The organism is Streptomyces sp. S186, assembly GCF_051603415.1.
Classification (GTDB): Bacteria; Actinomycetota; Actinomycetes; order Streptomycetales; family Streptomycetaceae; genus Streptomyces.
The window spans coordinates 1,019,178-1,075,504 of sequence record NZ_CP193932.1 but is presented as its reverse complement, the minus strand read 5'-3'; the positions used below and the strand labels follow the sequence as shown (position 1 = coordinate 1,075,504).

Below are 56,327 nucleotides of genomic sequence, written 5' to 3'. Positions count from 1 at the left end.
AGGGGGAAACACCATGACGGTGACAGTGATGTGTGACGGACGGCAGACGCTCTCGACGGCGCGCGCCGCCCAGGAACTCGAGCTGCGGACCGGCGAGTTCGAACTCGCCACCCAGCTCGGAGAAGTACGGACGGTCCCGGCCGAGCCCGACCGCCGGCCGGGAAGCGCCGGGCCGCCCGCCCGGCGCCGGGTACCGGCGGAGGAGATCGCCCGGCTCCAGGCCGAGCCGGGCTTCCCGGAGAGCCTCCGGGCCCGCCTCCGCGCGGTCACCACCAACGAGGCCGCCGCGCTGATGGGCGTCGGCCCCGGCCGGGCCCTGCGGCTGACCCGGGCCGGTTGCGTGGGCCCTGTCCGCTTCTATGTGAACCGCTTCGGCGCGGTGGTCTGGCTCTATCTGGCCTCGGAGATCACCGAGTTCGCCGAGCGCGAGCCGGAGTTGCTGCAGGGCAACACCCCCGCCGCGATGCGGGTGATGCTCACCAGCGGACAGGATTGGCGGCCCCGCCAGTGGCGCAGCCGCCGGGTCGCCCAGCTGATGGGGCGGACCGACGACCCATGGGAGTCGGCCGCGGTGATCGCCGCCGTCCTCCCGCCGGAAGAACTCGCCTCGGTGGCCGAGGACCCGCTGGAGCGCGACCTGCTGCGCCGCCTCCGGCCCGTCCTCGCCTCGATGATCACGGCGACGCCGGCGGCCCGGGAGGCGTTCGAACGGGTCCTGAGGGCGGAGGAGTTCGACGAGGTGCTGTGGTACCGCGTCAATCTCTCCCGGGCCCTGGAAACCGCCCGCCGCGAGGATCCCGGCCGGGTCCGGCCACCGGCCGCCGTCCGCCCCGGCCGGCCGTCGAGCCGGGGGACGACCCCGGGGAACGGCCCGGTCTGGATGTCGGAACGCGGAAACCTCTCCCCACGCCCGTAGCACCAAAGGCTCGTTGGGCTGCGGTGGGGGCGTTCGGCAGGGGGCGGACAGACGAGTTACCGGCCGGCTGACGGCGGATGCCGCCCGCCGTCAGCCGGGGGGCTCCCCGGTGTCGCCGCGGTCCGCCACCACGGCCCGCGCGATGGTGGACAGGGTCAGCGTCCGCCCCTCGCCGACGACGAGCCAGCCCTTCTCCAGCAGCGACTGCAGCAGGGGCCGGACCTCGTCGCCCAGTTCGTCCGCCAGGTCGTCGTCGGTGGGCGGCACGCCCGCCCGGAGGCGGCCGGCGAGACGGCGGACGACGGTCTCCTCCGCCGCGCTGATGCTGAAGTCCATGAGGCCAGCGTAGGCGGGGGCGGTGCCCGCCGCCGAAGTGCCCGTCACCCGTCGAGCCGGCGGAACAGGCCCTCCTGCACGACGGACACCAGCAGTCGCCCGGCGCGGTCGTAGATACGGCCGCGGGCCAGACCCCGGCCGCCGGTGGCGACGGGGGACTCCTGGTCGTAGAGAAACCACTCGTCCGCCCGGAAGGGGCGGTGGAACCACATCGCGTGATCGAGGGAGGCCATGTCGAAGCCGCGCGGGCCCCACAGGGGCTCGATCGGGATGCGGACCGCGTCCAGCAGCGTCATATCGCTGGCGTACGTCAGGGCGCAGGTGTGCACCAGCGGGTCGTCGCCAAGGGGGCCGACGGCGCGCATCCAGACCGCGCTGCGCGGTTCCGCGCCCTCGATCTCCTCGGGCGTCCAGCGCAGCCGGTCGACGTACCGGATGTCGAACGGCTGCCTGCGGGCCATCCGCTCCAGCGCCTCGGGCAAGCCGCCCAGATGCGCGCGGACCTCTTCCGCGACGTTCGGCAGTTCTTCCGGGTTGGGGACGGCCCGGCGCATCGGCAGTTGGTGTTCGAAGCCGGGTTCCGGCTTGTGGAAGGAGGCGGTCAGATTGAAGATCGTGCGTCCCTGCTGGACGGCGACGACCCGGCGGGTGGTGAAGGACCGGCCGTCGCGCACCCGCTCGACCTGGTACACGATCGGCACCCCCGGTCGGCCCGGCCGGAGGAAGTACGCGTGCAGCGAGTGGACCGGGCGGTCCCCTTCCGTGGTCCGCCCGGCGGCCACCAGCGCCTGGCCGGCGACCTGCCCGCCGAAGACCCGCTGGAGGCTCTCCTGCGGGCTGCGGCCCCGGAAGATGTTCACCTCGATCTGCTCCAGGTCCAGCAGATCGACCAGCTTCTCGGCCGGATTCGTCATGACCGGTGGCCCTCCGTCGTCTCCTTCGGCGGCCTCGGTCGAAGCCGTCGGCTCACAGCTGTCCCACGTCGGTGACCCGGATCACCGCGCGCCCCTCCTCGTCGGAGGCGGCCAGGTCCACCTCGGCCGAGATGCCCCAGTCATGGTCGCCGTTCGGGTCGGCGAAAGTCTGCCGCACCCGCCACAGCCCGTGCGCGGTGTCCTCCTCGATCCGCAGGAGCTTCGGGCCGCGGGCGTCCGGGCCGGTGCCCAGCTCCTCGTACTCGTCCCAGTAGGCGTCCATCGCGTCGCCCCAGGCGTCGGCGTCCCAGCCGGACTCGCCGTCCATCTCGCCGAGTTCCCCGACCTTGTCCAGCGCCGCGAGCTCCACCCGGCGGAACATCGCGTTGCGGACCAGCACCCGGAACGCCCGCGCGTTGGCGGTCACCGGCCGGACCTGGTCGGCCCGCTCGGCCGCCTGGTCCGCGGTCTCCTCCTCCGGGTTCGCCAGCTGCTCCCACTCGTCCAGCAGGCTGGAGTCGACCTGGCGGACCATCTCGCCCAGCCACGCCACGATGTCCTGGAAGTCCTCCGACTTCAGGTCGTCCGGCACGGTGTGGTCCAGCGCCTTGTACGCGCTGGCCAGGTAGCGCAGCACGATGCCCTCGGTGCGCGCCAGCTCGTAGAAGGAGGTGAACTCCGTGAAGGTCATGGCGCGTTCGTACATGTCGCGGATGACCGACTTCGGGGACAGCGGGTGGTCGCCGACCCACGGGTGGCTCTTGCGGTAGAGGCCGTAGGCGTGCGACAGCAGCTCGTCCAGCGGCTTGGGGTACTCGACGTCCATGAGGCGCTCCATGCGCTCCTCGTACTCGACGCCGTCGGCCTTCATCTGGGCGACCGCCTCGCCGCGCGCCTTGTTCTGCTGGGCGGCCAGGATCTGCCGGGGGTCGTCCAGCGTGGACTCCACCACCGAGACCATGTCCAGCGCGTACGACGGCGACTGGGGGTCGAGCAGGTCGAACGCGGCCAGTGCGAACGTCGACAGCGGCTGGTTGAGCGCGAAGTCCTGCTGGAGGTCCACGGTGAGGCGGACGATCCGGCCCTCCGCGTCCGGCTCCGGCAGCCGCTCGACGATCCCGCCGTCCACCAGGGAGCGGTAGATCGCGATGGCGCGGCGGATGTGCCGCAGCTGGTTCCGGCGCGGCTCGTGGTTGTCCTCCAGCAGCCGCCGCATCGCCTCGAAGGCGTTGCCCGGGCGGGCGATCACCGACAGCAGCATCGCGTGCGTCACCCGGAATCGCGAGGTCAGCGGCTCGGGGTCGGAGCCGATGAGCTTCTCGAAGGTGTTCTGGTTCCAGTTGACGAAGCCCTCCGGCGCCTTCTTGCGGACCACCTTGCGGCGCTTCTTCGGGTCGTCACCGGCCTTCGCCAGCGCCTTCTCGTTCTCGACGACGTGCTCCGGGGCCTGCGCCACCACGAAGCCCGCGGTGTCGAAGCCGGCCCGCCCGGCGCGCCCGGCGATCTGGTGGAACTCCCGCGCCCGCAGGGTCCGCACCCGGCTCCCGTCGTACTTGGTCAGCGCGGTGAACAGCACCGTGCGGATGGGGACGTTGACGCCCACGCCGAGGGTGTCGGTGCCGCAGATCACCTTGAGCAGACCGGCCTGCGCCAGCTTCTCCACGAGCCGCCGGTACTTCGGCAGCATGCCCGCGTGGTGGACGCCGATGCCGTGCCGGACGAACCGGGAGAGGTTCCGCCCGAACTTGGTGGTGAACCGGAAGTTGCCGATGAGCTTGGCGATCTCGTCCTTCTCGGCGCGGGTGCACATGTTGATGCTCATCAGCGCCTGCGCCCGCTCCACGGCGGCGGCCTGGGTGAAGTGCACGATGTAGACGGGCGACTGGCGGGTCTCCAGCAGCTCGGTCAGCGTCTCCGTCATCGCCGTGGTGCGGTACTCGTACGACAGCGGCACCGGCCGGGTCGCGGAGCGGACCACCGCGGTGGGCTTGCCGGTGCGCCGGGTCAGGTCCTCCTCGAAGCGCGACATGTCGCCGAGCGTCGCCGACATCAGCACGAACTGCGCCTGCGGCAGCTCCAGCAGCGGGATCTGCCAGGCCCAGCCGCGGTCCGGCTCGGCGTAGAAGTGGAACTCGTCCATCACGACCTGGCCGATGTCGGCGTACTTGCCGTCACGCAGCGCGATCGAGGCGAGCACCTCGGCGGTGCAGCAGATCACCGGGGCGTCGGAGTTGACCGAGGCGTCGCCGGTGAGCATGCCGACGTTCTCGGTGCCGAAGAGCTTGCACAGGTCGAAGAACTTCTCCGAGACCAGCGCCTTGATGGGGGCGGTGTAGAAGGTGACCTGGTCGTTGGCGAGGGCGGTGAAGTGCGCGCCGGCCGCCACCAGGCTCTTCCCGGAGCCGGTGGGGGTCGACAGGATGACGTTCGCCCCCGAGACCACTTCGATCAGCGCCTCCTCCTGGGCAGGGTAGAGCGCGATGCCCTGCTGTTCGGCCCAGCCCGAAAAGGCTTCGAAGAGGGCGTCGGGGTCGGCGGTGTTCGGCAGATGATCGATGAGGGTCACGCCCCCCATACTGCCTGGCTTCGGCCCGGATCCGGGAACCGGTCCTCCGGAGGGAGATCAACTGGAGACCGGCGGCGGCCCCGGAAGCCGGGCTGGCGCCCGCGCGGGCGCGGGTTCGCACCCCTCGCGCACGGCCGTGTGCGGATCGTGTTCGGCAGGTCGCCCGGCCGCGCCGGGGCGCGGCACCCGCTCCGTTCCCGGAGATCATCTGACGCTACGCTGAGTCGCCGATCGGGCGTCAGAAGCGCAGAACAAGAGGTGGGGAACGACCATGATGGGACCGGCGCACTCGCTGTCCGGAGCCGCGGCCTGGCTGGGGGTGGGGGCGGCGGCCTACGGCGCCGGCTATCCGATGCCCTGGCCCGTGCTGGTCAGCGGGGCCTTGATCTGTGCCGGGGCGGCGCTCGCCCCCGACCTCGATCACAAGGCCGCCACGATCTCGCGCGCCTTCGGACCGCTCTCGCGCGGGCTGTGCGAGGTGGTCGACGCCCTCTCGCACGCCGTCTTCAAGGCGACCAAGATGCGCGGCGACTCGCACCGTTCGGGCGGTCACCGGACGCTGACCCACACCTGGCTGTGGGCGGTGCTGGTCGGCGGCGGCATGTCGCTGCTGGCCATGGTGGGCGGGCGCTGGGCGGTGCTCGGCATCCTCTTCGTGCACATGGTGCTCGCCATCGAGGGGCTGCTGTGGCGGGCGGCGCGGGTCTCCAGCGATGTGCTGGTGTGGCTGCTCGGCGCGGCGTCGGCGTGGATCCTGGCCCAGGTGATGGACCAGCCGGGGCAGGGCGCGAGCTGGCTGTTCGCCGAGCCGGGGCAGCAGTATCTCTGGCTCGGCGTGCCGATCATGCTGGGCGCGCTGGTGCACGACATCGGCGACGCGCTGACCGTCTCGGGCTGCCCGATCCTGTGGCCCATCCCGATAGGCCGCAAGCGCTGGTACCCGCTGGGCACGCCGAAGCCGATGCGCTTCCGGGCCGGCAGCTGGGTGGAGCTGAAGGTGCTGATGCCGGCGTTCATGCTGCTGGGGGGCATCGGCGCCCTGGGGGCGATGGGCTACATCTGAGCCGTCTGATCCGTTCGCCCCGTCTGGCCCGTATGACCGGTCCGATCTGTTCGATCGGGCCGGGCTGGTGCTGCGGTCCGGCCCTGTCGCAGAGTGGCGCCCCGCGGTCCTATGGGGCGCCACTTTTGCGGGAACCACAGCCTCGTCGGTATCGGCACTGGTATCGGCTGTGGCCGAAAGGGGGGAGTCCGCGGGCAGGTGACGGGGGCGCCGCCGGCCGCTTGCCGACGGGCAGTGGCGCCTCCACGGCCGGGTCATGGACGGTGTGTGGGCCGGGCGGCGGCACCGGTTCGGTCCCGTGGCGGCTCGCCCCGGGGCGCTGCCCGGGGCCGGGCGTGGGGAAACGTCCGGTACTCCGGCGCCGGCGTCCCCGTGGGTCAGCCGTGCCAGGAGCGCCACAGTGCCGCGTAGGCGCCGCCGGCGGCGACGAGTTCCCGGTGGCTGCCCAGTTCGGTGATCCGGCCGTCCTCGACGACCGCGATGACATCGGCGTCGTGGGCGGTGTGCAGCCGGTGGGCGATGGCCACGACCGTGCGCCCGTCCAGCACTCTGCCCAGCGACCGCTCCAGGTGGCGGGCGGCGCGCGGGTCCAGAAGCGAGGTCGCCTCGTCCAGTACGAGGGTGTGCGGATCGGCCAGGACGAGGCGGGCCAGCGCGATCTGCTGGGCCTGCGCCGGCGTCAGGGCCGTGCCGCCGGAGCCGACCTCGGTGTCCAGGCCGCGGGGCAGGGCGCGGGCCCAGGCGTCCGCGTCCACCGCGCCCAGCGCCGACCAGAGTTCGGCGTCCGCGGCGTCCGTGCGGGCCAGCAGCAGGTTGTCCCGCAGGGTTCCGACGAAGACGTGGTGCTCCTGATTGACCAGCGCGACGTGTTCCCGGACGCGTTCGGCGGGCATCGCGGAGAGCTCGGCGCCGCCCAACGACACCGAGCCGGCCCGCGGTCCGTAGATGCCCGCCAGCAGCCGGCCCAGGGTGGACTTGCCGGCGCCGGACGGGCCGACCAGCGCCACCCTGCTCCCAGGGCGGACGCTCAGCGAGACCTGGCGCAGCACGTCCACGCCGGCGCGGTAGCCGAAGCTGACGTCCTCGGCGCGCACGTCCCGGCCGCCGGGGACCACCGAGGCGTCGACGGCCTCCGGTTCGATCTCGCGCACGCCGACGAGCCGGGCCAGCGACACCTGGGCCACCTGGAGCTCGTCGTACCAGCGCAGGACGAGGTTGACGGGGTCGCTGAGCATCTGCGCCAGCAGCGCACCGGTGGTCAACTGCCCCGGGGTGAGCCAGCCGTGCAGCACGAACACCCCGCCGAGCGTCACGACTGTGCCGAGGATCAGTACGTGGCTGACGTTGATGACCGGGAAGAGCACCGAGCGGAGGAAGAGGGTGTAGCGCTCCCATTGGGTCCAGGTGCGGATCCGGTGCTCCGAGAGGGCGATCCGGCGGGCGCCCATGCGGTGCGCCTCGATGGTGCGGCCGGCGTCCACGGACTCTGTGAGGACGGCGGAGACCGCGGCGTAGCCGGCGGCCTCGGAGCGGCAGGCGGAGGGTGCGCGCCTGAAGTACCAGCGGCAGCCGACCAGCATCACCGGCAGCGCGATCAGCACGGAGAGCGCCAGCGGCGGTGCCGTGACGGCGAGCCCGCCGAGCAGCAGACCGGCCCAGACGACGCCGATCGCCAGCTGCGGCACGGCCTCCCGCATCGCCTCGGCGAGCCGGTCGATGTCGGTGGTGATCCGGGACAGCAGGTCGCCGGTCCCGGCCCGCTCCAGGACGCCCGGCGGCAGGGCCACCGACCGGACGAGGAAGTCCTCGCGGAGGTCCGCCAGAATCCGCTCGCCGAGCATCGCCCCGCGCAGCCGCACCATGCGGACGAACACCGTCTGGATGACCAGGGCGAGGGCGAACAGGCCGAGTGTGCGGCCGAGTTGGATCTGCCCGCCGCGGCCGGCGGACAGGTCCTCGACGAGGCCGCCGAGCAGATAGGGGCCGGCCATCGAGGCGAGGACCGCGACGGCGTTGACGGTGACCAGGAGGGTGAAGTCCCGGCGGTGACGGCGGATCAGCTCGGCGGTATAGGCGCGCACCGTCGCCGGCGAGCCCACCGGCAGGGTGGTGGCGGTCCGGGGCGTGCCGGGATCGTGCTCCGGCGGAGCCAGGCCGATCATGCGGTCTCCTCTGGGGCGGTGTGGTCGGGGCGGGGCGCCGGCAGGCCGGGGGCGGAGTCCGGCGGGCCGGGGGCGGGGTCCGGGGCGCGGGTGACGACGGCGCGGTATTCGGGGTGGGTGCGCAGCAGTTCGCGGTGCGGGGCCTCGCCGGTGACCTTGCCCTCCTGGAGGAAGACGACCTGGTCGGCGCGGTCCAGGAGCAGCGGACTGGAGGTCAGGAGCACGGTGGTGCGGCCGGCCCGGATCTCCCGCAGGCCGTCGGCGACCCGGGCCTCGGTGTGGGCGTCGACGGCGCTGGTCGGTTCGTCCAGCACCAGCACCTCGGGGTCGGCGACCAACGAGCGGGCCAGGGCGAGCCGTTGGCGCTGACCACCGGAGAGGGACCGGCCGCGTTCGGTGATGTGGGTGCGCATCGGGTCGCCGGAGTCGTCGGCGGACGCCTGGGCCAGCGCGGCCAGCACGTCCTCGCACCGGGCCGCGTCGAGCGCCGCGGCCGTGGTCACGCGCCCCGAGGCCGGGACGTCGAGGAGCTCGCCGAGCGTCCCGGAGAGCAGTACCGGGTCCTTGTCCTGGACGAGGACGGCGGTTCGGGCGGTGTCGCGGGGGAGGTCGTCCAGCGGGGTGCCGCCGAGGAGGACGGAGAGCGGACGGTACGGCTCCGCCGCGCGGCCGTCCGCTCCGTGGTCGGCATCTCTGTGGCCGTCCGCTCTGTGGTCGTCCGCCTCGCGGTCGTTCGCCGTACGGCCGTCCGCCTTGTGACCGTCCGCGCCGGTGGCCGCCAGGACCGTGGCACCGTTCTCCCCGGCTGTGGCTGTGGCTGTGGCTGTGGCTGTGGCTGTGGCCGGGTCGGTGTGCGGGGAGTGTCCGCCGAGGCGTTCGGCGAGCCGTCCCGCGGCGTCCGGGTCGCCGCACACCACGGCGGTCAGCCGGCCGGCCCGGGCGGTCAGCCCGCTGACCGGGTCGTGCAGGTCGCCGGACGGTACTTCCGGGGCCTTGGGGAGCACATCGGGGCCGGTCGGCAGGGCGCCCGACGGCCGGCTCAGCGCCAGTACGCGTGCCGTGCGCCCGGCCGACGGGCGGGAGAAGGACCACGCCATGGTGATCTCCTCGAAGTGGCGCAGCGGGTACAGCAGGAAGGCCACCGCGCCGTAGACGGTGACGAGTTCACCGACGGTGATCCGGCCGTCGAGGGCGAGCCGGACGCCGTGCCAGACCACGGCGATCAGCAGCAGGCCCGGCAGGGCGACCTGTATGGCCGAGATCAGCGACCACATACGGGCGCTGCGGACGGCGGCCCGCCGGACCTCCTGGGAGGCGCTGCGGTAGCGGCCGAGGAAGAGCTCCTCGCCGCCGATGCCGCGCAGCACCCGCAGCCCGGCGACGGTGTCGGAGGCCAGTTCGGTGGCCCGGCCGGCCTTCTCGCGCTGGACGTCGGCGCGCCGGGTGGCGGGCGGCAGCAGCGGGAGGACGGCCAGGGCCAGCAGGGGCGTGCCGAGAGCCACGAGGAAGCCCAGCTGTGGCTGATAGACGACGAGCGCCAGGCAGACGCCGACGGAGGCCACAAGGGCCGCGCCGAAACGGGACAGCGTCTCGACGAACCATCCGATGCGCTCCAGGTCGCCGGTGCTGACGGCGACGATCTCGCCGGCCGCCACCCGCCGGGTCATCGCCCCGCCCAGTTCCGCGGTCTTGCGGGCGAGCAGCTGCTGCATCCTGGCCACCGTGACGATCCAGTTGGTCACGGCCGCGCGGTGCAGCATGACTTCGCCGGCCGCGACCAGCGCGCCGAGCAGCGCCAGCAGGCCGCCCGCCAGCGCCAGCCGGGCCCCGTCGCCGTCCACGGCGGCCTGCACGGCGAGGCCCACCGGCAGCGGGAACGCGGCCGTCGCGGCCATGTGCACCAGCCCCCAGAAGAGGGCCTTGGCGTGCCCGCCGAGCTGCTGCCGGCACAGCCACACGAGGAATCTGCCGCCCGTGCGGACGTCCGGGACGCCGGGGTCGGGGTGGGGAAGATCGCGAATGCGCATGATGTCCAAGGAGTCGTCGCGGCGAGTGGGGGTCGGCCGAGCGTCTCGGCGGGCGGCCGGAGGAGGCGTGGGAGTCGTCGGCGGTGGGGGCGGTGGTATGCCGTCCGGGCAGGCCGGCATGGCCTCGCGCCCGTGATATCGGGCCCCGGCGCGAGCGGAGGCACAGCGAAGCGTGGCGTGCCGGGCGACCCGGCTTCAAACGGTTTTTCCCGGAAAGGCGGTAAAGCCGAGGGATCTCCCGCATCGATGGCGGACGGCGGCCTGGTGGCGGGCGGCGGCCTGATGGCTGAACGGCCGTCAGTGAGCGGTGGCAGCATGGACGGTATGCGGACAGTGCGCGGTGCGGTACGGGTGGCGGCGGTGGCCGCGGCGACGGCGGTCCTCCTGGCGGGCTGCGGAGCCGGCGGCGAGGACGGGACGAACGGGAAAGACGGGAGGAACGGCGGGCAGGGCCAGGACGACAGGGGTTCCGGGGGCAAGGGGGCCGGCGCGCCCGAGGGCCCCGGGGGTGCGGCCCGCGCGGGTTCGGACACCGCCCGCCGCAGGGATATCCCCGAGGTCGGCCCCGCACTCCGCTCGCGGATCCCGGCCGCCACCCGCCAGGTCGTCGCGGTCTACGGCGCGGGGCCCGACTCGCCGCAGTCGACGGTCGAGTTGTACGAGAAGGGCGCCGACGGCTGGGCCCGTAAGGGGAGTTGGCCCGCGCACAACGGCCGGCGCGGCTGGACGGTGGACCACCACGAGGGCGACCAGCGCAGCCCGGTCGGGGTCTTCGCGCTGACCGACGCGGGCGGTGTGCTGCCCGATCCCGGGGCCCGGCTGCCCTACACGCACTCGGCGGCGTTCACCCCGCCCGCCTACTGGTCGAAGAACACCCGCCACGACTTCGACTACGTGGTGGCCATCGACTACAACCGGGTCGCCGGGACGTCCCCGTTGGATCCCACGCGTCCTCAGGGGCAGTCCAAGGGCGGCGGGGTCTGGCTCCATCTGGACCACGGGAGCGGGACGTCGGCCTGCGTCAGTGTGGCGAAGTCCGCGATGGCGGCGCTGCTGCGGGCGCTCGATCCGGCGCGGCACCCGGTCGTGGTGATGGGGGACCGGGCGCATCTCGCCGGCTGAACCGGCTGAACCCGGTGCTCCCGCTCCGCAGGACGGCGGACGGAACACGGAAGTCGGGCGCCTCTGGCCGCAGGCGGGCTCCGCGCCCAGCGAGACGGTGCTGCCGCGGATGATGCAGAAGCTGCGGGCGGCCGGCTGCCGGGACGACTCGGTCGTCCTGGTGCTGATGCTGACCAGCAAGGGCATGGCGGGGATGCCCGGTTCGGCGTTTCCGGCGCTGCCCGCGGCCGCCTCCGCGCTGGGTGTCAGCCCGGCCGGCGCGGTCGCCCTGCTGCTCGGCGTCGACCGGATCATGGACTCCATGCGGGTGGCGACCAACCTGCTCGGCATCTGCGTCGCGGTCTTCGCGGTGTCCCGCTGGGAGGGCGTGCTGGACCGGGTGACGGCGAAGCAGGTGCTGGCCGGCGCCGCCCCGTCCGGCCGGGGACAGCAGCGGTCGGCCTCCGCGCCCGTCGACCGGGAGGAGCCGGACGGCGCCGCCGTCGCCCCCCCCGATGAGAAGTGACCCGCGAGCCGGATGCGGACCCGGCGAGAAGTGTCCCGCGAGCCGGACACCGTACCGGGACGACGTCAACTCCCAGGGCCCGGTGGTGGATCGCCCGCCACCGGGCCCCGTCCCGTCCGTCGCAGGCGGAGGCTCGCGCCCCGCGTTACGCGGCGGGCTTCTGCGAGTCCATCCCGGGCCGTGCCTTGCGCCACAGCCCCCGGGTGAAGTCCGGGATCTCCTGCGGGGCGCCGTGCGCCCTGATCGAGCGGTCGCTGAGCGGCAGCGGCGCCGACCACGTCGCCGCGTCATAGACGTCGAAGTCCGGTACCAGGCCCAGCTTCAGACACTGCGTCAGCCGGAGGACCAGCATGTAGTCCATGCCGCCGTGGCCGCCGGGCGGGTTGGCGTGCTCCTTCCACAGCCAGTGGTCCCACTCCGCGTACCTGCCGAAGTCGCCCCACTCGTCGTTGCCCTGGTCGGGCTCCAGGTAGATCCGCTCGGGGTAGTCCTCGAAGAGGCCCTTCGTCCCGCCGAGGCTGTTGATCCTGCTGTACGGGTGCGGGGTCGAGACGTCGTGCTCCAGCCGGATCACCCGCCCCTTGGCGGTCTGCAGCAGGCTGATCGTCCGGTCGCTCTCGATGTACGACTCCTTCCAGCTGGGATCGCCGGGCGGCATGTGCTGCCTGCGGTACGCGGCCAGGCCCCGTGCCGGTGTGCCGAAGCTGGAGATCCGCACCACCCGGTCCCCGCGGTTGACGTCCATGTAGTTGGCGACCGGCCCGAACCCGTGGTTGGGGTAGAGATCGCCGCGCAGCCGGGTGTGCCACAGCCGCCGCCACGGACCCTCGTAGTACGTCGGGTCGAACATCAGCCCCCGCAGGTCGTGGATGTACGCCCCGGCGCCGTGCAGCAGCTCGCCGAAGAGGCCGGCGTGCGCCATCCGCAGCACCCGCATCTCGTTCCTGCCGTAGCAGCAGTTCTCCAGTTGCAGGCAGTGTCTGCGGGTGCGCTCGGAGAGGTCGACCAGTTCCCACAGCTGGTCCAGGCGCAGCGCCAGCGGGCATTCGGTGCCGACGTGCTTGCCGTTGAGCATCGCGGTTCTGGCCATCTCGAAGTGCCAGTCCCAGGGCGTCGCCGCGTAGACGAAGTCGATGTCGGTGCGTCTGCAGAGGTTCTCGAAGTCGTGGTCGCCGTTGGTGTAGACGGCGGGCGCGGGCTGCCCGGCCTTGGTGACCTTCGCGGCGGCCCGGGCGACCTTGTCCTTCACCGGGTCGCAGAGGGCCACGACCCGGACGTCAGGCATCGCCAGGAAGAGGTCGATCATGCTGCCGCCGCGGTTGCCGAGGCCGATGAGGCCGACGCGGACCGTGCGGTGCGGCTCGAACGGTACCCCGATCATGGTGCGGCCGCCGGGCTTCGGGGCCGGGGTGGCGGCCCCGGCCGGTCCGGCCGCGCCGGGCGCGGCGGCGGCCGCCGGTCCGGTGCCCAGTCCGGCGAGCCCCAGTCCGGCGCCCGCCGCGCCGGCGGTCCACAGGACCGAACGGCGGCTGGGTCCGGTCTCTTCGGGCTCCTGGTTCTGCGGTGGTGCCTCGTGCATCGGTCCTCCAAGGAAGCGGATCGTACGCGGGACAGTCGTGAACCTCGGTGAGGACCTTGACGGTTGGGAGGCCCGGGGCACAAGAGGGCCCTTTGGACTCCTGGTTCGCGTGCGTGGGCTCCTGGTGCACCGCGGAGGTGCCGGCCGTGGCGCCCGCTGCCCGGCGCCGTCAGTGTCTTTCGCAAGAGCCTGAAAAGCCTTGCCGAAAGTCTTGACGTGTCCACGCACGAAAAGGCAGGCTCCGAAGCGGAATCCCCCCATGGCGGCCTGGCGCGTGGCTGCTCTCGTGGGCGCGGTCCCCGTGCCCCATGACGAAGGAGCCGCAAGAATGCAGCGACGCAGGAGCCGCAAGCGCGCAGTGCCCGGGGAGCCGCACCGGCGGCGCCGTTCCCGGGTGCGGGGCAGGACGCTGGCCGGGGTGGTGGCCGCGGTCGGCCTCGCCGCCTTCGCCCCCTGGCCCTCGCAGGCGACCCCGCCCGGCGGCCGGACCGTCACCGCCACCCTCTTCGAGTGGAAGTACGCCGACGTCGCCAAAGCCTGCACCGGTCAACTCGGCCCGGCCGGCTACGGCTTCGTCGAGGTCTCGCCCGCCTCCGAGCACATCCAGGGCGACCAGTGGTGGACCTCGTACCAGCCGGTCAGCTACCGGATCGCCGGCCGGCCGGGCGACCGCGACGCGTTCGCCGCGATGATCCGCAGCTGCCACACGGCGGGCGTCAAGGTCATCGCCGACGCCGTCATCAACCACATGTCGGCCGGATCGGGCACCGGCACCGGCGGCACCCGGTACACCAAGTACAACTACCCCGGCTACTACCAGGACCAGGACTTCCACGGCTGCCGCCGGCCGATCTCCGACTACACCGACCGCGGCGACGTCCAGAACTGCGAACTGGTCGGCCTGGCCGACCTCGACACCGGCAGCGACCACGTCCGCACCACGATCGCCACGTACCTCGACGACCTGCGGTCGCTGGGCGTGGACGGCTTCCGGATCGACGCCGCCAAGCACATCGCCGCCGCTGATCTCGCCGCGATCAAGGGCAAGATGAAGGATCCGGGGTACTGGGTGCAGGAAGTCGTCTACGGCGCCGGCGAGGCCGTTCAGCCCGACGAGTACACCGGCACCGGCGACGTCGACGAGTTCCGCTACGGAACCCACCTCAAGAGTGCCTTCCAGAGCGGCAACCTCGCCCAGCTCAGGTCCGTCGCGGACGGCAAGCTCGGCAGCGACCGGGCCCGGACGTTCGTCGACAACTGGGACACCGAGCGGAACGGCTCGACCCTGACCTACAAGGACGGCGCCGCCTACACGCTCGCCAACGTCTTCATGCTCGCCTCGCCGTACGGCTCGCCGAACGTCTACTCCGGCTACGAGTGGACCGACAAGGACGCCGGTCCGCCCGCCTCCGGCGCCGCCGGCTGGACCGGCGAGCACGCCAAGCGGGAGATCACCGGGATGGTGGGGTTCCGCAACGCGGTGGGGGCGGCGGAGGTGACGAACTGGTGGGACGACGGGGGGAGCGTGATCGCCTTCGGGCGGGGGGCGGCGGGGTTCGTCGCGATCAACGCCGGGGGCGGGGCGGTGAGTCGGTCGTTTGCGACGGCGTTGCCGGCCGGTACGTATTGCGACGTGGTCGCGGCGGATCCGGCGGCGTGTGAGGGGCACACGGTGGCCGTGGGCGGGGACGGGCAGGCGTACATCACCGTGCCCGCGCACAGCGCCGTGGCGCTGCATATCGCTCGCTGACGCTCGCTCGTCCTCAAACGCCGGACGGGCTGGGTTTGTTGACGGTCGGGCTGGGGTTGCCGGACGGGCTGTTATTTGGGCGCGTCGCCCACTCCAGGGTCAGGAGGGCCGAGCGGTAGCCTCGGCCCTCTGTCGCGTGGTCCATGCCGATCTCGCACATGCGGTTCGCCGAGAGGTGGGCGTCGAAGGGGCGGGCGGTGACCTCGGCTGCCTCCTTCGCGGTGGCGGACTCGGTCAGTTCGCGGTGGAGCAGGCCGCGGTCGCCGGCGAAGGCGCAGCAGCCCGCGTCGTCCGGGACCACCACCTCGCGGGCGCATGCCTCGGCGACCCGCCGTAGCTGATCCTCGTCGCCCAGATGCCGCATGGAGCAGGTGGGGTGGAGGACGGCGGAGCCGAGGGTGCGGTGGATCTCCAGACGGGGGAGGAGGTCGGCGGCCCAGACGACGGAGTCGACGACGGTCAGTTCGGCGTGGAGGGAGCGGTTGAGCGGGGTGAGGTAGGGGACCACCTCCCGGGCCAGCCCCAGCGTGCAGGAGGAGGCGTCCACGACCAGCGGCAGCTGTCCGCCGGCCGTCCAGCCCCAGGCCGCCTCGACGACGCGGTTGGCCATCAGGCGGTTGCCCCGCTCGTAGCCCTTGGAGTGCCAGATGGTGGCGCAGCAGGTGCCGGTGACGTCCGGCGGGATCCACACCGGGCGGCCGGCCCGCCGGGCGAGCGCCACCACCGCCTCGGGGAGGGACGGGCCGCGGTGGCCGGCGGGTTCGCCGAAGATCCGGTTCACGCAGGCCGGGTAGTACACGGCGGTCGCGCCGGCGCGCTGCGTGGCGGGCGGCCGGCGGGCGGCGGCGCCGGGGATCTGCGGCAGCCACTCCGGCACCAGGTCGGGGCGGACGGCCCGGCGGGCGGCGAGGGTCGCCGCGGTCAGCCGGCGGTCGTCGAGCCGGCCGGCGGCGGCCACCGCCAGCCGGGCCGCCCGCTCGACCGCCGCGAAGTGCCGGGCGGCGCGCTCGGCGATCCGCTCCTCGCGCGGGGAGTGCCGGCGGTGCCGGAAGTCCCTCATCAGCGCGCCGGTGTCGATGCCGACCGGGCAGTCCAGCTTGCAGGTGGAGTCGCCGGCGCAGGTGTCCAGCGCGGCGTAGCCGTAGGCGTCCAGCAGCGCGTCGTTGACCGCGGAGCGGGCCGGCTGGCGGAGCATCTCGCGGCGCAGCACGATGCGTTGGCGGGGGGTGGTGGTCAGGTCCTCGCTGGGGCAGGTCGGTTCGCAGAAGCCGCACTCGATGCACGGGTCGGCGACCGCCTCGACCCGCGGAATCGTCTTCAGGCCGCGCAGGTGGGCGCGCGGGTCGCGGTCGAGGAGGACCCGCGGGGCGAGGATGCCGCGAGGGTCCACGATCTCCTTGATCCGCCACATCAACGCGGTGGCGCGCGGGCCCCATTCCAGCTCCAGGAACGGGGCGATGTTGCGGCCGGTGGCGTGCTCGGCCTTCAGCGAGCCGTCGAACCGCTCGACGGTCAGCCGGCAGAAGTCGTCCATGAAGGCGGCGTAGCGGGCCACGTCGCCGGGGTCGGCGGCGTCGAAGGCGAGCAGGAAGTGGAGGTTGCCGTGGGCGGCGTGGCCGGCGACCGCGGCGTCGAAGCCGTGCCGGGCCTGGAGTTCCAGCAGTGCGGTGCAGGCGTCGGCGAGCCGGGCCGGCGGGACCGCGAAGTCCTCGGTGATCAGCGTCGTACCCGAGGGACGGGAGCCGCCGACCGCGGTGACGAAGGCTTTGCGGGCCTTCCAGTAGCCGCCGATCACGGCCGCGTCCCGGGTGAAGACGTTGCTGATCGAGGGCACCGGGGCGACCAGTTCCAGTCCGGCCAGCACGCGCGCCGCCGCCTCCTCGTACGCCCGCCGCGCGGTCTCGTCCGGCGCCCGGAACTCCACCAGCAGCGCCGCGGTCTCCTTGGGCAGCTCCGCCCAGTCGGCGGGCACCCCGGGCACGCGCACCGACGCGCGCAGGGTGTTGCCGTCCATCAGCTCCACGGCCCGCGCGCCCGCCTCGTTGAAGCGGGGGACGGCGGCGGCCGCGGCGGCGAGGGACGGGAAGAAGAGGAGCGCGGTGGAGGTGTGCCGGTCCAGCGGCAGGGTCGTGAAGACCGTCTCGGCGATGAAGCCGAGGGTGCCCTCGGAGCCGACCATCAGCCCGCGCAGGATCTCCGCCGGCGTCCGCCCGTCGAGGAGGGCGTCCAGGCGGTAGCCGTTGGTGTTCTTGAGCGTGTACTTGGCGCGGATCCGGGCGACCAGCTCCGGGTCCGCCTCGATCTCGGCCTTCAGGGCCATGAGTTCGGTGCAGAGCACCGGTTCGGCCCGGGCCAGCCGTGCGTCGGCGTCCGGATGGGCGGTGTCGACGACGGTGCCGGACGGCAGGACGAAGGTCAGTGAGGCCAGCGTCCGGTAGGAGTTGCGGGTGGTGCCGGCGGTCATCCCGGAGGCGTTGTTGGCGACCACCCCGCCCACGGTGCAGGCGATGGCGCTGGCCGGATCGGGGCCCAGCAGCCAGCCGTGCCGGGCGAGCGCGGCGTTGGTCCGTACGACGGTGGTGCCGGGCCGGATACGGGCCCGGGCGCCGTCGTCCAGCACCTCGATCCCGGCCCAGTGGCGGCGGACGTCGACGAGGATGTCCTCGCCCTGCGCCTGGCCGTTGAGGGAGGTGCCGGCGGCCCGGAAGACGACGTGGCGGCCGTGGGCACGGGCGTAGGAGAAGACCGCGGCGACGTCCTCGGCGGTCTCGGCGACCACCACGACCTGGGGGAGGAAGCGGTAGGGGCTGGCGTCGGAGGCGTAGCGGACCAGGTCGGTGACGGTGTGCCGCACCTTGTCCGGGCCGAGCAGGGCGAGCAGGTCGCCGCGCAGCGGCTCGGGGGTGCCGGCCGCCAGCCGCTCGGGCACCCGGTCCGGCGCGGGGTCGGTGGTGCGGGGCCGCAGGGCCTCGGGCGTGGGCTCCAGCAGGGGCACGGTCACCTCCGGTCGGCTGCGCGCCGGAGGGCGCGGCAGGCCAGTGCGTCAGGTCAGTGCGGTTCACCCGGTCCGTCGACGAGGGTGGCGAGCAGGCCGCCGAGCAGCGCGCGCTGTTCGGCGGTCAGTGGAGCCAGGATCTCCTCCGCGGCGGCCCGGCGCGCGCCGCGCAACGCCCGCAGCGCGGACCGGCCGGTGTCGGTCAGCTCGATCCGCACCACCCGGCGGTTGGCCGGGTCGGGCACCCGGCGCACCGTGCCGTTCGCCTCCAGGGCGTCCACCAGCGTCGTCACCGCCCGCGGCACCACCTCCAGCCGCTCGGCGAGGTCGGCCATCCGGGGCGGGGTGTCGCGGCAGTGGCCGACGATCCGCAGCAGACGGGCCTGCGCGGGGGTGACGGCGAGATCCAGGTGGGCCATGTGGCGCTGCTGGGCGCGCCGCATCCGGCGGGTCAGTCGCACCAGCTGCTCGGCCACGTTGGTGTCGGTGGCGCCGGCCGGCGGCTCGGGGGAGGGCATGGCCCCAGAGTACAGGACGAAATTCATTGTGAGTATAGGTAACAATGAGCTAGGCTCGGCAAGATTCCGTCCCTCCTGCCCCTCGAAGGAGCCCATGCGCCCCGAAGAACCGAACTGGACCCCGCCGCCCAAGGACCCGGACGCCCCCGTCCAACTCCGGCGGATCCTCGCGCTGTTCCGTCCCTACCGCGGCCGGCTGGCCCTGGTCGGCCTGCTCGTCGCCGCCTCCTCCCTGGTCTCGGTGGCCTCCCCGTTCCTGCTCCGGGAGATCCTCGACGTCGCCATACCCGGCCGCCGCACCGGACTGCTGACCCTGCTCGCCCTCGGCATGATCGCCACCGCCGTCACCACCAGCGTCTTCGGCGTCCTGCAGACCCTGATCTCCACCACCGTCGGCCAGCGCGTCATGCACGACCTGCGCACCGCCGTCTACGCCAAGCTCCAGCGGATGCCGCTGGCGTTCTTCACCCGCACCCGCACCGGCGAGGTCCAGTCCAGGATCGCCAACGACATCGGCGGGATGCAGGCCACCGTCACCTCCACCGCCACGTCCCTGGTCTCCAACCTCACCTCGGTCACCGCCACCGTCGTCGCCATGATCGCCCTCGACTGGCGCCTCACCGTCGTCTCGCTGCTGCTGCTCCCGCTCTTCGTCTGGATCAGCCGCCGGGTCGGCAACGAACGCAAGAAGATCACCGGCAGGCGGCAGAAGCAGATGGCGGCCATGTCCGCGATGGTCACCGAGTCCCTCTCGGTCAGCGGAGTGCTGCTCGGCCGCACCATGGGCCGCGCCTCCGCGCTCACCAGCGGCTTCGCCGCCGAGTCCGAGCGCCTGGTCGACCTGGAGGTCCGCGCCAACATGGCCGGCCGCTGGCGGATGGCCACCATCGGCATCGTCATGGCCGCCATGCCCGCGCTCATCTACTGGGCGGCCGGCCTGGTCCTCCAACTCGGCGGCCCCGTCTTCTCCCTGGGCACCCTGGTCGCCTTCGTCTCCCTCCAGCAGGGCCTGCTGCGCCCCACCGTTTCCCTGCTGACCACCGGCGTCCAGATGCAGACCTCGCTCGCGCTCTTCCAGCGCATCTTCGAATACCTCGACCTGCCGGTCACCCTCACCGAGCCCGCCGAACCCGTCCGCCTCCCCGCCCCGCGCGGCGAGATCCGCTTCGAGAACGTCACCTTCGGCTACGACCCGGAGGCCGCCCCCACCCTCGACGGCATCGACCTCACCGTCCCGGCCGGCACCAGCCTCGCCGTCGTCGGCGCCACCGGCAGCGGCAAGACCACCCTGAGCTACCTCGTCCCGCGCCTCTACGACGTCACCGGCGGCCGGGTCACCCTCGACGGCACCGACGTCCGCGACCTCGGCTTCGACACCCTCGCCCGGGCCGTCGGCGTGGTCTCCCAGGAGACCTACCTCTTCCACGCCTCCGTCGCCGAGAACCTCCGCTTCGCCAAGCCCGACGCGACCGACGAGGAGATCGAGCGCGCCGCCCGGATCGCCCAGATCCACGACCACATCGCGGCCCTCCCCGAGGGCTACGACACCGTCGTCGGGGAACGCGGCCACCGCTTCTCCGGCGGTGAGAAGCAGCGCCTGGCCCTGGCCCGCACCCTCCTGCGCGACCCGCCGGTGCTCGTCCTCGACGAGGCCACCAGCGCCCTGGACACCCGTACCGAACACGCCGTCCAGCAGGCCGTCGACGCGCTCTCCGCGGGACGCACCACGCTCACCATCGCGCACCGCCTCTCCACGGTCCGGGACGCCGACCAGATCGTCGTCCTGGACGGCGGCCGGATCGCCGAACGCGGCACCCACGAGGAACTGCTGGCCGCCGACGGCCGCTACGCCGCCCTGGTCCGCCGCGACACCCGCCCGGACCCGGCCGACGCCCCGGACGACGGCCGCGCCCCCGGGGTCCTGGTGTGACCGGGACCCCGGCGGCGCACGCCGGTCAGAGCACGGCCGGGTCGATCGCCCGCGCCATCGCCCGGTAGCCCTCGTCGCCCGGGTGCTTGAAGTCCCCGCTGTCGTAGGCGGGCAGCAGCGCGTCGGGGTCGGCCGGGTCCGCCAGCGCCGCCGCGAAGTCGGCCACCGCGTCGAACGCGCCACCGGTCCGGATCCAGTCGTTGACCGCCCGGCGCTTCGCCTCCGCGGCCGGCGTGTGGTACTCCGACCCCTTGAACGGCATGATCGTCCCGCCGACGACCCGCACCCCCGCCGCATGCGCCTGGGCGATCAACTCCTCGTACCCGGCGATGAGTTGCCCGACGGAGTTGTCCGGGTTCGGCTTGTACGTCGGCAGGTCGACCTCGCTGAAGCCGATGTCGTTCAGGCCCACCAGGACGACCACCGACCGCACGCCCGGCTGCGCCAGCACGTCCCGGCCGAACCGCGCCCCGGCCCGCTCGCCGAACCACGCCGAGTCGTTCAGCAGCAGATTGCCGCCGATGCCGAGGTTGAGGACCCGCAGCGGACGGCCCTCGGCGGCCAGGCGCTCGGCCAGCGCGTCCGAGTAGCGCCGGTCGGCGTCGACGGTCGAGCCGAAGCCGTCGGTGATCGAGTCGCCGAAGAGCACCACGGTGTCCCGCTCCGCCGGGCCGCCGTCGGCCAGCTCCACCGCGGCCAGGTAGTACCACGACACCGAGGTCTCCCCGAAGACCGCCGGATCCGCCTCGCCCAACTGCTCGCCGGCGGACCGGTACGCGGTGGCCCACGCCTGCGCGTGGAACGTCGCCGGACCGGTCGGCCGGGCGAAGTACAGCGACACGGTGAGCGACTCCAGCGCCGCCACGGTCACCTCCGCCGCATCGCTGACGACCTCGCCGCCCGCCGGGATCCGCACCGACTCCGCGCCGTCGAAGGTCAGCGGCCGCACCGAACCCGGCGCCACCGCCGCCCCGTCACCGGCCCGGGCGATACTGGCGCCGGACACCTCCAGCGGCGCGGTCCCGTAGCGGTTGGAGAGTCGGATCCGGGCCCGGGTCCCCGCCCCGGTGACCCGCACGGTCTGCCGCACCGTCTGGTCCGCGAAGCCCTCCTGTGCCCAGTTCTTGTGGAACCCCTCGCTGGGGCGCTGCACGGCCGTGGCCCAACCGGACTGCCACACCGGGGAGTTGTCGTTGCCGTTCATGGGATGCTGCCTGCCTCTCGGTCATCTGCTCGATGGCGATGACCGGAAGTCTGCCGACGGGCGCGAGGGGTACCCAGACACCTGTGAGTGGTACGCATCCGGTGCGTACCACTCACAGGGTCACCCTCCGCGCCGCCGGCTCAGTGCTCGCTCTCCTCCGCCAGCAGGACCACCTCCAGCGTCCGCGGCCCGTGCACCCCCTCCACCCGGTCGAGTTCGATGTCGCTGGTGGCGGACGGACCGGAGATCCACGTCAGCGGGCGCTCCGGCGACAGGCGCGGCAGTGCCTCGGGCACGGAACCGACGACCTGTCCGGGCACCCGCACCACACAGACGTGATGGTCCGGGACGAGGGTGATCCGGCGCCGGCCCTGATCCGGGCCGGCGTCCAGCACCAGCGTGCCGGTCTCCGCGATAGCCAGCGCACACCCCGTCACCACGCTGTCCACCGCGTCCAGTTCCCGCGCGGAGTCGCCGGCCCGGTCCGGGACCACGGTGACCTCGGCTGCGGACAGCCACCGCGGATCCAGCCCGGCCGGCACCACCACCGTCCGCGCCCCGCGCCCGGCCAGCAGCCGGCCGATCAGCGCCGGCAGCCCGCCGGGCGCGCAGCGGTGCACCACCGCCCGGTAGTCCGCGAGGTTCTCCGCCAGCAGCTCCACGGTCTCCTCGGTCGTCCGCGAGCCGTGCACCCGGAGGTAGTCCCGGGGCACCGGCGGATCGTACGGCCCCTCGCCGCGCGGCACATCGGCCAGCGCCCGCCGGACCCGCGCCAGCACCACGTCCCTGCTGCTCACTCGGCGCCTCCCGCCTCGGAGTTTCCGGCCGCGCCCCGGGTACGCCGCCACCAGTCGCGGAACGACTCGGCCGGTACCGCCGGCAGGGCGCGGGTGTCGGACCAGGCGCGGCCCGGCCCCGGCAGCCGCCGCGGATGCAGCCGCCGGGTCCGGGCCGCCAGCCGCATCCCGCCGCGCAGCGCGCCCGGGTGGTCGAACGCCCACGTCGCGGCGCGCATCGCGGCTCGCTCCGCGGCATGCCCCCGGGCCGGCTTGAGGACGACCCGGGCCCCGCCCCGGGTCACCGGCCCGCCCTCGACCACCCGCTCCCGCAGATGCACCAGCACCTCGGGGATGTCGATGGCCACCGGGCACACCTCGTAGCACGCCCCGCACAGAGAGGAGGCGTACGGCAGCGACTGTTCCAACGGACCGGCCATGCCACGGAGTTGGGGCGTGAGGATGGCGCCGATGGGCCCCGGGTAGGGGGAGCCGTAGGCGTGCCCGCCGGCCCGCTCGTAGACCGGGCAGACGTTCAGGCACGCCGAGCAGCGGATGCAGCGCAGCGCCTGCCGCCCGACGGTGTCGGCCAGGGTGTCGGTCCGCCCGTTGTCGAGCAGCACCAGATGGAAGGTGCGCGGCCCGTCGCCGTCCGTGGTCCCCGTCCAGGTGGTGGTGTACGGGTTCATCCGCTCGGCGGTGGAGGAGCGCGGCAGCAACTGGAGGAAGACCTCCAGGTCCTGCCAGGTCGGCACGGTCTTCTCGATGCCGACGACGGAGATCAGGGTCTCCGGCAGGGTCAGGCACATCCGGCCGTTGCCCTCGGACTCCACGACCACCAGCGTGCCGGTCTCGGCGACCATGAAGTTGGCGCCGGAGATCCCCACCTTGGCGGTGAGGAACTTCTCCCGCAGATGCAGCCGGGCCGCCTCGGCCAGCTCGGCGGGGGAGTCCGACAGCCCCTCCGGCGCCGGCCGGCCCCAATTGCCCATCTCCCGGCGGAAGATGTCGCGGATCTCGGCACGGTTGCGGTGGATCGCCGGCACCAGGATGTGCGACGGCAGGTCGTCGCCGAGCTGCACGATCAGCTCCGCCAGATCCGTCTCGTACGCCCGGATGCCGGCCTCGGCCAGTGCCTCGTTGAGCCCGATCTCCTGCGTCGCCATCGACTTGACCTTGACGACCTCGCGCTCGCCGGTCTCCCGGACCAGCCGGGTGACGATCCGGTTGGCCTCCGCGGCGTCCGCCGCCCAGTGCACCTGGCCGCCCGCGGCGACCACCGACTCCTCCAACCGCTCCAGATAGTGGTCGAGATGACGCAGCGTCCGGTCCTTGAGCGCGGCGCCCGCGGCGCGCAGCCGCGCCCAGTCGTCCAGCTCCGCCACCGCCCGGGCCCGCTTGTCGCGGATGGTGCGGGTGGCGTGGCCGAGGTTGGCCCGCAGCCGGGTGTCGCGGGTGGAGACGGCCGCGGCCCGCGGGAACGCCGGCATGCCGAGGAAGCTGCGGCTCATCGGGCGCCCCCTGCCGCGCCGGCCGCCCGGTCCGCGCCGCCGCCCGCCGCCACGTCCGCCTCCGTACTGGCGAGGATCTCCGCGAGGTGCACCGGCCGGACCGGCGAACCCTGCCGCACGAGCATGCCCCCGAGGTGCAGCAGACAGGAGTTGTCGACCGTGCAGAGCGCCTCCGCGCCGGTCCCGGTCACCGCCCGGACCTTGTCGGCGCCCATCGCCACCGACACCGCCGGGTTCTTCACCGCGAACGTCCCGCCGAACCCGCAGCACTCCTCTGCGCCCGGCAGCTCCTTCAGCGTCAGCCCCCGCACCCGCTCCAGCAGCCGCCGCGGCCGGTCGCCGAGCCCCAGCATCCGCAGCCCGTGACACGTGGGGTGATAGGTGACGGTGTGCGGGTAGTACGCGCCGACGTCGGTCACCTTCAGCACATCCACCAGGAACTCCGTCAGCTCGTACGTCTTGGGCACGGCCCGCGCCGCGGCCTCGGCCAGCCCCCGGCCGCGCCCCTCCGCCGCGGCCCGCGCCGCGATCCGCGGAAAGTTCTCGCGCACCATCGCCGCGCAGGACCCGGACGGGGTCACCACGTAATCGTGATCCGCGAACGCCCGGTCGAAGCGGCGCAGCAGCGGCTCGGTGGCGTGCCGGTAGCCGGTGTTGAACTGCGGCTGGCCGCAGCAGCTCTGCTCCGCCGGGAAGTCGACGTCGACGCCCAGCCGTTCCAGCAGAGCCACCACCGCCCGCCCGGTCCCTGGACGGAGCGTGTCGTTGACGCAGGTGACGAACAGCGCTACCCGCACGGTGCCTCCTCCTCGCGCTACTTCTCCGGCGGCCCGCCGGCCGGCGTGGGCCGCGGGGCCGGGACACCGCCACCGCGTTGCGGCCGTGTTGCCGTGGCGTTGCCGCGGTTCTACGGCCGCGACCGCGCCGCCGTATCCCCTGGCGGCGACCCGCCCCACCGGTACATGATCACCTGGATCATCCTGCCCCAGCGGCACGCCGAGGAGAAGGACCGGGAGCTGAAGGACGATGTCGAGCGCACAGCAGATAACCGAGGACCGGGCCCCCGACGGCCCCCGTCCGCCGTCCCGGCTGCGGCAGCTGGCCGCCGCCTCGGTCGGCAACGCCGTCGAGTGGTACGACTGGTACGCCTACTCCTTCCTGGCGGTCTACTTCGCCGACCAGGTCTTCCCCAAGGGCGCCGGCAACTCCCTGGTGCCGCTGCTCGCCACCTTCGGGGTCTTCGCCGTCGGCTTCTTCATGCGTCCGGTCGGCGGGCTGGTGCTCGGCGCGGTCGCCGACCGGCGCGGCCGGCGCGCCGCGCTGACCCTCACCATCCTGCTGATGGGCGGCGGCAGCCTGCTGGTCGCGCTCACCCCCACCTACGCGGCCACCGGTGTCCTCGCCCCGATCGTGCTGGTGGTGGCCCGTCTGGTGCAGGGACTGTCGGTGGGCGGGGAGTTCGCCGCGTCCACCACCTTCCTGGTGGAGTCCGCCGGACCGGGCCGGCGCGGCCTGTTCTCCAGCTTCCAGTACGTCTCCACCACCCTCGGCCAGCTGCTCGCCTCCGGCACCGGGGCGCTGCTCGCCGCGCTGCTCACCGAGCGGCAGATGGGCCAGTGGGGCTGGCGGATCGCGTTCCTCGGCGGCGCCCTGCTGAGCCTGCTCGGACTGTGGATCCGGCGCGGCGCCCAGGAGACCCTTCCGCAGGCCGCCGACGCCGCCGAATCCCCGGACGGCGCGCAACGGGCCGCCCGCCCCGGCCTGTTCGAGGGCCTGCGCCGCCACCCCCGCCAGTCGCTGCTCATCTGCGGCATCACCGCCGGCGGCACCCTCGCGTACTACACCTGGACCACCTACCTCCCCACCTACGCCCAGGTCAACGCCGGTTTCGACAAGGGCGACGCGCTCACCGTCGGCACCCTGTCGCTGGCCTTCTTCGCGCTGCTCCAGCCGCTGGGCGGCCTGCTCTCCGACCGCATCGGCCGCAAGCCGCTGCTGCTCGCCTTCGGCCTCGGCTTCGCCGTGCTTTCCGTGCCGCTGCTGCACCTGGTCACCGGCGCCTTCGTCTCGCTCCTGCTGGTGCAGTGCGCCGGGATGGTGCTGCTCACCGGCTACACCTCGGTCGCCGCCGCGGTGAACGCCGAGGTCTTCCCGGCCCGGGTGCGCGCCGCCGGCATCGGCTTCCCGTACTCCTTCACCGTCGCGCTCTTCGGCGGCACCGCGCCCTACGTCGGCACGTGGTTCAAGCAGGCCGGCCACCCGGACCTCTTCCCCTGGTACGTGGCGGCGCTCTGCCTGGTGTCGTTCTTCGTCTACCTGGCGCTGCCGGAGACCGCGCGGCGGCCGCTGGAGGAGTAGCCGGGCCCGGCCCCCGCACACGGAAGGCGCCGCTCCGCCCGGGACGGGGAGGAGCGGCGCCCTGAGCTGCTGCGAGTCCGTCAGACGAGCCAACCCACGAGGTGGACGATGCCGGCGAGCAGGTTGGTGATGACGTTCATCTGGCTTGTTCTCCTTGGCAGTTACATGTGGTGGGACCAACTCTCCGGCCCGGCAAGGGACATGTCGGGCGGAGGCGCCGTAACGGTCTGCAGCCCGTCGCTTGCGCCTCGTAAGGATCTCCCGACGCGGGGCCGGCGAGGAAGCCTTTCCGGTATCGACCACACTTTCCGGCGAACATCCGATTGAGCGGTCGTTCGTGCGACGGGTAACGCCCCATAATGCTTGCCGGTACAGTCCTTGTCAGACAAGTGAGCCGTTCTCGTTGCTCCGGGCCCGGTCGCGAAGCACCAACAGACGCAACAGACGCAACAGTCGACAACAGGTACGACAGACGACAACAGAGCCCCGTCAGCGGAAAGCTCCGGTCCAACCACGAATGCGGGAGACGGACATGGCCGGCAGACAACAGGACCGGGGGAGCGCCCCGGCCCGGCCCCGGCGGCGCCCGGTCGTCGCGCTGTACGAGCGGATGGTCGAGGCCATCCGCACCGGCACCTATCCGCCGGGCTCCACCCTGCCGACCGAGCCCCGGCTCGCCGCCGAACTGGGCGTGAGCCGCCCCGCGTTGCGCGAGGCGCTGATCCTGCTCCAGGAGGACGGCGTGATCAGCGTCCGGCGCGGGGTGGGCCGCACGGTCAGCCACCATCTCCCGCCGCGCGGCTTCGAGTTCCTCAAGCCGGTGGAGCGGCTGCTCGGAGCGGACGGGCAGGCGGTGACCGTGCCGCTGGCCCGCACCCGCGAGGAGCCCACCGACTTCTCCACCCAGCACCTGGTCCTGCCGGCCCGCGGCGAGGTGCGCTTCTGGGAGAGCGTGATCGAGGTCGACGGCCTCCCGGCCTGCCTGACCCAGGAGTGGGCCTCGGACGAGACGCTGACGGAGCTGCTGCCGGGCGCCGTCGCCGCGTTCGACGGGCCCGACGGGCAGGCGTCGTCCCTGCTGGGCCTGGTGCTGGACGCCGGGCGCGGGCTGCCGCTGACCGGTAGCAGCACCATCGTGGCCACCACCCTCGGCCGGCAGCGCGGCGCCCAGCTGGGCCGCCCCGCGGACACCCCCGGCGTCCTGGTCACCCAGGTCGTCCGGCTGGACCGCACGCCGCTGCTGGCCGCCAAGCACATGCTGCCGCCGGGCGCCCCCGCCCTCCCCGTCTGGCAGGCCCGCTGACCGGCCCGGACGTCGCGCGTCCCCACCGTCCACCGGGACCCGGTCGCCCGGTGGTGGCGGGACGTGTCATACTCCCGCCCCATGACCTTGTCTGACAACCTTCCGACGCAGTCCCCGCACGTCCTCGACCGGGAGCGGATCCGCCGCGCCCCCAAGGTGCTCCTCCACGACCACCTCGACGGCGGGCTGCGCCCGGAGACGATCATCGAGCTGGCCGCGGCCATCGGCTACCGGAACCTCCCCACCACCGACCCGGACGCGCTGGCCGTCTGGTTCCGCGACGCCGCCGACTCCGGCTCCCTGGAGCGGTATCTGGAGACCTTCGCGCACACCTGCGCCGTGATGCAGACCCGCGAGGCGCTGTCCCGGATAGCCGCCGAGTGCGCCGAGGACCTGGCCGCCGACGGTGTCGTCTACGCCGAGGTCCGCTACGCCCCCGAGCAGCACCTGTCCGGTGGCCTCACCCTCGACGAGGTCGTCGAGGCGGTCAACGACGGCTTCCGGGAGGGCGAGCGCCGCGCCGCGGCGGCCGGCCGCCCGATCCGGATCGGCACGCTGCTGTGCGCCATGCGGCACGCCGACCGCTCCCTGGAGATCGCCCGGCTCGCCGTCGCCCACCGCGACCGCGGCGTGGCCGGCTTCGACATCGCCGGCGGCGAGATCGGCAACCCGGCCGGCCGGCACGCCGAAGCCTTCGACTACCTCCGTGCCGAGGGCGCCCGGGTCACCGTCCACGCCGGCGAGGCGGTCGGCATGGAGTCCATCCACGAGGCGGTGCTGCGCTGCGGCGCCCACCGCATCGGCCACGGCGTCCGCATCACCGACGACCTCACCATCGGCACGGACGGCCGGGTCACCCTCGGCCGGCTCGCCTCCTACGTCCGCGACATGCGGATCGCCCTGGAGATCTGCCCGACCTCCAACCTCCAGACCGGTGCCGCCGCCGGCTACCCGGAGCACCCCGTCGACCTGCTCCGCCGGCTCGGCTTCCGGGTCTGCCTCAACACCGACAACCGCCTGGTCAGCGGCACCACCATGACCCAGGAGTTCACGCACCTGCGGGACACCTTCGGCTACGGCACCGCCGAGCTGGAGGAGTTCACCGTCAACGCCGCCAAGGCCGCCTTCCTCCCCTTCGACGAGCGGACCGCCCTGATCAACGAGGTGATCCGCCCCGGCTACGCCCAGCTGCGGGCATGGGAGCTGAGCCGCGTCCCGGTGGGGGAGACCGCCGCCGCTCCGGCCGCGTAGCCGCCGCCCCCGGCGAGGTCACCGGCCGGGCAGGGATCCGGAACATCCGTGTCCGGAGTCCCCGCCAGCAGCCGCCGGATCTCCTGAACCGCGGCCCGCCCCGCCCGATTGGCGCCGATGGTGCTGGCCGACGGCCCGTAGCCGACGAGGTGCACCCGGGGGTCGCGCACCGCCCCGGTCCCGGCCATCCGGATGCCGCCGCCCGGCTCGCGCAGCCGCAGCGGCGCCAGATGGTCGATGGCGGCCCGGAAACCGGTGGCGTAGAGCAGCACATCGGCCTCGACGGTTCGCCCGTCGTCCCAGGCCACCCCGTCCGGCGTGACCCGGTCGAAGAGCGGTAGCCGCGTAAGGACGCCGCTCTCCCGGGCCTGCCGGACCGCCTCGGTCATCGGCAGCCCGGTCACGCCGACCACGCTGCGCGGCGGCAGCCCCTGCCGGACCCGCTCCGCCACCAGCGCGACCGCGGCCCGCCCCTCGTCCGCGCCGAACGGCCCGGTACGGAACACCGGCGGCCGCCGGGTCACCCAGGTCGTCGCCGCCGCGAACGGCGCGAGCTCGATCAGCTGCTGGACGGCCGAGGTCCCGCCTCCGACGACCACCACCCGGGCACCGCGGAACTCCTCCGGCCCGCGATACTGCGCGCTGTGCAGCTGCCGCCCGCGGAAGCCCTCCTGCCCCGGGAACCGCGGCCAGAACGGCCGGTCCCAGGTGCCGGTCGCGTTGATCACCGCCCGCGCCGCGTACGTTCCCTGCGAGGTCTCCACCCGCAGCCGCCCGTCGCCGGCCTCCCGCACCGCGGTCACGCTCACCGGCCGGTGCACCCGCAGCCCGAACCGCCGCTCGTATGCCGCGAAGTAGCCGCCGATCACCTCGGACGACGGCCGCGCCGGATCGGCGTCGGTCAGCGCCATGCCCGGCAGCGCGTGCATCCCGTGCACCTTGTCGTAGGTCAAGGTGGGCCACCGGAACTGCCAGGCGCCGCCGGGGTGCGGTGAGTGGTCGAGGACGACGAAGTCGGCATCCGGCCGGTGGCCGGTGCGCCGCAGGTGGTAGGCGGCGGCCAGGCCCGCCTGCCCGGCGCCGATCACCACGACCTCGATCTTCCGCACCCCGGTGTAGTTCATGTTTCTACTAACTCTCGGTGGGGTCGGTATCTTCCCGCCGGCCCCACGGCCCCACGGCCCCACGGCCCCACGGCCCCACGGCCCCACGGCGCCTCGGCCCAGCGGCTCCTCTGCCCCTCGTCGTGCCGGGCGTCCGGCTCAGCGCCCCCCTGGCTCTGGCTCAGTGCCACCGGACACCAGCAGCGGCGCCCCGCCGGGAGCCGAGGCCGGCCGCCCGTTCGCCGCCGGCACCCCGGCGAGCGGCGCCGGCCCGGCCGCCAGCAACCCCCGCGCGGCCAGCTCGGGCCGGACCCCCTCCCCGAACCAGTACGCCTCCTCCAGGTGTGGATACCCGGACAGCACGAAGTGCTCGATACCCAGCGCGTGGTACTCCTCGATCCGGTCCGCCACCTCCGCATGACTTCCGACCAGCGCGGTCCCCGCACCGCCCCGCACCAGCCCCACCCCGGCCCACAGGTTCGGCGAGATCTCCAGCTTGTCGCGCGAGCCGCCGTGCAGCGCCAGCATCCGCTGCTGCCCCACCGACTCGCTCCTGCCCAGCGCCTGCTGCGCGGCGGCGACGGTGTCCTGGTCGAGGTCGTCCAGCAGCCGGTTCGCGGTGGCCCACGCTTCCTTCGACGCGTCCCGGGAGAGGGTGTGCAGCCGGATCCCGAACCGGACCGTCCGCCCCTCCCGCTCCGCCAGCCCGCGAATCCAGTCGATCTTCTGCTTCACCTGCTCCGGCGGTTCGCCCCAGGTCAGATAGACATCGACGTTCCGCGCGGCCACCGGCCCGGCCGCCGCCGACGACCCACCGAAGAAGATCTCCGGCAGCGGATCCGGCGGCAGCGCCGTCAGCCCGCCCTCGACCTCGTAGTGCTCCCCCCGGAAGTCGAACGGCCGGCCGCCCCACACCCCCCGCACGACCTGGAGGAACTCGTCCGTCCGCGCATACCGCTGATCATGGCCGAGATGGTCCCCGAACCGCTTCTGCTCGGTGGAGTCCCCGCCCGTCACCACGTTCAGCAGCAGCCGCCCCCGCGAGACCCGTTGGAACGTGGCCGCCATCTGCGCGGCCAGCACCGGCGAGATCACCCCCGGCCGGAACGCCACCAGGAACTTCAGCCGCTCGGTGACCTGCGACAGCGCCATCGTCGTCAACCAGGCGTCCTCGCACCACGTACCGGTCGGGGTGAGCACCGCCTCGAACCCCAACTGCTCGGCGGCCTTGGCGATCTGCGCCAGATACCCGACGTCCGGGGCGCGCACGCCGCTCACCGGGGTGATCCGGTCCCGCCGGACGCCCCCGTCGGTGTAGGCGTGCCGGTCGACGAGCGTCCGCCCGTCGCCGCCGGTCGGCAGGAACCAATGCAGATGTACGGACATGTCACCGGGCCTTTCCGTAGATACGCGGTGCCGGCCCCGAAGGCGGCGGACCGCTGTTGAAGCGGGGACCGACCAACTCCCCGAAGCCGAAGGAACGCGGGATCAGCTTCACCGCCGCGACTCAGCGCGACCCGCAGAAACCAGACCAGAAACCAGACCAGAAACCAGACCAAAAACCGGACCGGAAACGGAACAACACACGACCGAGCCGAACCGCCCGGAACGGAACGGAACGAACGTCAGCAACAGCGGCCGCGGCGGCAACACGCGGCGGACGCCACCCGCAGCAGGTCGATATGACCGCGCGTGGTGAGCAGGGCTGACGTAGACATGCCGACGAACGTAGCGCCGCCCCCAGAGCCGGTCAAACCCCCGTCTCGGCACCCGGACCTTTGTTACCGCGGCATTGACCGGCGATGACACCTCACCAGGCAGCCCCCGCCGCCGCCCCCCCGCACCTACGGGGTCCACCCCCTCGCCTTTGCGAAAATCGCCGCATGGCTGCAACCTTCACGACACGAGAAATCGACGTGCACACCGGCTCCACGGAGACCGTCCACGACCTGACCCGGGACTGCGTCGCCTTCCTGCGGGACGTGGCACAGGGCCGCGACGGCCTGCTGAACGTCTTCACGCCCCACGCCACGACGGGCGTCGCCCTCCTGGAGACCGGCGCCGGCAGCGACGACGACCTCCTCGCCGCACTCCGCGACCTCCTCCCGGCCGACGACCGCTGGCGCCACCGCCACGGCACCCCCGGCCACGGCCGCGACCACGTCCTCCCCGCCCTCGTCCCCCCACACGCCACCCTCCCCGTCCTCGCCGGCGAACTCGCCCTCGGCACCTGGCAGTCGGTGTGCCTGGTGGACACGAACATCGACAACCCCCACCGTCACGTCCGGTTGAGCTTCCTCGGTTAGGGCCCCGCGTCAGTGGGACTGTAGAGGCGAAGTCCGGCCGTACCAAACGATCCGGCGGAGTGCCGTTGAAGAGCCCTCTCGGAATCGCCGTCTGCACTGATCGAGTCCTGTCGTGGCTTCAGACTGCCGGCGGGTTCCTCGGCTCAGGGCGGTACCCGTTCTCTCCCATGCCGGCCTGCGACAAGAGCCGATTTTCGGCTGGCGACGATGAGCTGGCCCGGTTCACGGCTTTCGAGCGTCGGCGAGCATGCTCTGGTGGTTGGCCAGAGCGGTGGCGCGCAGCAGTTCGCGGAACTCTTCGGGCACGGTGCCCCGTGTCTTGATTGCGTGGCAGTTCGGACAGAGGGCGATCATGGCGCGGGGCAAGTCTTCCCCGCCCCTGGCATGGTCGTCGATGTGGTCCACCTCCAGGAGGTAGGTGCCGTTCCTGCTGAAGGCCGTGGTGTAGCGGGGGGCTGGGCATCGGGGGTTCTCGCAGGCGCCACCGCTGCGTTCGAGGACTGCTTGACGTGATGCTGCGATGCGGCCCAGACGGACACCGGAGAGGGTGCGTGGGGAGTGACTCCCGCCTTCGCGTACGACCTGCTCGGCCCGTGCGTTGAGCTCCGCGTAGCGCAGTGCTGGCCTGGCCATGCGCTGTAGGAGCATGGCGACCGTCCTGCAGTGCTGGAGGGCGTCTCCGGCCGCAGGGAGCGGGGGCAGGGCGTAATGGCCGCTGGCCGGGTCCCATTCGTTCTCGAACTCCGCATGTCTCAGGTGTGCGCACTCCCAGCGGCTCCGACCCAGCTCTGCGAGCGTGTTCGCCGTGTCGGGCCACATGGCGCCCTCCGGCAGGCTGTCCTCCAACCAGGCGTACTCCAGGGCGGTGTACATCGCGGCGTACTGCATGTTGCGTCCGTAGGTGACGACTCGTTTGCCGGAGAGCCTGCGCATGAGAGGGTCGCGTACGTCCCGGAAGCCGGGGGCCTCTTCCAAGTCGGTGAGGGTGGCACCGTGCAAGTCGATCTGCGCCAAGTAGCTCGTGTCCCATTGCGGGTTGACGAGTTGGTGCCATCTCTTGCGACCGGTTGCGGACGTAAGAGCTATCTCGTAGGGCGTTGCCCGTGAGAGTGGGGCCGTGGTCGGGGTGAGCGACCCGATTGCGTTGACGGCGAGGATGACGGTGTCCTGGTCATCGAGCACCTCCTGGGCCCAGTCGGCTGCGATGCGCCGATCAGCTGCCATCTCTTCGGGATCCGGCGGGGTCGCGATGGCGACGGCATGGTCCTCCTGGTATATCGGTGCCGGCCTGTAGACGGTCTCCGTCCAGTCGGGTGCCCTGCTTCCCCGCAGAGTGACGTGCCCAGGGATGACGGCCTCGCGCGGAGGGCCGAGGACGTACGCATCCGGGCGGAAGGGGTTCGGCGGGCGGAGTCCAGATGCCGCGAGCGCTTCGATCGTGCGCAGCCCCTTCGGCACATTCGGGTAGCGCTGAAGCAGCTCTCGCGATGCTTGGTTCGGGTGCCGCTCCGCGCCGTCGACGTATACCCGGACGCCGAAGCCGGCGGGTATCGCGCCGCACACGATGTGTTGTGCGGCGACGGGGCGGAAGGGTTCGTCATCGAAGTCCGTGAACATTGCTGCCAAGGGGATTGAGTAGGTCGAACGGTCATGGAGGCGCGTCGCGGGCTACTGGAGTCCGCGACATCGGCCATCCGAAGCTACCCGAGTCGCTCACTGACGCGGGGTCCGCGCCCAGCCTGCAACGGGCCAGTTCGGCCGGGAGGCGCACGCCCCCCGCCTGTCGCGCGAGGGCGGCATCATGCTGGCCGGCCTGGCAGCCGTCGTCTTCGCCGCGGGGCTCTGGATCCGCCACAATGCCCCCGCCGTCGATGACGTGGGGCTGCAAAAGGCGGGCAGCGCGCGTGCGGCACACGCCCTTGTCGGAGACCCAACGGCCGACTTCCGGAAGGGGCTGACAGCCGACTTCTTCCTCATCGGGGCGTACACGCTCAGCATGGTGCTGGTGTTCTGGCTGAGCAGCCGCACGATCGCGGTACGCATGAGACACCGTTGCTCCGTCGGGTACGGGATCGCCGGCGTCCTTGCCGCGTGCGGGTGCGCCGTGGCGGAGAAACTGCTGCTGCTCCATGGACTTGACGGCGCGGACTGGCTGTTCGCGGTGGCGACGGGCTTGGCGCCGGTCAAGTGGCTGCTGCTCGTCCTCACCGTGCCCGTCGCGGCATTCGTGGTCGCGATCATCCTCAAACGGGCCGTGTTCTACGGGTGGGCCCTGCACATACACGACTACACCGGGACGGGCGGAGGTGAGGGGAAACGCGGAGGCGGCACGGCCAGCCCCAGTTCCTGGGGGCCCGACGTCGGCCCACCCTGGCCCGTGATGGAGTCGAACGGACGCCGCTGGCCGACGGTGGTGCGCAAGGACCCTCCCCGCTCCCGGCAGGCGCGATGGGAGAACGGCAGTCGGGTGCCGACCGGCCGGGAACAGGGCGGGCTCGGCTTCTGCGTCTCGGGCTGCGGAATCCGCTCGGCATGCGTCACACTGGGCGCGCTGCAGGCCCTCCGCTCCCACCTGTGCCGGGCCGCTACCTGGTATCCGTCTCCGGCGGCGGCTACACAACGGGAGCCCTCCAACTCGCGCTGGCCGGGAAGGGCCAGTGCGGGAAGGACCGGTACGGGGGCCGGCCCCGATGAGGTCTTCATGCCCGGCACGCTGGAGGCGGACCACACCAGCCGGCACTCGAAGTACGTCGCGGAAGCACCGGCCACTGGCTGGCCGCCGTGGGCGCCGTGCTGCGGGGCCTGGTGGCCTCCCTGAGCCTGCTCACCGCCGCGCTGCTGGTCCTGGGCTCGCCCTGAGCTGGGGCTACCACCTCGTTCCGCTGACGGAGGTGACCCTGCTGCCCCGGAACCTGGTCTCCCGGGGACCGGCGCTGTGGGCCCTGCTGGTCCTGGCCGGCTTCGCCGTCCTGTTCTGGTTTCTCTGGTTGGTGTCCCTGCGCCTCGCCAGGCAGCGCTTGTCGGGCACCCTGAAGTCGTTCTTCGTCACGTTCGTGGTCGCGGGGCTGCTGCTGGGCGTCGTGGTGGTCGTCCTCCCCGGCCTGGCGTGGGTGATGCCGCGGGTGTGGAAACTGCATGCTCCGGCGACCGGGGCGAGTGCCGGCGGCGCCGCGCTGCTCACCTACGTGACCGTGCTGTTCAGCACCACCTGGCGGCGCGTCGAGACCGTCAAGCGTGCGGTCGGCTCCGCCGAGCGCTCACGCCTGGTGCGTGCCGTGCCCAACGGGTTCTCCAAGTACCTGCTGGTATGGGCGGTCCTCCTGGCCGTGACGGCGGCCTCCCTGCTCGTCCTGGGCTGGGTGACCGCCACCGGGTGGTCCTGGCCGGTGCCCTGCCAGATCGTCCTCTCCGTCGGGCTCGGGCTGGTCGTGCTGAGCCTCGACCAGACATGGATGAGCCTCCATCCCTTCTACCGTGCCCGTTGGCCTCCGCGTTCGCCGTCCGCCGCAGGACCTGCCAGGACGGTGAACAGATCGCGGTGGTACGGCCGGCGACACGGCGGCTTCCCCCAGGTCATCTTCGCCGCGGCAGCCAACCTCTCCGGCAACGACCGGACGCCGCCGGGGCGGCACGCGGTGTCGTTCACGCTGTCGCACGACTATGTCGGCGGCCCGGACGTCGGGTACGCCCGTACGGATGTCCTGTGCCGCCGCACCAGGCCGGTCATCCGCAAGGACCTCACCGTCGAATCCGCCGTCGCCGTCTCCGGCTCGGCCTTCGCCTCGGCCGCGGGACGCCAGTCCCGCGCGTTCCAGACGCTGTTCGCGCTCTCCAACACACGGCTCGACACCTGGCCCCAACCCCGGTGTGCTGGGCGCTCTTTGGGGCGAGCACACCGACTGGGGCCTGCCTCCGATGCCGGGGATCCGTCGCCTGCCCTACCTGCTGCGGGAGGTCTCCGGCCGCTATCCGATGGACGACCGGATGCTGCTGGTCACCGACGGCGGGCACTACGAGAACCTCGGCCTGGTCGAACTGCTCCGTCACCACCGCCGTGTGCGTCGACGCCGGCGGAGGTTCCGGGGGCTTCGCCGCCGTTCTGGGCGAGGCCATCGCCCTGGCCCAGAAGGAGCTCGGCGTGGAGGTCACGATTGCGCGCGGGGACTGGAAGAAGCTCGTCCCCGGCAGCGCGGCTCCCCTCACGCCGCAGAGCCCGCCACCACCGCCGGGCCCCATGAGCCCGCCGAACCCGCTGGCCGCACTCAATACCCGGCTCTCGGCCGCGGCGGTGGTCGAGGGCACGATCATCTACCCGCGCGAGCTGGTGGACGAGAAGGGCCGGACGCTCGGCACGACCGGACGGCTGATCGTCGCCCGGGCGACACTGACCCCCGAGATGCCCTACAACCTCCTCGCCTACGCCCAGGCCGACCAGGAGTTCCCACACGACGGCACCAGCGACCAGTGGTTCGACAACCGGCGGCTCGACGCCTACCGGGTGCTCGGCATAGTCAGCCCAAGGCACTTCAGCGTGCCCCGTTGATCTCCGGCTGATCCCGACGGCACCAGCGACCGCTCCGTAGTCCCGGAATTCGGTTCCCGTGACCTCGTTCCCCACCAGCATGAAGGCCGAGCCCGGCCTACCGGCCACCGACCCCAAGCCATCCACGGCATCAGGTAACGGGACGCAGCGCTTCCGCAGCCTCAGAGTCTTTGTCGGTCTTCTCGGGCGTGTGCGAGATGCTGATCACGGAAGCGCTGATCACGCGAGGGATCGACGTCGGTGTGGCCCACGGGGGATCAACCCGCCGGTGCTGAACGAGCGAGGGCTCATCGATGCCGTTCGCGCTCTCGCCTTGGACAGCCTGCTCGAAGTGGCCGTCAGCGCCGACCTTCAGCTCCGCCTGGACCCGCTGATCGAGTCCGCCGTGTACTTCGGGATCACCGAACTGCTGACCAGCGCGGTCAAACACGCCCATGCGATCCGGGCGCGGATCTCAACCGGGGCGCCCTGATCCGTCTGGCATCGGCTGGATGTACAGCGTGATGAGAAAGCTTCGCTGAAATACGATGGAGCCAACTGGCCTTGGGGGGAGTGCAGGTGGAAACCGACAGCGTGGCCGGACCTGTGCCGGGGCAGCAGGGAGCAGCAGTCGTTTCCGCGCCGGGTAGTCCCCCGGCACCGTCACGAACCGGCAGACTCGACGATCAAGTTCCGTTCCTGGTCCGGTTGGAACACCAGGAACGTGTCGCGCTGCTGGAGCTGGGCCGGCCCATGAAGTACAGCCCGCGGTCCGTACTGGTGCATCAGGACGAACCGTCCACCCACGTGGTGGTCATCCTCGCAGGCTGGACCAAGGTCACCCGCTCCACAGCCAATGGTTACGAAGCGCTGCTTGCCCTGCGGGGTCCGGGCGACGTCGTCGGGGAGGCCTCCGCAGTCAGCGGCCGCCCGCGCTCGGCGACGGTTACCGCGCTCGGGAAGGTCGAGGCCGTCACGATCGAGAGTGGCCGATTTCTGGGCCATCTCTCGGAATTCCCGGCCTCGTCCCGCCAACTGCTCAGCCTCATCGGAGACCGGACTCAGGACAGCGACCGGCGACGCGTGGAGCAAGGCGCACTCGGAGTCCGTCAGCGGTTGTCGCTCCTGCTCCTGGAGCTGTCGCGCACACACGGGGTGCAGGACGCGGAGGGAGTGCGCCTCACCAGCGGCCTCAGCCAGCACGAGCTGGCAGGCGCGGTCGGAGCCTCTCGAGAGGCGGTGGCCAGGCTTCTGAAGGAACTGAGGGAACGAGACGTCGTCCGGACCAGCCGCAGGGGACTGGTCATCGTCCACTCGGACCGGTTGCGCCGGATAGCGGGCGGCGAATAGCCGACGGCCGTGCAGCTGGGGGGAGTTGTGTGCCATCGGTTACAGACGCTGTGTGCAGGTGTTCCTTCTCGATTGTCAGACCCTCACGAGATAGTGCTCCGGACCGAGCCCGACCGTCCGAGAGGCACCCATGACCCTGGTCCTGACGGAACCCGTCAACCGCACCATTCTGCTGCTGGACATCGAGGACTTCAGCCGACGGGACGATGTGGTGCAGGCCTGCCTGCGCCGGGAACTGCACAACGTGGTGGAAGACACTCTGGCCGCGGCGGGCGTCGAGCGGAACATGCAGTACCGAGAGGACCGCGGGGACGGGCTGATCGTGCTGGTCAGTGCCGACATCCCGAAAACGGCGCTGCTCAGGGCCCTGTTGACGGTCATCCCGGATGCATTGTCCCAGTACAACCGGCTGGCATCGAGCAGCGCGCAGATGCGGCTGCGGACGGTACTGGCCGCAGGAGAGGTCGCCTTCGATCCGAAGCAGGGCACGGTGGGCGGGCTCGTCGGCCACGACCTCAACCAGTCCTGCCGGCTGCTCGATGCCAACGCTCTGCGCGAAGCGCTCGCGCAGAGGGAAGCGGACAGTGTGCTGGGGGTGTCGTCCCCCGTCTACGAAGGCGTGGTTCGCCACGGACACCGTGGGTTGCGCCCGGAGGAGTTCCACCACGCGGTGGTGTCCGTGAAGAAGGACCGGCTCGGCCTGTGGTTGCACGGGTCGCCGCCGGACGGCACCGCCACCCCTGTACCGGAGCCGGCGTCGGCCGGGCACGACGGCAGAGGTGCGCACGAGGGTGCCGCCGGGCAGCCTCCGGCGGCGATCGCCGGGGCGCCTGCGAGCAGTGGGGCGGCATTCGCCTTCAACGGCGGAACGGTTTCGGTCGGCGGTAGCCAGGTCAACGGCGGTCAGACCGGGGTCAGCGGCGGCCACGTCACGGGAGACGTGATCATGGGCACGGTCCGGCGTGGGGGCCGGAGTGAGCAGGCATGAGCGAGCAGCCCGGTGACAAGCCACCGGAACGTCCCCAGGACGACACAGACCTGGCGGACGGCAAGCAGGAGCAGACGAACGATGAGCACACTGAAATGGAGGATGACCGCCCGCAGGACCCCTGGGCGGCTCGGCGTGATCTGTACGAACACGTCCCGGCCGCCGTCGGCGGCAGCCTCGTCGGCGGCGATCAGACCGGGGTCAGCGGGGGCAGCGTAGGAGGCGATGTTGTCCTCGGTACGAAGGTGGAGCACCACTACCGCTTCGGCGTCACCACCCACATCTCCGGAAACATTCCCCCTGCCGAACTCGACCAGTTGGCCCTGGAGTTCGCCGGATACGAGGAACTTGTGCACCCCCTGCGCGACCGGCTGCGGGAGGAGCGGGTTCTCGTGCTGTACGGCGCGCCCTTCACTGGCCGACGCAGCGCCGCCCTGATGCTGCTGCGCTCGCTGGATGCCGTGCCCGTACGCGCCATCGACCCCAACACCCGGCCGACCGCGCTGATGGACGAGGTCAACGGCGATCAGCACGGCTACCTCGTCAGCGATCTGGTGACGGGCAGGGAGAACCCGCTACGCGACATCGACCTGTGGGCCGTGCGGGATGTGCTTCGGAAGAAGGGTGCCTATCTGGTCATCACCGTTGACCTGCTCGCGATCCTGCGGGGCGTCGACGCCGTCTCGTGGCAACCGCCGTCTCCTCAGGCGGTGCTCCGGTCACATCTCCACGCCCTGGTGGATGATCCTCAAAGGGAGCGCGAGCTGCTGGCGCTGGACCTTTCCCGGGAGTTCCTCGACCGCGACGACCACCAGTTGCGGGAAGCAGCGCAGTTCGCGAAGGCCCTGGCCGGGCACGCGGACGGCACGATCACCCGGGAGAAGCTGGCGGGCGTCGGCCCGGAACTGGTCCGCGAGCAAGTAAGGGAATGGTTCGGCGACGACGAGACCCTTCTCCGGGACCGGGCTTTCCTCATCTCCCTGGCCGCGTTCGATGAAGCCGCCTACGCCCTGACCGCGGAACTCAGCGACACCCTGTACGCAGAGTTCCAGAGAACCGAGGACGCCGGGAGGGAGCCCCAAGTCGGCATCTTCGGGACGTCCATCACCAAACGCCTGCGCCTGGCACGAGCCGTTGAGTACCGCAAGGAGGAGCACACCGAGTGGGGCCCTGTGTTCCAGCGCATGGCCCGATTCCAGGAGCCCAGAGCCTCTGTAGAGGTCCTCCGCGAGGTCTGGACGAGTCACCCCTCCGCGCGGCCTGCTCTGCTCGCCTGGCTCCGGAAGCTTGCACAGGACGGCCGACCGCTGGTGCGTACCCGCGCGGCAGTGACGGCCGCGGTGCTCGCCCAGACCGACCTGCCGTCGGCGATGGCACTGCTCATCGAGGGCTGGGCGAAGTCGAAGGTGTATCGCGACTGCCTCGTCGCCGCCAACGCCCTAGCGGCGGCGCATGCCATCGGTGCGCCGAACATCCCGCAGATCCTCCGCTCCTGGTGCGACGAGGAAGCCGGACCACGGCTTCGCTGGACAGCCATCCGGGCCTACGCCCTGGTGGGCGCCAGGATGCCCGACGAAGCGTTGAACGCGTTGGCGGAAGCCGCTCGTACCGGGGACGACGAGCAGGAGGCGCAGCACATCGCCGAGTCCGCCGCGCTGCTGCTGAGCGACGAATCGGCACCGGTGCGCAGCCGGCTACTGCGGGGCCTGCTCGAAGTCCTCAGGGATGGGCCTTCCGGCCGCCGACTGGCGCTGCACGCTTTCGTCCTGGCCTGTACGCGCGCCGACAACCGGCTGATGCTGCGGTGGTATACAGCCGCCGCCTCAGCGGGCCCGGCCGAAGACGCGCAGCAGCTATCCCTGCTGTGGCGGACCGCGCTGGGCGATCTGGGGTACACCGCCGATGCGTTGAAGGCGCTGGCCGGCTGGGTTCGTGAGGCGGACGGCGATCCGCAGGCCGAGCGGGAACTGGCGATGCTGCTTCCGGCGCTGGTCGGCTCCGACGAGGACCGTAAGCGTCTCGATCACATGCTCTTGACGCTGCGCGGTCGCCGCGAGAGTGCGGATGCCCCACCCGCAGTGGCCTCCCGTCTGCGGCGCGTGCTGTGAGGTGCCGCCTCCCGTCTGCGGCCACGGCCGCGAAATTTCGGAACACCACTGAGTGAGGAGAGAGAAACCATGGTGGACCTCCGTCGCGAACCCGACTGGGACCAGGGGGCAGACCGGCAAAGCGAGTTGATAGACCCGGTATTGACCGTGCGTCAGTTGTCCCGGTTCGGCCACCGCAGGGACTACAGCCGGATCGACAACGCACTGGTATTCACCACGGACAAAGGGGAGTTCGAGGTCTACCTGCCACCCCACCGGCCGGCGCGCTCCCTGTTCGCCGTGACGCGATACACCGCAGTCTACGAGGTCGACATGGGGGTGCACACCTGCACCGTGTCCCTGCTGCTGCCCAGCGACAACGACGCCTTCGACTTCACCGCTGAGGTTGAGCTGACCTGGCAGGTATCCCGGCCGGAACGGTTCGTGGCCGGCGGGGAACGGGACGTGCCCGCTCTCCTGAGGCGCCGGCTGGAAAGGCTGATGTACCCGGTCAGCCGCGGTTTCCCGCTCGACCGGAGCGCGGACGCCGAACGCGCCGTGTACCAAGTTCTCGCTAGAGCGGGAGATTTGGGAGAGGAGGCGGGGCTGCGCACGTCGTACGCCGTGCGGCTCAGGCTGGACGACGCGGCGATCGGCCACCAGCGGGAGCTCCGCCGGATCCGGTACAGCGACGAACAGCTGCGACTGTCGCACGACGTGGCGATGAGGGAGGACCGGCTCAAGGCGGAGCGGAACGTGGAGCAGGCCCGGCACGATCACGAAATGGTCATGCTGCGGGGCCGTCAGGATGAGGAAGCCAGGGAGTTGGAGGCGGAGAAGGTCCGCTACTACGAGTACTACCTCCAGCACGGCGGTGTGGCGATGTGGGCCCTGCACCTGGCACAGCACCCGGAGGATTCCCGGCTGGTCACGGAGAACCTGCAGAGGGACCAACTGCAGCTGATCCGGAGCCAGTCAGAGGTCGCCCTGCAGGTACTCAAGGAAGGGAATCCGGAAGACTACCAGCGTGCGGGGCTGAACAAGCAGGCCGTGGAGATCTTGGAGGGGCTCCTCGCACGTAACCTGCCCGGTATCGCTTCGGCTCCTCCCGCCCCGGGCTCCCTACCGGGGGCCGCGCCCCCCGGCGCCCCGGTGCATTTCCACAAGCAGCGGGGCGGGTCGTCCGCCGGCAGCACGGAGGAGGGGCGATGAGCAGTGGGGGCGTGCAAATTCCGACGGTGGGAGCTCGTCTGCTCACGGAGCTGCGCTCCGAGACAGCTCGTGCGGACAGCAAGGCGTCGCTGCTTCTGGGGGTCATGAGCATGACGGTGAGTCTGCTCGGCGGCCTGTTCGCGGCTCGGGGATGGTTGGTATCCGGGCTCTCCGCACCCGGGAGCGTGCTGCTGTGTGTGGCCATGGCCGCTCTGGCCGGCGCACTGGGGTGCCTACTCCTCGCCGTCCTACCCCGGTACAGCACCAGCCGGTGGTCTCCGGGGCGGCCGTTGACGTACTTCGACGACATCCGACGTGCCGCGGAGGGCGGCTGGCTCGCCCAGGCCCTCGCCGTCACCGAGGCACACCAGGATGACGGAGTACTGGAGGCGCTGGCCCAGAACAGCCGCATCGTCGGTGCCAAACACCGGTGGATCCGCGCCGGTCTGGCTGCCTACTGCGCGGGCGTGGTGATTCTGCTCATTGCGCGGCTCGTCGGCTGAATGCGCCGCGCCGGCCTGCTCTTTACCGCGTCGTCACGATCCGGCCGTATGCCGAGACAGGAACCTCTCATGACCACTGCCTTCGAACCCATCCAGCCCGGCCGCACTTCCCTACCCGAAGCTCCGGTCTATCCCGCTGCTGTCCCCTTTCCAACCTCGTGCTGTCCGGACGAGATGATTCCGCCTCCACCGCCCTACCCGGGCAGCGCGACGCAGTCCGAGGCATCTCACCCCGCCGGGAATCCGGAACAGCAGTCCGTTTCTGAGAAGCGCGTGACGCAAGAGGCGCTCGGCCGCCGTGGGCGTGTGCACCTCGCTAAGCGGCAGCGGGGCATCGACGCCACGACTGTGGGCCAACTGTTGTTGCAGTTACCCTCGTTCCTCGCCAGCCTGGTGATCGTGGTGACACTCTCCCACCTCCTGTTCCGCGGCATGGGATGGTTGGGGGCCTGCTCTGGCTCGCTTCAGGTGCCATGGCGTTTCATCGGCCCACCGAGAGAGCCCTGGCCCGCCATGTGCTGAACCTCCGTCACCCCACCCCGGGGGAATTGAACCGACTGGAACCGCTGTGGCGGGAAGTGGCGGCGCGGACGGGTGTAGAGGGCCGCGCCTACGAACTGTGGATCGAGGAGAGCGATCACCTCAACGCCCTGGCCGCGGCGGGTCACATCGTGGGCGTCACCCGGTTTTCACTGGAGCGTCTGTCTGATAGTCAGCTGGCCGCGGTCCTCGCTCATGAACTGGGGCATCACGTCTGCGGTCACGCGTGGTCCTTGATCCTGGGGCGGTGGTATGCGGCTCCGGTGCGGTTCGCGTGGGCTGCTGTGCGGAGGCTGATCCGGCTCGTCGCCGTCGTGGGCCGTGGGCGCATGAGCTTCTGGGCGGCAGTGCTGCTCCTTGCGGCGGGCGCCATCGTGCTGGCGGTCGCGTGGAAGTACTGGTTCCTCACCCTGACGCTGATGGCCGCTCCGTATCTGCTCGCCGCCGTGACCCGTCGGACCGAACTGAGGGCGGATCACCATGCGGTAGTGGCTGGTTTCGGGCCCATGCTCGCCGAGGTGTTGCATTTGATGCAGGCGGCGGAACGGGAGGGCGGGCATGCGGCGGCTTCTGCTCTGTCCGGGTGTGGCAAGACGGCTGCGATTGACCCGGGAACCGCCGCTCGCGGCGGTAGGCGGAGCCTTTCAGGCAAGCTCCTGTCCTCGCACCCCGACTATTACACGCGCCTGCACCACCTGGCGCCGTCTCTGAAGCGGCGGTGAATTCTGGTCCAAGTGGGATCCTGGGGCTGCGCTGCCGCCGTACCCTTCAGGGCCCCGTACTGCTGGGGCAACGCGGGTCGGGAGGTTGGCCGCTATAGCTTCGTCCTGAATGGCGTTCGGGCGCTGGCATTGCTCGGGCAGATCCTGTTTGCCCAAGATCGGCGTGGCGGTTTTTGCTTTCTGATGGTGCTGAAGGGCTTCCGAGAGCGGGCCGGTTCCTGGACGGGGCGGGCCTAGACCAGCACTACGTTCTGTCGGCGGTCGCCGAAGGAGAGACCGAGGCATCCTTCCCGGAGGAGTGGGTCACTGCCGAGGTGGAGGGCAGCGCCACTAGGCAGTGAGTGAGGGCGGCGATGGGTGTGTTTGCGGAGGTCGCGGCCATCGAACCGGCAGAGGACCTGAAACTTGTGTCCGGAGGAGGGATCGGTGGCCCCGTGGAGGTCGGTCAGGATGCCGCGGTGGTCCAGGTGTTCGGGTGCGGGGCCAGTTGGCGAGCAGTGACGCTCATATGGCGCTTCATGTTCCCTGAGCGCTTGTCCAACTGGTTGTAAATAGGCCCTGAACCGCAACTTCTCTCGCTCTTGTTCACCCTGACGCGACTCCGGTGACACATCATGTGAAGGGCGCGATCGGGTACCTTGACGGTCGTCTTAACGGAGCTTCGCGGACACCAACGTCGACAACCCCCACCGTCACGTCCGGTTGAGCTTTCTGGGGTGACCAGGGACTTCCGCGCGCGATCCGGCGGCGCAAACGCCAGGGTGTGGGTGTCAGGAGCCGGCCGGCTGGAGTTCGCTCAAGGGTGGGGCGAAGTCGTGCGCGTCGGGGGTGGAGCCGGAGAGGCGGTGCCAGCCGTATGCGGCTGAGACCAGGGTCATGTGGTGGTGCCAGCCGGGGAAGGAGCGGCCTTCGAAGTCGAGGAGTCCGAAGCGTTCCCGGAGTGTCTGCACGGCGGTGCCGACGCGGGCCTGGGTAGTGACCAGGGCCTGGAGTTCGTCGAGGTCGGCGATGTTGGTCAGCCAGACGCGGGCGGGGCTGGGGTGCATGGGGTGCCACTTGGCGAGCAGACGCATGGTGTGGTGGCCGTGCGGCAGGTGGACGGGGCCGGAAAGGGTCCACATGGCGGCGGTGTGGCGGTGCCGGTCCCGGGAGGCGGTCGCCAGGGCGGGGGCGCCGCGCTGGAGGCGGCGGTCGACCACGCACAGGCGGGCCGCCAGGGAGCCGGTGCCCGCCCGCCGCTGCGCGCCGTGGTGCGGTCCGCTGCGCACCACCAGGGTCCCGGGCACGGTGACGATGAACCTGACGCCCCGGTGGGACAACCCGTTGACCAGGGAAGCGGTGTCGAGGAGTTCCCTGGCGTCCGCCACGACCGGTGGCGTCGGCTCCTGATGGTGGCACACCTGGGTGTCGACGAGTTCCATGCCCAGTGCCCACAGCGGACGGGCGTCCCCGGAGTCGGGGATGCGCGCGCGGCGGCGTAACTCCCGGTCCTGGCACCAGACTTCGGGCAGGTGGAGGCGCCAGTCCACCGGTACGTCGCCGCAGCAGGTGGACAGCAGCAGTCCGATGCCGACCTGGCAGTTGATGACGCGTCCGGCCGAAGGGTCGAAGCGGCGGTGCACGCCGACGGAGTGCTCGCCCCGCTTGGGCGCGACGACCGGTACGAGGTTCCAGGCCCGTACGGCGGCCCGCTGGCGGGCCCAGTCGGCGAGGGCGCGGCGCGAAGGGTCCCACAGCCAGGGGCTCGCGCTGACGAACTGGTGGAGCGACTGGGAGGCGGTGGGACCGCCGGAGACGGCGGCGGCCATCCGCCGCACGGACTTCTTGCCCGGTGTGCCGATCAGCCCCCGCAGATACGTCTCGGCCCACCGGCGTTGATCCTGCCGGGGCAGGTGCCCGAACACGTCCCTGCTGAAGGCGTCGATCGTCATCTGGCGGTATGGACTGTGCATACGCGTCGTACGGTTCGTGGTCATGCTTGCTCCCCCTAGCGGCGTGACCCCGGATACCTGAGATGGCAAGAGGATAGCGGGACTCGTCCCCGCTGCCAGGCGGCGAAGCCGGGCGATGACACCTTTGGCAAGTTGTCCCGCGGGACCCGGGCTGTCCCGACCTGGGCCGTTGCGCGTCGACGCGCAAACCGCCCGCATCTTTGGGAAGTCGGCGGTTGTGCCCGCGGCCGGGGAGGAAGCAAGGTGCAGCGGCCGCCCGCAACCGGACCGACCGGAGGCCGCCAATGATGCGACGACAGTGCGTAGTTCGTCACTCCTTCCTCGTCCCTTCCATCCCTCCCATCCCTTCCATCCCTCCTGTCCCTCCCATCTCTCCTGTCCCTTATTCCTTCCTCGTCCACTGTCCCGTGCGTGCGTGCGGCAAGGGTCTCCGATGACGCGGGCTCGTACGGTCGTCGGACGTCCGGGCACGGAGGGCGCGGACCTTCCGCTGCGGGTCGGCGTGCTCGGGCCGCTGTCGCTGGTCGTCGACGGGCACCACCGCACCCCCAGCGCCCCCAAACCCCGGCAACTGCTCGCCCTGCTCGCCCTCAACGCCAACCGGACCGTCCGCGCGAGCGAGTGCATCGCGGAGCTGTGGGGGAGCTGCCCGCCCAAGACGGCGCTCTCCACCCTGCAGACGTATGTGCTCTACATCCGGCAGGTCCTGCGCACCGCCCCGGCCGACCACAGCCACTGCCTGATCACCCGCAACCAGGGCTACCAACTCGGCGTGGCTCCGCAGGCGAGCGACCGGCTCGCCTTCGAGCACCTGGCCCGCCGGGGGCGCGAGGCCGGTGCCGCGGGTGACGCCGTGCGTGCTTCCGCACTGCTGGGGCAGGCCCTCGCGCTCTGGCGCGGCCCGGCCCTGGCGGACGTGCCGCCCGGACCGGTCAGTTCCGCGCACGTGGTGGAGCTGGCGGAGGCCCGCACGGGGGTGCTGGAACAGCGGATCGAGGCGGACCTCCGGCTCGGGCGGCATCGCGAACTCCTTGATGAATTGGCTGATTTGACGTTGTGTCATGCGGCGAACGAGAACATTCACGCGCAGTACATGCTGGCTCTGCATCACTCCGGACGGCGGCTTGAGGCCCTGGACGTCTTCCACCGGCTGCGCTGTCGGCTGAGCGGCTCCTTCGGCATCGAGCCCGTACCGCGGCTGCGGCGGTTGTACGAGGCCATCGACGCGGACGACCCCGCCCTGCGGGCGCCCGCGGGATTCCCCGCGCCCTGAGCGACCACGGTCCGGTGCCCCCGAGCCCGCCCTTTCCGCAACCCTTCTGCACAGGACGGTGTTTGACTAGCGATGGACGAGGTGGCCGAGCAACTGACCGACCTGCTGGCGACGGATCTGGACGACGGCTTCACGGAGCTGGTGCGGACCCACGCCAGGGGTGTGCACGCGTTCCTGCTGCGCGTGTCCGGATCAGCGGCGGAAGCGGACGATCTGGGGCAGGACACCTTCCTGCGTGCCTACACGGCGTTGCAGGACTACTCGCCCGAGCGGCGCCGGACCCTGCGCCCGCGCGCCTGGCTGATGACCATCGCGGCGAACGTATGGCGTAACCATGTCCGCACCAGCACCCGCCGGCCGGCGTCGGTCATGCGGATCGACGACGCCGAGGACACCTTTTCGGCGGGGGAGCCGGGACCCGCCGAGCGGGCGCTGAACGCGGACGACCGCGGCCGGCTGATCGCGGCGCTGTCCGAGCTGCCGGAGCACTACCGCGTCCCGGTGGTGCTGCGGCACGTGGTCGGCATGAGCTACGCGGAGGTCGCCCACGTCCAGGGCTGCGCCGTCGGGACGGCCAAGGCGCAGGTCTCGCGCGGTATGGGGGGGTTAAGGCGCCTGCTGGCGCCGGAGGACGAGCTGAGGGAGGTGACGACATGAACGGGGACGAGCAGCAGGTGCACACCGCGCCCGGGCCGGACGGCGAGCCGATCGCAGGGCTGGGCATGCCACCGCTGCCGGCGGGCTTCGCGCTGCGGGTCCTCCGGCGCGCGGGCATCCCGCGCGAGCGCTACGACACGTACGCGCGCCTGGAGACCGCGGCCGGCGGACTGTACGTGGCCGCCGCGCCGGAGGCCATCACCGGTGCCGTGCTCGCGGCCGGCGGGCTGTCACCGGAGCGGTTCGAGGAGATGCACCGGCGGCGCACCGGCCGATCGGCGATCCCCACGACCAAGCGGTTCCCCGGCCTGGCGACGGCCCTGCGCACCGGCCGGGCGCGGAACCTGCCGCTGGACCCGGGCCCGATGGACGAGGCGGAGGCGGCGGTCCTGCGGGCCGTGCGGGCCATCCCGGCCGGCCAGTTGCGCCCGCTGTCCTGGATCGCCCGGGAGTCCGCACTGCCGCCCGCCCGGGAACCCGGGACGCTGGTCGGCCTGCTCGCCCGCAATCCGCTCGCGGTGCTGGTGCCGTGCCACCGGGTGACGCACGACAACGGGGTGCCGTGCGACGCGGCGTACCTGCCGGCGATCGGCGATGCGCTGCGCTCGGCGGAGGGCGTCGACATGGCCGCGGTGCGCCGGTGGTCGCACAGCGGCACGGTCTTCCTCGGCAGCGCGACCACCCGCATCTACTGCCACCCCACCTGCGCCCACGCACGGCGGATCACCTCGCCGCACCGGGTCCCGTTCGCCGACGCCCGGGAAGCCCGCCGGGCCGGATACCGAGCCTGCAAGAGCTGCCGGCCGCTGCCGGCCTGAGCACGACCGTCGAGGAGAAACCCCATGCCGAGCTCCCGTGCCGCCACCCAGGCCGGCGTCGCGCTGACCGTCCGTGACACCGTGCTCGGCGAGCTGCGGCTCGCCGCCACCGACCACGCGCTCGTCTACTGCGGGTTCCAGGGCGCCGCCGAGGTCGCGCGGCGGCTGGCGCGCGCGGGGCTGCGCGAGACGCCCGCCGGTACCCGGACACCGGAGCAGACCGCCCTGCTCGACACGGCCGCACGCCAACTCGCGGCGTATCTGGCGGGCCGGCGGCGGGACTTCGCGCTCCCCTTCGACCTGGCGCTCGCCACGCCCTTCTGCGCCGAGACCGTGCGGGCACTGGACGCACTCGTGCCCTACGGCCGCACGGCGACCTACGGCCAACTGGCCCGTGCGCTCGGCCGGCCGGGGGCGGCCAGGGCGGTGGGCACCGCCCTCGGCGCGAACCCGCTCTGCGTCGTCCTGCCCTGTCACCGCGTCGTGCCGGCGGCCGGCCGCACGGGTGGCTACGCCGGTGGCGAGAGGGCCAAGCGCCACCTCCTCGACCTGGAGCGGAGCGCCTGACGCCGGTCGGATACGGGTGGTGGAAGCCGGGGCCGGCGTCACCGGGCGGCGGCCGCGACCAGCAGGCTGGTTTCGAGGGCAAGGGTGTGGACCGACGCCAGGTCCAGGCCGGCGGCCGCGAACAGGGCGCGGTAGCCGGCGAGATCGCGCTCGCGGCCGCCGGCGGCCATCAGCAGGTGCAGGTCGTACAGGAGCGGCAGCAGGGCCTCCCCGCCGTCGGGCACGACCCGTTCGAGGACCAGCAGCCGGCCCTCGGGGGCCAGGGCACGGCGGATGTGGCGCAGCAGCGTCAGGCAGCGGTCGTCGTCCCAGTCCTGGAGGACGCGCGAGAGCAGATAGACGTCACCGCCGGCCGGCACGCCCGCGAAGGCGTCGCCGGCGCGCACCTCGTGGCGGCCGGTGCCCAGCACCGCGTCGAGGTGGGCCCGCGCCACCGGCACCATGACGGGCCGCTCCACGAGGATGCCGCGCAGGTGCGGGTGGGCCCGCAGCACGGTGCCGAGCAGCAGCCCGCTGCCGCCGGCGACGTCGACGACCAGGTCGCGGCGGGAGAAGTCGAAGGCGTCCAGGACCTCGGGGAAGAAGACGTTGCCCGCGTTCATGGCCCGCTGGAACTTCGCCCCCGCCTCCGGGACCTCCAAGTGGGTGTGCAGGCTCTTGCCGAAGGCGTGCTGGAATCCGGAGGTACCGCTGCGGACGGCGGGCACCACCGCGCCCCACGCGCGGTGGAACTCCTCGCCGTACAGGCGGACCAGGTCGCCCATGGCGTGCGGCGCTCCGGCGCGCAGCAGCTCGCCGGTCGGGGTGAGCCGGTAGCCGCCCGCCGCCTCCTCGAAGACGTCCATGGCGGTGAGCAGCCGCAGCAGCCGGCGGATGCCGTCGGGGTCGGACCGCGTCGCCGCGGCCAGCGCCTCGTCGGTGGTGCGGCCGCCCGCGATGTGGTCGGCGAGGCCGAGGGCGACCGCCGCGTACAGGGCCTGGGCCTGCCAGGTGCCGGTCATGATGTCGACGATGCGGCGCGCGGCCTTCTGGTCGGGCATGCTGGGCCTTTCGTTGCGGTGGGTGCGCCGACGGCCGGCGCTTCGGTGGTCAGGCCGCGCAGTGGGCGACGGTGTCGGTGGTCGGCAGGCTGAGCACGTCGCGGTGGCGTTCGCGCAGGACGCGCTTGAGGACCTTGCCGGTCACGCCCACCGGCAGGTCCGCGCGGGACGGGGCGAGGATCAGGGCGTGGAGCCGGGGCAGGCGGGCCGCGTCGAGGGCCGCGTTGCAGTCGGCGAGCAGCCCGGCGGCGCCGCGGGCGGTACCGCCGGGGGAGTGGACGACGGCGGCCGGGCAGGACCGTCCGGGCTGCCGGGGGTCGGCCACCGCCACCACGGCGGCGTCCAGGGCGCCGGTGACTGTCAGGACGACCTCCTCAAGAGGCAGGCTGTACACGGCTCCGGACGCGGTCTCGATCACGTCGGGCGTGCGGTCCAGGTGGTACCAGTGGCCCGCGCCGTCCCGGCGCACGACGTCGCCGGTGAGGAAGTAGCCGTTGCGGAGGGACTGCTCGGTCAGTCCGGGGTCGTCCCAGTAGCCGGCGGTGATGCTCGGCCCCCGTACGCCCAGCAACCCGGCCTGTCCCGCGGGGAGTTCGCGCCCGGACTCGTCGAGGACGGCTGCCCGGCGCACGGCGCGGACGGGGCGGCCGATGTAGCGCCCGTAGTGCGTGGAGTGCGCGGTGTGGGCGGCTTTGAAGAGCACCATGCCCATCTCGGAGGAGCCGAGGCCGTCGACGTAGACGGACCCGGCGCCGGGGGCGCCGAGGGCGACCAGCGGGCGGATGTGGCGCTCGTGGGAGGCGTCTCCCATGCCGTTCCACGTGTGGATGCGGCGGGCGGCCTCCGGGCGGAGCGCGGCCGGATCGAGCTCGGCGAGGGTGAGCGGGAATCCCAGCACGACCGTGGGGCGGAAGCCGTTGATCGCGCGGGCGACCCGGTCGCCGTCGGCGCCGTCCAGGACGAGGGTGGGCAGGCCCAGCAGCACGGCCAGGGAAAGGTAGCTGATGCCGGCGGAGTGGCTGTGCGGCAGGGAGGTCAGCAGCCGGTCGGAGGTCCGTGAGGGGAAGGTCCACAGCCGCTCGCGCTTGCCGGCGAAGAACGAACGGTGGTGGAAGACCGGGGCCTTGGGGCGGCCGGTGGTGCCCGACGAGTGGGAGATCATCACCAGGTCGTCCGGAGCGTGCCGGTGGGGGAAGTCCGCCAGGGGCGCGGGCGGCCACCCGGCCTCCGCGTCCAGGACGTGTACGTCCTGCGTGCGCGGGGCCGCGGCGCCGGACTCCGCCCAGGCCGCGGCGAGATCCTTGAGCAGGTCGCCGTCGCCCACCACGAGCGCGGTACCGGTACGGGTGAAGTACTCGGCAGCGGTGCCCGGTGCCATCCGCGGATTGCAGTGGACGGCCGCCGCGCCCAGGCTCGTGACCGCGATGTGGTGCAGCAGGCCGAACAGCCCGTGGCGGGTGCAGAGTCCGACGTGGGACGAGGCCGTCACACCCTGCGCGCGGTACCAGTGCGCGTACCGCAGGACGGACCGGCGGATGTCGTCGAGGGAGAACCCCGGTATTTCCCGGTGCTCCCAGTCGGGCCGGGTGACGTCCGGGTGGAACAGGAGAGGCCGGTCCCGGTCGTGCGCAGTGCGCCAGGCGTGCCAGAAGAAGTTCCCCGCTCCCAGATTCCGGTCGAGGTGGAGGCGCAGGCGCTGCGGAATCGACCGATGCGTGCCAAGGAGAAACATGAATGCCTCACTCCGGGGATTCTGGGCGGCGGGCGGTCCCGCACGAGTCTGCGGGCGTCGTCTAAAGGTCCTCTGGAAGGGGAAGTACGCGGCTTTTCCGTGGGGTTCGCCGGCCCTTGCATTAATCCTTCAGAAGGCGTCACGAGGATTGCGTGCGCCGGTTATCCCGAACTCACATACCGGAGGCGCGTGCCAATGGACCACTCCGCTCGCACCCCGGTCGCCATCGTGGGCGGTGGCCCGGTCGGACTGCTGCTGGCGCTCCTGCTCGACCACCACGGGGTCGCCTCGGTCATCTTCGACACCGCGGACTCGGTCCCGGCCGAGCCGCGCGGCAGCACCCACGGCGCCCGCACGATGGAGCACTACCGCAGACTCGGACTCGCTGGCCGGATACGGGAGTTGGGGCTGCCCGGCGGCCACAGTGCCGGCATCTCCTTCTTCACCCGCTACCGCGGCCACCTGCTGGCCCACCTGCCCTGGCCCGGCCCCGACGCGGCCCGCGCCCAGGTCGCGGCGGCCGACCGCACCGACCAGGTGCCCGAGCCCCTGCACCGGGCGAACCAGATGTACGTCGAGCGCCTGCTCCTCGACCACGCCCGCACCCGGCCCCGCGTCACCCTGCGCTACGGGCACCGGGTCACGGCGGTCCGTGAACGGCCCGGCCACGTCGCGCTCACCGAGGAGAGCCGGCACGGCCGGCACACCTGGCGGGCCACCCACGCGGTCGGGTGCGACGGCGGCCGCAGCCTGGTGCGCCGCTCGCTGGGCATCTCCTACGAGGGCGCGGGCTCGCTCGACCAGGACGTCCTCGGCCGCCGGGCGACCGCGGCGCACCTGCGCGTCCCCGGACTGTACGAGCGGTTCCTGCGCGGGAACGCGGCCTGGAGCAACTGGGTGTTCAACGGCGAACTCGCGCTGAACCTCATCGCTCTCGACGGAACCGACGCGTTCTTCCTGCTGACCAGCTCGGTCGACCCGGACGACGCCTCCGACGACGCCCTGGTGGACCTGGTCCGGCGGGCCGCCGGCGTGCCCCTGGACGTGCGGGTGCTCAGCCGCCGCGCCTGGACGCCCGGCGCGGCCCTGGTCGCCACGCGGTTCGGGGCCGGCCGGATCTGGCTCGCGGGCGACGCCGCCCATCTGTTCACCCCCAACGGCGGGTTCGGGATGAACACCGGCGTCGACGACGCCGCCAACCTGGCCTGGAAACTGGCCGCCTCGGTACAGGGATGGGCGGGCCCGGGCCTGTTGCCGTCCTACGAGGCCGAACGGCGCCCGGTCGCCCTGCGCAACACCGCCGCCGCCCGCGAACTCAACATCGCCCTGGGAGCGATCGAGCGGCCGGCCGCCCTGGAGGACGACTCCGCCGAAGGGGAGGCCGCCCGCGCGAGGACGGCCGCACGGCTCGCCGCCTATGGACAGCTCACGCTGGACACGCTCGGCGTCCAGCTCGGCGCGCGCTACGACGGTTCACCCGTCGTCGTCGGGGACGACCGGCCGCCGCCGGACAGCTTCACCTCCTACGTGCCCTCGGGGGTGCCCGGCGGCCGCGCCCCGCATCTGTGGCTCGACGACCGCCGCGGACCGGGCAGTTCGCTCTTCGACCGCCTCGGGCCGGGCTTCACCCTGCTGGACCTGAGCGCGGCGCCTCTCGACACCTCCGGGTTCGAGGCCGCGGCGACGAAAAGCGGAATTCCGTTTTCCGTGCTCCGGGTCGCCGAACCCGCCGCGCGCGAGTTGTACGGACGCGACCTGGTACTCGTACGGCCGGACCAGCACATCGCCTGGCGCGGGAACCGGCCGCCCACGGATATCGCCGGTCTCCTGCGGCGGGCCACCGGCCATTAGCGTTCGGATACCGGCGAAAAGGGAATGAGCAATTCAGCAATCCTCTCGCGGAGTTCACGGAAAAACGATCGACGCGGAGTTGCCAAAGTGGCGAACCGATCATTCGTCGTCCGCCGGTGTGTGGTTACGGTTGAGGCATTACCGCCGGGCACGAATCCGTGGAGAGGTAATGCGTTTCTCGATACTTGGGCCCCTGTCCGTCACCGGAAACGGCAGCGGCGGAACGCCCAGCGCACCCAAGCACCGCCAGATGCTCGTCCTGCTGCTGATGAACGCCAACCGGGTCGTGTCCATGGCCCAGTTCGTCGAGGAGCTGTGGGACTACAGCCCGCCTCCCCGCGCCGTCGCGGCGGTGCACACCTACGTCATGCAGCTGCGCCGCATCCTGCGGTCCGGCGGCGTCCCGCCGGCCGGCCCCGGCCGGCTCGTCACCCGCGACCAGGGCTACCTGTTACGGGTCCACGACGGCGAACTCGACCTGCACTCCTACGAACACCGCCTCCGCGCCGGCCGTGCCGCCCTGGACGCCGGGGCCCTGGACGCCGGCGCCCGGCACATCCGGGCCGCCCACGCCATGTGGCGCGGACCGGTCATCGTCGACGCGCCCGCCGGCCCGCTGCTGCGCGCCGCCCTCGCGGCCCTGGAGCGGGACCGCCTCGCACACGTCGTCCGGCGTGTCGACGCCGAACTGCGACTGGGCCGCCACCACCAGCTCCTCGCCGAGCTGCACGCGCTCGTCCACCAGGACCCCACCCACGAGCAGCTCACGGGCCAGCTGATGCTCGCCCTGTACCGGTCGGGCCGGCGGGCGGACGCGCTCACCGCTTTCCACCGGCTGTGCCGGGCGCTCCGCGAGGAGTTGGGCACCTCCCCAGGACAGGACATCCATCACCTCGTCACGGACATCCTGGCCGGCCACGCCAGGCTGGAACCGCCCTTCCCGCCCGAGACACGGCTGTCCCTCGACGCCGCCGCCCACGCCCTGGCCACCACCGGCCGCCGTCCCCGCGCGAGCACCGCGGACTGGCCGCAGGAGCGGCCGCTGCTGCTCGGTGCGTGACCCGGCCCCGGCGGTCGACGCCCGGCATCCGCGCGCTGCAACCCGTTAGCGCCGGATGGTGTTCAACCCCGCGAGAGCACCGGACGGGACTCTCACCGGCCTCCGGGCCGGCACCACCGCACGCCACGTGATCGGATCGCCCGGCACGACGCGAGAGGTCGGAACCCCGGCATCCGAGACACGGAACCCAAGACACAGAACCCGAGACAAGGACAACCATGGATCTGCAGCTATCCGGCCGCGTCGCCGTGGTCACCGGCGCCTCCAAGGGCATCGGCCTGGCCGTCACCCGCTCGCTGCTCCAGGAGGGCGCCAAGGTCGTGGCGGTCTCCCGCAAGAGCAGCCCCGAGCTGGACCAGCTCGCGAGCGCGGACCTGCTCCACGTGCCGGCCGACCTGATGGACCCGGAGGCCCCGGAGGCGGTCATCGCCCGTGCGGTGGAGCACTTCGGGGGCGTCGACATCCTCGTGAACAACGCGGGTGGCCCGCCGCCCGGAGTCACCATGCCGCGCACCGGCTTCTTCGCCGGTAACGACGAGGAGTGGCGCTCGATCTTCGAGCTCAACCTGTTCTCGGCCGTCCGCGCGATCCGCGCGGCGATCCCGAAGATGCTGGAGCGCAACGGCGGCTCCATCGTCAACATCTCCACCGGCATGGCCCGTCAGCCCGCGCCCGCCAACATCGAGTACGGCGCGGCCAAGGCGGGGCTGTCCAACCTCACCCAGGCCCTGTCGGAGGAGTTCGGCCCGCAGGGCATCCGTATCAACACCGTCTCCCCGGGCGCGGTCCGTACCGCGTGGTGGACCGAGGAGGGCGGCGCGGCCGACGTCATCGCCGGCATGGCGGGCGCCGACCGCGACAGCGTCATGGACAGCATCGCCCCGCAGATGATGGGGCAGGTCACCGGCCGGCTCATCGACCCGCAGGAGGTCGCCGACGCGGTCCTGCTGCTGGCCTCGCCGCGCTCGGCGAGCACCACGGGTTCCGACTACGCCGTCGACGCCGGTTTCCACAAGAGCGTCTGACCGGACGACACCTGCCGGCCGGACTCCCCGGCACACCGGGACCCCGGTGGCCCGCAGGCCACCGGGGTCCTGTCGCACGCGGGGCTCACGCCCGGTCGTCCGCGCCGCCCCCCGCCGCGCCGAGCCGCGCGGCCACCGCCTCGGGCAGCTCTTCCAGTTCGGCCGTCTCCGACGGACCGCGCTCAAGGTACTCGGGATTGCACGCCTGGTAGCCCAGCAGCCTGGCGACCGGC

At 72.2% G+C, this 56,327-nt stretch carries 47 protein-coding genes and 1 pseudogene (1 of these 48 only partly in view); 28 read left to right on the top strand and 20 right to left on the bottom strand.

Annotated elements, in window-relative coordinates:
• Nucleotides 1-13: 13 nt before the first annotated feature.
• Nucleotides 14-916, top strand: a complete 903-nt coding sequence (locus ACRAS8_RS04755; protein ID WP_438484511.1) for a DUF6397 family protein — start codon at nucleotides 14-16, stop codon at nucleotides 914-916.
• Between the two features lie 90 nt (nucleotides 917-1,006).
• On the opposite strand, the gene ACRAS8_RS04750 is transcribed toward ACRAS8_RS04755, so the two are convergent.
• From ACRAS8_RS04750 to ACRAS8_RS04740, 3 genes are read right to left on the bottom strand one after another with little or no spacing between them, the layout of a single operon-like run.
• Nucleotides 1,007-1,252: a hypothetical protein gene (locus ACRAS8_RS04750; RefSeq protein WP_438484510.1), complete on the bottom strand. Its 246-nt coding sequence runs from the start codon at nucleotides 1,250-1,252 to the stop codon at nucleotides 1,007-1,009.
• Nucleotides 1,253-1,296: 44 nt separating this feature from the next.
• Entirely contained in the window at nucleotides 1,297-2,166 is an 870-nt protein-coding gene (locus tag ACRAS8_RS04745; RefSeq protein WP_438484509.1) for an acyl-CoA thioesterase, read from the bottom strand.
• A gap of 52 nt (nucleotides 2,167-2,218) precedes the next feature.
• A complete protein-coding gene (locus ACRAS8_RS04740) occupies nucleotides 2,219-4,732 on the bottom strand; it encodes a DEAD/DEAH box helicase (protein ID WP_438484508.1) in 2,514 nt (837 codons plus the stop codon).
• Nucleotides 4,733-5,003: 271 nt separating this feature from the next.
• Between ACRAS8_RS04740 and ACRAS8_RS04735 the strand changes: the two genes are divergently transcribed.
• Entirely contained in the window at nucleotides 5,004-5,795 is a 792-nt protein-coding gene (locus ACRAS8_RS04735; protein WP_438484507.1) for a metal-dependent hydrolase, read from the top strand.
• A 377-nt stretch (nucleotides 5,796-6,172) separates the two neighbouring features.
• Here ACRAS8_RS04735 and ACRAS8_RS04730 read toward each other — a convergent pair whose 3' ends face one another.
• Together ACRAS8_RS04730 and ACRAS8_RS04725 are read right to left on the bottom strand one after the other, a co-directional pair.
• On the bottom strand, nucleotides 6,173-7,957 hold the full coding sequence (locus ACRAS8_RS04730; RefSeq protein WP_438484506.1) for an ABC transporter ATP-binding protein: 1,785 nt from the start codon (nucleotides 7,955-7,957) through the stop codon (nucleotides 6,173-6,175).
• Nucleotides 7,954-9,984, bottom strand: a complete 2,031-nt coding sequence (locus ACRAS8_RS04725; RefSeq protein ID WP_438484505.1) for an ABC transporter transmembrane domain-containing protein — start codon at nucleotides 9,982-9,984, stop codon at nucleotides 7,954-7,956. The genes ACRAS8_RS04730 and ACRAS8_RS04725 overlap by 4 nt, the downstream gene beginning before the upstream one ends.
• A gap of 324 nt (nucleotides 9,985-10,308) precedes the next feature.
• Here ACRAS8_RS04725 and ACRAS8_RS04720 point away from each other — a divergent pair, with 324 nt between their 5' ends.
• Together ACRAS8_RS04720 and ACRAS8_RS04715 are read left to right on the top strand one after the other, a co-directional pair.
• Entirely contained in the window at nucleotides 10,309-11,106 is a 798-nt protein-coding gene (locus ACRAS8_RS04720; RefSeq protein ID WP_438484504.1) for a hypothetical protein, read from the top strand.
• Nucleotides 11,107-11,182: 76 nt separating this feature from the next.
• Nucleotides 11,183-11,611: pseudogene (locus tag ACRAS8_RS04715) on the top strand (cation:dicarboxylate symporter family transporter); the annotation flags it as partial.
• 145 nt (nucleotides 11,612-11,756) lie between these two features.
• On the opposite strand, the gene ACRAS8_RS04710 reads toward ACRAS8_RS04715, so the two are convergent.
• Nucleotides 11,757-13,190: a Gfo/Idh/MocA family protein gene (locus tag ACRAS8_RS04710; RefSeq protein ID WP_438484503.1), complete on the bottom strand. Its 1,434-nt coding sequence runs from the start codon at nucleotides 13,188-13,190 to the stop codon at nucleotides 11,757-11,759.
• Nucleotides 13,191-13,518: 328 nt separating this feature from the next.
• Between ACRAS8_RS04710 and ACRAS8_RS04705 the strand changes: the two genes are divergently transcribed.
• Complete coding sequence (locus ACRAS8_RS04705) at nucleotides 13,519-14,940, top strand: alpha-amylase (protein ID WP_438484502.1); 1,422 nt, start codon at nucleotides 13,519-13,521, stop codon at nucleotides 14,938-14,940.
• Nucleotides 14,941-14,953: 13 nt separating this feature from the next.
• Here ACRAS8_RS04705 and ACRAS8_RS04700 read toward each other — a convergent pair whose 3' ends face one another.
• Both ACRAS8_RS04700 and ACRAS8_RS04695 read right to left on the bottom strand, forming a co-directional pair.
• Nucleotides 14,954-17,935 carry an FAD-binding and (Fe-S)-binding domain-containing protein gene (locus ACRAS8_RS04700; RefSeq protein ID WP_438484501.1) on the bottom strand — a complete coding sequence of 994 codons (2,982 nt, stop codon included), beginning with the start codon at nucleotides 17,933-17,935 and terminating at the stop codon, nucleotides 14,954-14,956.
• Between the two features lie 53 nt (nucleotides 17,936-17,988).
• Nucleotides 17,989-18,453, bottom strand: coding sequence for a MarR family winged helix-turn-helix transcriptional regulator (locus ACRAS8_RS04695; RefSeq protein ID WP_438484500.1), 465 nt, complete (start codon nucleotides 18,451-18,453; stop codon nucleotides 17,989-17,991).
• 94 nt (nucleotides 18,454-18,547) lie between these two features.
• Here ACRAS8_RS04695 and ACRAS8_RS04690 point away from each other — a divergent pair, with 94 nt between their 5' ends.
• On the top strand, nucleotides 18,548-20,383 hold the full coding sequence (locus ACRAS8_RS04690) for an ABC transporter ATP-binding protein (protein WP_438484499.1): 1,836 nt from the start codon (nucleotides 18,548-18,550) through the stop codon (nucleotides 20,381-20,383).
• A gap of 25 nt (nucleotides 20,384-20,408) precedes the next feature.
• On the opposite strand, the gene ACRAS8_RS04685 is transcribed toward ACRAS8_RS04690, so the two are convergent.
• From ACRAS8_RS04685 to ACRAS8_RS04670, 4 genes are all read right to left on the bottom strand, one after another.
• A complete protein-coding gene (locus tag ACRAS8_RS04685; RefSeq protein ID WP_438484498.1) occupies nucleotides 20,409-21,587 on the bottom strand; it encodes an SGNH/GDSL hydrolase family protein in 1,179 nt (392 codons plus the stop codon).
• A 140-nt stretch (nucleotides 21,588-21,727) separates the two neighbouring features.
• Nucleotides 21,728-22,384, bottom strand: coding sequence for a LutC/YkgG family protein (locus tag ACRAS8_RS04680; protein WP_438484497.1), 657 nt, complete (start codon nucleotides 22,382-22,384; stop codon nucleotides 21,728-21,730).
• Nucleotides 22,381-23,874, bottom strand: a complete 1,494-nt coding sequence (locus tag ACRAS8_RS04675; RefSeq protein WP_438484496.1) for a lactate utilization protein B — start codon at nucleotides 23,872-23,874, stop codon at nucleotides 22,381-22,383. Before ACRAS8_RS04675 ends, ACRAS8_RS04680 begins: the two co-directional genes overlap by 4 nt.
• Nucleotides 23,871-24,671, bottom strand: coding sequence for a (Fe-S)-binding protein (locus ACRAS8_RS04670; protein ID WP_438484495.1), 801 nt, complete (start codon nucleotides 24,669-24,671; stop codon nucleotides 23,871-23,873). The genes ACRAS8_RS04675 and ACRAS8_RS04670 overlap by 4 nt, the downstream gene beginning before the upstream one ends.
• Nucleotides 24,672-24,900: 229 nt before the next feature.
• Between ACRAS8_RS04670 and ACRAS8_RS04665 the strand changes: the two genes are divergently transcribed.
• From ACRAS8_RS04665 to ACRAS8_RS04655, 3 genes are all read left to right on the top strand, one after another.
• A complete protein-coding gene (locus ACRAS8_RS04665; RefSeq protein ID WP_438484494.1) occupies nucleotides 24,901-26,232 on the top strand; it encodes an MFS transporter in 1,332 nt (443 codons plus the stop codon).
• 532 nt (nucleotides 26,233-26,764) lie between these two features.
• Nucleotides 26,765-27,535: a GntR family transcriptional regulator gene (locus tag ACRAS8_RS04660; protein WP_438484493.1), complete on the top strand. Its 771-nt coding sequence runs from the start codon at nucleotides 26,765-26,767 to the stop codon at nucleotides 27,533-27,535.
• Between the two features lie 81 nt (nucleotides 27,536-27,616).
• Nucleotides 27,617-28,786 carry an adenosine deaminase gene (locus ACRAS8_RS04655; protein WP_438484492.1) on the top strand — a complete coding sequence of 390 codons (1,170 nt, stop codon included), beginning with the start codon at nucleotides 27,617-27,619 and terminating at the stop codon, nucleotides 28,784-28,786.
• Here the strand turns inward: ACRAS8_RS04655 and ACRAS8_RS04650 are convergent.
• The 3 genes from ACRAS8_RS04650 to ACRAS8_RS04640 all read right to left on the bottom strand — a co-directional run bounded on the left by ACRAS8_RS04650 (nucleotide 28,714) and on the right by ACRAS8_RS04640 (nucleotide 31,607).
• Nucleotides 28,714-29,910, bottom strand: coding sequence for an NAD(P)-binding domain-containing protein (locus ACRAS8_RS04650; RefSeq protein WP_438484491.1), 1,197 nt, complete (start codon nucleotides 29,908-29,910; stop codon nucleotides 28,714-28,716). The two genes, ACRAS8_RS04655 and ACRAS8_RS04650, sit on opposite strands and share 73 nt — an antisense overlap.
• 138 nt (nucleotides 29,911-30,048) lie before the next feature.
• The gene (locus ACRAS8_RS04645) at nucleotides 30,049-31,275 is read right to left on the bottom strand and encodes an LLM class flavin-dependent oxidoreductase (protein ID WP_438484490.1); all 1,227 of its coding nucleotides are present in this window, start codon (nucleotides 31,273-31,275) and stop codon (nucleotides 30,049-30,051) included.
• Nucleotides 31,276-31,514: 239 nt separating this feature from the next.
• Entirely contained in the window at nucleotides 31,515-31,607 is a 93-nt protein-coding gene (locus ACRAS8_RS04640; protein ID WP_317623392.1) for a putative leader peptide, read from the bottom strand.
• A gap of 165 nt (nucleotides 31,608-31,772) precedes the next feature.
• Between ACRAS8_RS04640 and ACRAS8_RS04635 the strand changes: the two genes are divergently transcribed.
• A complete protein-coding gene (locus ACRAS8_RS04635; protein WP_438484489.1) occupies nucleotides 31,773-32,195 on the top strand; it encodes a YjbQ family protein in 423 nt (140 codons plus the stop codon).
• A gap of 222 nt (nucleotides 32,196-32,417) precedes the next feature.
• Here ACRAS8_RS04635 and ACRAS8_RS04630 read toward each other — a convergent pair whose 3' ends face one another.
• Entirely contained in the window at nucleotides 32,418-33,812 is a 1,395-nt protein-coding gene (locus ACRAS8_RS04630; protein ID WP_438484488.1) for an HNH endonuclease, read from the bottom strand.
• Between the two features lie 184 nt (nucleotides 33,813-33,996).
• Between ACRAS8_RS04630 and ACRAS8_RS04625 the strand changes: the two genes are divergently transcribed.
• The 11 genes from ACRAS8_RS04625 (at nucleotide 33,997) to ACRAS8_RS04575 (ending at nucleotide 44,119) form a co-directional block, all read left to right on the top strand.
• Complete coding sequence (locus ACRAS8_RS04625) at nucleotides 33,997-35,013, top strand: hypothetical protein (protein ID WP_438484487.1); 1,017 nt, start codon at nucleotides 33,997-33,999, stop codon at nucleotides 35,011-35,013.
• 73 nt (nucleotides 35,014-35,086) lie between these two features.
• Nucleotides 35,087-36,433, top strand: coding sequence for a hypothetical protein (locus tag ACRAS8_RS04620; RefSeq protein ID WP_438484486.1), 1,347 nt, complete (start codon nucleotides 35,087-35,089; stop codon nucleotides 36,431-36,433).
• A complete protein-coding gene (locus ACRAS8_RS04615) occupies nucleotides 36,430-36,738 on the top strand; it encodes a hypothetical protein (RefSeq protein WP_438484485.1) in 309 nt (102 codons plus the stop codon). Before ACRAS8_RS04620 ends, ACRAS8_RS04615 begins: the two co-directional genes overlap by 4 nt.
• Nucleotides 36,739-37,006: 268 nt before the next feature.
• Nucleotides 37,007-37,210 (top strand): hypothetical protein, encoded by a 204-nt coding sequence (locus ACRAS8_RS04610; protein ID WP_438484484.1) that lies wholly within the window; start codon nucleotides 37,007-37,009, stop codon nucleotides 37,208-37,210.
• A gap of 206 nt (nucleotides 37,211-37,416) precedes the next feature.
• The gene (locus ACRAS8_RS04605; RefSeq protein ID WP_438490342.1) at nucleotides 37,417-38,067 is read left to right on the top strand and encodes a Crp/Fnr family transcriptional regulator; all 651 of its coding nucleotides are present in this window, start codon (nucleotides 37,417-37,419) and stop codon (nucleotides 38,065-38,067) included.
• A gap of 130 nt (nucleotides 38,068-38,197) precedes the next feature.
• On the top strand, nucleotides 38,198-39,055 hold the full coding sequence (locus ACRAS8_RS04600; RefSeq protein WP_438484483.1) for a hypothetical protein: 858 nt from the start codon (nucleotides 38,198-38,200) through the stop codon (nucleotides 39,053-39,055).
• Nucleotides 39,052-41,163 carry a hypothetical protein gene (locus ACRAS8_RS04595; RefSeq protein WP_438484482.1) on the top strand — a complete coding sequence of 704 codons (2,112 nt, stop codon included), beginning with the start codon at nucleotides 39,052-39,054 and terminating at the stop codon, nucleotides 41,161-41,163. Before ACRAS8_RS04600 ends, ACRAS8_RS04595 begins: the two co-directional genes overlap by 4 nt.
• Before the next feature lie 69 nt (nucleotides 41,164-41,232).
• Nucleotides 41,233-42,354: a PE-PGRS family protein gene (locus ACRAS8_RS04590; protein ID WP_438484481.1), complete on the top strand. Its 1,122-nt coding sequence runs from the start codon at nucleotides 41,233-41,235 to the stop codon at nucleotides 42,352-42,354.
• A gap of 26 nt (nucleotides 42,355-42,380) precedes the next feature.
• Nucleotides 42,381-42,857: a Pycsar system effector family protein gene (locus tag ACRAS8_RS04585; protein ID WP_438484480.1), complete on the top strand. Its 477-nt coding sequence runs from the start codon at nucleotides 42,381-42,383 to the stop codon at nucleotides 42,855-42,857.
• Between the two features lie 69 nt (nucleotides 42,858-42,926).
• Nucleotides 42,927-43,379, top strand: a complete 453-nt coding sequence (locus ACRAS8_RS04580) for a hypothetical protein (protein ID WP_438484479.1) — start codon at nucleotides 42,927-42,929, stop codon at nucleotides 43,377-43,379.
• 26 nt (nucleotides 43,380-43,405) lie between these two features.
• On the top strand, nucleotides 43,406-44,119 hold the full coding sequence (locus ACRAS8_RS04575; protein WP_438484478.1) for a M48 family metalloprotease: 714 nt from the start codon (nucleotides 43,406-43,408) through the stop codon (nucleotides 44,117-44,119).
• A 770-nt stretch (nucleotides 44,120-44,889) separates the two neighbouring features.
• Here the strand turns inward: ACRAS8_RS04575 and ACRAS8_RS04570 are convergent.
• Nucleotides 44,890-46,095: an IS701 family transposase gene (locus ACRAS8_RS04570; protein WP_438484477.1), complete on the bottom strand. Its 1,206-nt coding sequence runs from the start codon at nucleotides 46,093-46,095 to the stop codon at nucleotides 44,890-44,892.
• 409 nt (nucleotides 46,096-46,504) lie between these two features.
• On the opposite strand from ACRAS8_RS04570, the gene ACRAS8_RS04565 reads away from it, so the two are divergent.
• The 4 genes from ACRAS8_RS04565 (at nucleotide 46,505) to ACRAS8_RS04550 (ending at nucleotide 49,386) form a co-directional block, all read left to right on the top strand.
• Nucleotides 46,505-47,344 (top strand): AfsR/SARP family transcriptional regulator, encoded by an 840-nt coding sequence (locus tag ACRAS8_RS04565; protein WP_438484476.1) that lies wholly within the window; start codon nucleotides 46,505-46,507, stop codon nucleotides 47,342-47,344.
• 72 nt (nucleotides 47,345-47,416) lie between these two features.
• Complete coding sequence (locus tag ACRAS8_RS04560) at nucleotides 47,417-48,001, top strand: RNA polymerase sigma factor (protein ID WP_438484475.1); 585 nt, start codon at nucleotides 47,417-47,419, stop codon at nucleotides 47,999-48,001.
• The gene (locus tag ACRAS8_RS04555; protein ID WP_438484474.1) at nucleotides 47,998-48,819 is read left to right on the top strand and encodes an Ada metal-binding domain-containing protein; all 822 of its coding nucleotides are present in this window, start codon (nucleotides 47,998-48,000) and stop codon (nucleotides 48,817-48,819) included. The genes ACRAS8_RS04560 and ACRAS8_RS04555 overlap by 4 nt, the downstream gene beginning before the upstream one ends.
• 24 nt (nucleotides 48,820-48,843) lie before the next feature.
• Nucleotides 48,844-49,386 (top strand): methylated-DNA--[protein]-cysteine S-methyltransferase, encoded by a 543-nt coding sequence (locus ACRAS8_RS04550; protein WP_438484473.1) that lies wholly within the window; start codon nucleotides 48,844-48,846, stop codon nucleotides 49,384-49,386.
• A 38-nt stretch (nucleotides 49,387-49,424) separates the two neighbouring features.
• Here the strand turns inward: ACRAS8_RS04550 and ACRAS8_RS04545 are convergent, their stop codons facing one another.
• Both ACRAS8_RS04545 and ACRAS8_RS04540 read right to left on the bottom strand, forming a co-directional pair.
• Complete coding sequence (locus ACRAS8_RS04545; RefSeq protein ID WP_438484472.1) at nucleotides 49,425-50,426, bottom strand: methyltransferase; 1,002 nt, start codon at nucleotides 50,424-50,426, stop codon at nucleotides 49,425-49,427.
• Nucleotides 50,427-50,475: 49 nt separating this feature from the next.
• The gene (locus ACRAS8_RS04540) at nucleotides 50,476-52,158 is read right to left on the bottom strand and encodes a class I adenylate-forming enzyme family protein (RefSeq protein WP_438484471.1); all 1,683 of its coding nucleotides are present in this window, start codon (nucleotides 52,156-52,158) and stop codon (nucleotides 50,476-50,478) included.
• A 195-nt stretch (nucleotides 52,159-52,353) separates the two neighbouring features.
• Here ACRAS8_RS04540 and ACRAS8_RS04535 point away from each other — a divergent pair, with 195 nt between their 5' ends.
• The 3 genes from ACRAS8_RS04535 (at nucleotide 52,354) to ACRAS8_RS04525 (ending at nucleotide 56,094) form a co-directional block, all read left to right on the top strand.
• On the top strand, nucleotides 52,354-54,009 hold the full coding sequence (locus tag ACRAS8_RS04535) for an FAD-dependent monooxygenase (RefSeq protein ID WP_438484470.1): 1,656 nt from the start codon (nucleotides 52,354-52,356) through the stop codon (nucleotides 54,007-54,009).
• 169 nt (nucleotides 54,010-54,178) lie between these two features.
• Entirely contained in the window at nucleotides 54,179-55,069 is an 891-nt protein-coding gene (locus ACRAS8_RS04530; protein WP_438484469.1) for an AfsR/SARP family transcriptional regulator, read from the top strand.
• 218 nt (nucleotides 55,070-55,287) lie between these two features.
• A complete protein-coding gene (locus ACRAS8_RS04525; RefSeq protein WP_438484468.1) occupies nucleotides 55,288-56,094 on the top strand; it encodes an SDR family NAD(P)-dependent oxidoreductase in 807 nt (268 codons plus the stop codon).
• 85 nt (nucleotides 56,095-56,179) lie between these two features.
• Here ACRAS8_RS04525 and ACRAS8_RS04520 read toward each other — a convergent pair whose 3' ends face one another.
• Nucleotides 56,180-56,327, bottom strand: partial view of a cupin domain-containing protein gene (locus ACRAS8_RS04520; protein WP_438484467.1) — the 3' end only. The gene runs 512 nt beyond the window's last position; the window shows 148 of its 660 coding nt (coding positions 513-660); the start codon falls outside the window, past its right edge; the stop codon is at nucleotides 56,180-56,182.

Excerpts from the sequence above, each read along its gene's own strand:
- ACRAS8_RS04755 (WP_438484511.1), top strand. The coding sequence starts at position 14 with ATGACGGTGACAGTGATGTGTGACGGACGGCAGACGCTCTCGACGGCG.
- ACRAS8_RS04750 (WP_438484510.1), bottom strand. The coding sequence starts at position 1,252 with ATGGACTTCAGCATCAGCGCGGCGGAGGAGACCGTCGTCCGCCGTCTC.
- ACRAS8_RS04745 (WP_438484509.1), bottom strand. The coding sequence starts at position 2,166 with ATGACGAATCCGGCCGAGAAGCTGGTCGATCTGCTGGACCTGGAGCAG.
- ACRAS8_RS04735 (WP_438484507.1), top strand. The coding sequence starts at position 5,004 with ATGATGGGACCGGCGCACTCGCTGTCCGGAGCCGCGGCCTGGCTGGGG.
- ACRAS8_RS04730 (WP_438484506.1), bottom strand. The coding sequence starts at position 7,957 with ATGATCGGCCTGGCTCCGCCGGAGCACGATCCCGGCACGCCCCGGACC.
- ACRAS8_RS04725 (WP_438484505.1), bottom strand. The coding sequence starts at position 9,984 with ATGCGCATTCGCGATCTTCCCCACCCCGACCCCGGCGTCCCGGACGTC.
- ACRAS8_RS04720 (WP_438484504.1), top strand. The coding sequence starts at position 10,309 with ATGCGGACAGTGCGCGGTGCGGTACGGGTGGCGGCGGTGGCCGCGGCG.
- ACRAS8_RS04710 (WP_438484503.1), bottom strand. The coding sequence starts at position 13,190 with ATGCACGAGGCACCACCGCAGAACCAGGAGCCCGAAGAGACCGGACCC.
- ACRAS8_RS04705 (WP_438484502.1), top strand. The coding sequence starts at position 13,519 with ATGCAGCGACGCAGGAGCCGCAAGCGCGCAGTGCCCGGGGAGCCGCAC.
- ACRAS8_RS04695 (WP_438484500.1), bottom strand. The coding sequence starts at position 18,453 with ATGCCCTCCCCCGAGCCGCCGGCCGGCGCCACCGACACCAACGTGGCC.
- ACRAS8_RS04690 (WP_438484499.1), top strand. The coding sequence starts at position 18,548 with ATGCGCCCCGAAGAACCGAACTGGACCCCGCCGCCCAAGGACCCGGAC.
- ACRAS8_RS04685 (WP_438484498.1), bottom strand. The coding sequence starts at position 21,587 with ATGAACGGCAACGACAACTCCCCGGTGTGGCAGTCCGGTTGGGCCACG.
- ACRAS8_RS04675 (WP_438484496.1), bottom strand. The coding sequence starts at position 23,874 with ATGAGCCGCAGCTTCCTCGGCATGCCGGCGTTCCCGCGGGCCGCGGCC.
- ACRAS8_RS04665 (WP_438484494.1), top strand. The coding sequence starts at position 24,901 with ATGTCGAGCGCACAGCAGATAACCGAGGACCGGGCCCCCGACGGCCCC.
- ACRAS8_RS04660 (WP_438484493.1), top strand. The coding sequence starts at position 26,765 with ATGGCCGGCAGACAACAGGACCGGGGGAGCGCCCCGGCCCGGCCCCGG.
- ACRAS8_RS04655 (WP_438484492.1), top strand. The coding sequence starts at position 27,617 with ATGACCTTGTCTGACAACCTTCCGACGCAGTCCCCGCACGTCCTCGAC.
- ACRAS8_RS04650 (WP_438484491.1), bottom strand. The coding sequence starts at position 29,910 with ATGAACTACACCGGGGTGCGGAAGATCGAGGTCGTGGTGATCGGCGCC.
- ACRAS8_RS04645 (WP_438484490.1), bottom strand. The coding sequence starts at position 31,275 with ATGTCCGTACATCTGCATTGGTTCCTGCCGACCGGCGGCGACGGGCGG.
- ACRAS8_RS04640 (WP_317623392.1), bottom strand. The coding sequence starts at position 31,607 with ATGTCTACGTCAGCCCTGCTCACCACGCGCGGTCATATCGACCTGCTG.
- ACRAS8_RS04635 (WP_438484489.1), top strand. The coding sequence starts at position 31,773 with ATGGCTGCAACCTTCACGACACGAGAAATCGACGTGCACACCGGCTCC.
- ACRAS8_RS04630 (WP_438484488.1), bottom strand. The coding sequence starts at position 33,812 with ATGTTCACGGACTTCGATGACGAACCCTTCCGCCCCGTCGCCGCACAA.
- ACRAS8_RS04625 (WP_438484487.1), top strand. The coding sequence starts at position 33,997 with ATGCTGGCCGGCCTGGCAGCCGTCGTCTTCGCCGCGGGGCTCTGGATC.
- ACRAS8_RS04615 (WP_438484485.1), top strand. The coding sequence starts at position 36,430 with ATGAGCCCGCCGAACCCGCTGGCCGCACTCAATACCCGGCTCTCGGCC.
- ACRAS8_RS04600 (WP_438484483.1), top strand. The coding sequence starts at position 38,198 with ATGACCCTGGTCCTGACGGAACCCGTCAACCGCACCATTCTGCTGCTG.
- ACRAS8_RS04595 (WP_438484482.1), top strand. The coding sequence starts at position 39,052 with ATGAGCGAGCAGCCCGGTGACAAGCCACCGGAACGTCCCCAGGACGAC.
- ACRAS8_RS04590 (WP_438484481.1), top strand. The coding sequence starts at position 41,233 with ATGGTGGACCTCCGTCGCGAACCCGACTGGGACCAGGGGGCAGACCGG.
- ACRAS8_RS04580 (WP_438484479.1), top strand. The coding sequence starts at position 42,927 with ATGACCACTGCCTTCGAACCCATCCAGCCCGGCCGCACTTCCCTACCC.
- ACRAS8_RS04570 (WP_438484477.1), bottom strand. The coding sequence starts at position 46,095 with ATGACCACGAACCGTACGACGCGTATGCACAGTCCATACCGCCAGATG.
- ACRAS8_RS04565 (WP_438484476.1), top strand. The coding sequence starts at position 46,505 with ATGACGCGGGCTCGTACGGTCGTCGGACGTCCGGGCACGGAGGGCGCG.
- ACRAS8_RS04560 (WP_438484475.1), top strand. The coding sequence starts at position 47,417 with ATGGACGAGGTGGCCGAGCAACTGACCGACCTGCTGGCGACGGATCTG.
- ACRAS8_RS04555 (WP_438484474.1), top strand. The coding sequence starts at position 47,998 with ATGAACGGGGACGAGCAGCAGGTGCACACCGCGCCCGGGCCGGACGGC.
- ACRAS8_RS04550 (WP_438484473.1), top strand. The coding sequence starts at position 48,844 with ATGCCGAGCTCCCGTGCCGCCACCCAGGCCGGCGTCGCGCTGACCGTC.
- ACRAS8_RS04545 (WP_438484472.1), bottom strand. The coding sequence starts at position 50,426 with ATGCCCGACCAGAAGGCCGCGCGCCGCATCGTCGACATCATGACCGGC.
- ACRAS8_RS04540 (WP_438484471.1), bottom strand. The coding sequence starts at position 52,158 with ATGTTTCTCCTTGGCACGCATCGGTCGATTCCGCAGCGCCTGCGCCTC.
- ACRAS8_RS04535 (WP_438484470.1), top strand. The coding sequence starts at position 52,354 with ATGGACCACTCCGCTCGCACCCCGGTCGCCATCGTGGGCGGTGGCCCG.
- ACRAS8_RS04530 (WP_438484469.1), top strand. The coding sequence starts at position 54,179 with ATGCGTTTCTCGATACTTGGGCCCCTGTCCGTCACCGGAAACGGCAGC.
- ACRAS8_RS04525 (WP_438484468.1), top strand. The coding sequence starts at position 55,288 with ATGGATCTGCAGCTATCCGGCCGCGTCGCCGTGGTCACCGGCGCCTCC.